The sequence below is a fragment of the Flaviflexus sp. genome (assembly GCF_041440645.1).
Classification (GTDB): Bacteria; Actinomycetota; Actinomycetes; order Actinomycetales; family Actinomycetaceae; genus Flaviflexus.
On record NZ_JASDVN010000052.1, the window covers coordinates 4,350 to 51,499 of the forward strand.

A 47,150-nucleotide genomic window follows, 5' to 3' on the forward strand; every position below is an offset into this window, starting at 1 on the left:
AGAATACCTTACGCGTGCGGACTCAGCTCTTTGAGCCGTTGCGAGATTACTGTGGACACGCCCTTCTCCCTCATCGCAACGCCGTAGATCGTGTCGGCGATCTCCATGGTGCGCTTCTGGTGGGTGATGACAATGAGCTGAGAGGAGTCCTGCAGGTCCTTGAACATGGTGAGCATGCGGCCCAGGTTCACATCGTCGAGTGCGGCCTCAACCTCGTCCAGCACGTAGAACGGTGAGGGGCGCGCCTTGAAGATCGCCACCAGGAAGGCCAGCGCGGTCAGGGATCGTTCGCCACCGGACAGGAGCGAGAGTCGCTTAACTCGCTTGCCGGGGGGTCGTGCCTCGATCTCGATTCCCGCTGTCAACGGATCGTCTCCCGTGAGAACAAGCCTGCCCTCACCACCCGGGAAGAGGGTGTCGAAAACCTGAACAAAGGCATCCTGCACGTCCTTGTACGCGGTCGTGAGAACCGACTGCACCTTCTCGTCGATGTCGTTGACGATCTGTACGAGATCTGCCTTGGACTTGCGCAGGTCCTCCAACTGGTTCGAGAGGTACGTGTGACGCTCCTCGAGGGCGGCGTGCTCCTCCAGTGCGAGCGGGTTGATCTTTCCGAGGCGCGCCAGCTTGCGCTGGGCCGCCTCCAGCCGCTTCTGCTGTTCCTCGCGCACGTACGGGGTGGCGCCGTCCTCCCCCGGGACGTCAACGAGCGGACCAAACTCTTCCACGAGTTCCCCCGCGTCCATCGCCAGCTCCACCCTGGCCTTGTCGGTCAGCTGCTCGAGCAGGATCCTCTGCTCCGCCTTCGCGATGTCGCGGCGGTTCGTCGCATCGTCGACGTCGGACAGCTTCTCCTGCACCTCATCGAGTCTCTTGCGTGCCTGGGCGAGGGCAACGTCGCGATCGGAACGACCGGCCTCTGCCTCCTTGCGGAGCCGGGCCGCCGTGTCCCTCGCAATTTCGACCCGCCCGAGGGTGTCGCCAGCAAGGGTTGCGACCTGACGTGCAACGGCAGCGTGATGAGCGCGGCGCGTCCGCCTTCTCTGCTCCTCGACGAGACGTGCCTCTTCCGTGCGTGCGTGACGTTCGAGGGAGTCTGCCTTGCCGGAGATCACCGTGGAGCGTTCCTGTGCGATGCGGAGGGCGAGGCGTGCCTCGGTCTCCTCGGACCGAGCACCGATGGTCGTGTCGTGCAGGGAGAGTTTCTTGCCCTGAGCGGACTGAAGCTTCTGTTCGAGATCCTCCGGGGCCACGTCCTGTGCCTCGAGGTCCTTCTCAAGCCCAGCAAGTTCCTCACGCCTTTGATCCAGCTCCTGACCGATTCGATCGAGGCGTTGGGTGTTTCGTTCGACCTCGCCTCGGGAAGCGGTCAGTGACTGGCGGAGGACACCGAGCTGCGCGGTGGCAGCCGCCAGCTGTGCGTCGCGGGTGTGGAGTTCCGAGCTCGTTGCCGCGTACTTTCCCTCAATGTCGTCGAGGACCTCTTGTGCCTTCTCCACTGCGGCATTGGCCGTGGTGAGGTCCTTGGCGGCCGTCTCAGCCTCGGCCTGGGCCGTGCGAGCCGCGGCCTGACGAGCAAGGATCGATGCCTCTGTCACGGCACCACCGCGGGCGCTGTCCGGGCCGACGGAGTCTCCCTCGCGGGTCACGACCCTCGGTGCACCTTCTGCCACAAGCCTGCCAGCAAGCGTCAGATCCGCTGCCAGAATCGTTCCGGACAGAACCTCGTCCAGTCCCGGCCAGCCGCCCACGGCATCGGTAGCGAGAATCGCGTCATCCGTGCTGACGCCAACGCCATCCAGAGCCTGTCGCGCTCTTTCCTGCAGCTCCTCGTTCTTATTCGGCGTGCCACCGGCGATCGCGAGAACAACGCGCCCACCCTCACCGTCGCGCACGTAGCGGAGTGCGGAGATTGCGGAGTCAACACTCTCCGCCGTGAGGGCTCCCGCGAAGTCGCCGAGGGCGGCCTCGGCTGCGGCCTCCCAGCCGTCAGTCACTTCCAGTTCAGTGCGGAGCCAACCGGTGATGCCGTGAACATTCTCAAGTACCTGAGTTGAGCCGTCCTCCGGCTCAAGGGATAGCGTGAGGGTCTCGGCTCGTGTCCGTGACACGTCGAGGCGACCACGGGCCTCGGCCTGGTTGTTGCGCGCCTCGATGAGCGCGGCCTTCGCCTGGGCCACCTGCTCCGACAGCGCCTCGTGTTCCTTAGACAGCTCGTCGTTGCCACCGTCGTGAGCAACGATCGACTCCTCGGCGGAGGCCACCTTCGAACGAGCATCCTCTTCCCGTTGAAGGGCCGCGTCGCGTGCCGACTCCACACGTTCGCGCTCCTCTTCCAACGACTGGACCCGGCTGGTCGCGGTCACGATCCTGCCGCTCAGGCGGGCAGCATCCTCTCTCCTGTCCGCAATCGCACGTGACAGGGAGGAAATCTCGCGATCGAGTTCCTTTTCTTCGTTCTCCGCCTTCTCGCGGCGGGCAATGGTGGCCGTGAGTGTGCGTTCGGCCTCCTCAGCGCGGTGCTTGAGCTCAGTTTCCTCAGCGCGAACCGTTGCCGCACGGGCACGGATCTCCTCGGGGGATTCTCGCCGTTGGGTTTCCTGCTGGGCTGAGAGGGAGCGTGCCCTTTCCCCCGCGAGGTTGACGAGCGAGGAGAAGCGTTCTGCCTGGGTGGAGAGGCGCTGCCACGACTCGGTCAGGTCGGCGATAATCGGATTGGCCCTGGCCCGTTCCTCTTCGAGGAGGGCGACCTCCTCGCGAACCTCCTGGCGCTTTGTTGCGAGCTCGTCCCTGCGCGCCTTCAGTCGCGCCTCGTCCTCGACGGCGGCGCTCAGGCGTGCCTGAACCTGTGCGATGTCGTCGGCCAGGAGGCGTGCCTGAGCGTCACGCACGTCCGCCTGAATGATCTGTGCGCTGCGTGCGGCCTGGGCTTGGCGTGCGAGTGGGCCGAGCTGCCTGCGCAGTTCCGTTGTGAGGTCGGAGAGTCGGTTGAGGTTCCCCTCCATCGACTCCATCTTCCGCAGCGCCTTCTCTTTCCTGCGGCGATGCTTGAGAACGCCTGCGGCTTCCTCAATGAAGGAGCGTCGCTCCTCGGGGGTCGCTTGGAGGACGGAGTCGAGCCTGCCCTGCCCAACGATAACGTGCATTTCCTTGCCCATGCCGGTGTCGGACAGGAGCTCCTGAATATCGAGGAGACGGACGGGCGAACCGTTGATGGCGTACTCGGACCCACCGGAACGAAACAGGGTACGAGAGATCGTCACTTCCGTGTACGAGATCGGTAGCGCACCATCGGAGTTGTCGATCGTCAGCGACACTTCGGCGCGACCAAGGGCCGGCCTGTCAGCCGTGCCAGCAAAGATGACGTCCGCCATGGAGCCACCGCGCAGGGTCTTGGCTCCCTGCTCGCCCATGACCCACGAGAGTGCATCCACGACGTTTGACTTGCCGGAACCGTTGGGACCAACAACGCAGTTGATGCCCGGTTCGAAGGTCAGCGTTGTCGCGGTAGCAAAGGACTTGAAACCGCGAAGCGTCAGCTGTTTGAGGTGCACTGAATCAGTTTAGGACACATCGCCCACAATTCGGCACAGGAGCGGGGCAAACGTGCACGTGGGGCGAGCTGCCTCGCCCCACGCTGATGCATTGAATTATCAGAACCTGACCGGATTCACCCGATCAGTTCCACCGTTCAGTTTCACCTGACCGGTTCCGTGTTAGTTCTCCGGTGTCCTAGTCGAGTCCCGCCTCGATGGCGTCCGCGATCTTGTCGACACCGGCCCAGCACTTCGGGTCCTTCGTCGACACGACGACGGTCTCTCCCTGCTTGATGCCGAGGGCCATGATCGACATGATCGAGTCCGCTTCGGCATCGTTGATGAAGATCTCGCCGTCGTACTGGCCCGCGAGAGCCGCGACCTGAGCCGCGGGACGCGCATGCAGTCCGGCCTCGTCGGCAACAACGGCCTCGCGCTTGAAGACGCCGTCCGTGGTCTCCGATCCCGATTCTGGAGCAGGGGTCGTGTCGAGCTTGTCGATGAAGATGGCGGCGGCACCGGAGGCTGCTCCGGCCGCTGCCCACACATCGTCGCCCTGCTGGGCGGCGACCGCTGCCGCGATCGCACCCTCCAGGAACGGTGCATCCTCGAATACGACTTCGCGATCCTCGAGAGTTTCGAGAACGGCTTCGACCGTCATGGTTGCCGAACCAAGGTCCGTGAGGACCAGCACCGACAGCCCCTCGGAACGGAGGGAAGTGATGGCGTTCTCGATCTTCTCGTAGGAGGTTCCGATACTGCCATCGTCCAGCCCGCCCGCGGGCACGACCTTGACGTCAGCCGCCATCTGTCCCGCCAGCTCTGCCAGTCCCGATGCGATCTGATCGGAGTGGGAGACGAGGACGAGACCGACGGAGATGCTCACTTCTCTGCCGCCTTGGCCGCCTGTTCTAGAAGATATGCGCTCGAGGTGGCGCCGGGGTCGCGGTGACCGATGGAGCGCTCACCCAGGTAGGAGGCCCGACCCTTTGTTGCCTTGAGCGGACCGGTCGCGACGGCACCAGCCTGAGCGGCATCGGCGGCTGCGCGCAGGACTGCCTCGGGAGCGAGACCATCCTTCGCTGCCTTCTCGGCGGCGCGGACTGCGGGAGCCCACGCATCAACCATGGTCTTCTCGCCCTCATCGGCCTTGCCGCGGGCCTGGATGCCGGCGAGGCCAGCCTCGAGCATCGCCACAATGTCGCGAGGCCCGAGGTTCTCCGCCGTCACTTCCTTCGACGCACGCAGGAACGCGGTGCCGAGAAGAGGACCCGATGCGCCACCGACGGTGGACATGAGAGTGGTGGCAACCAGCTTGAGCACGTCACCCGAATTGGACACTTCGGCACTGGACAGCTTGGACTTCACGGCCGTGAATCCACGGTCGAGGTTCTCGCCATGATCGCCATCTCCGATGGCACGGTCCAACTCGATGAGCTCTTCGCGATGCTCCGAGACCATCTTCACACAACCTTCGATCCAGGCGATTGCCCAATCTTTACCAAGTGTCATGCTTACATTCCCTTTCGGTATGCCGCCGTCGAAACGGGGGCGTCGAACAGTTCAACCATCTCGTCATCCGCCTTCAGGAGGGTGATGGATGCTCCCTGCATCTCAAGGCTCGTGATGTAGGAGCCGACGAGGCTGCGGGAGATTTCTACATTGAGGTCAGCGAGGCGCTCCGCCACGTGGCCGTACATGATGTAAAGCTCGGAGATCGGGGTGCCACCCATGCCGTTCACGAGAACAATGACCTTCTCGCCACCCTCGAGATCCAGGTCCTTGACGATCGGATCGAGGAGCTGATCGGTGATCTCGTCCGCGGAAGCCATGGGGATGCGGTGGCGTCCCGGCTCGCCGTGAATGCCGATGCCGATCTCGATCTCGTTCTCAGCGAGGTCGAACGAGGGCTTGCCCGCGTGCGGCACAGTACAAGCCGACAGAGCAACACCCATGGAACGGACGTTGTCGATCACGCGCTGTGCAACAGCCGTGACACCCTCGAGGTCGTCACCGCGTTCGGCGGCGGCGCCAGCGATCTTCTCAACAAGCATGGTGCCTGCCACGCCGCGACGACCCGCGGTGTAGAGCGAGTCCTCCACGGCCACGTCGTCGTTGACAACGACGGTCGCAACCCTGATGTCCTCAGCGTCGGCAAGCTCGGCCGCGGTCTCGAAGTTCAGGACGTCACCGGTGTAGTTCTTGACGATGTGGAGCACGCCAGCACCGCGATCGGCGAGCTGGGTTGCTGCGAGGATGGGATCCGGGGTCGGCGAGGTGAACACTGCACCCGGGACAGCAGCATCGAGCATACCGTATCCAACGAATCCGGCGTGCAACGGCTCGTGGCCGGAGCCACCCCCGGAGATGATGCCAACCTTGCCCTGGTCCTTGACCTCGGCGCGGGACACCACCATGGGTTCTTCTTGAAGTACGACGTGCTCAGCATGCGCCTGAGCAAATCCACGGACTGATTCGATCACAACATTGTGTGGATCATTGATGAGCTTTTTCACTGGGACTCCTTCGGCCAGATCATAGTGTTCCACCCCACACTATACGCTGAACAAACGACTTGAGCGACTAGTCTGGGAGCCTTTCTCAAAGGAATCTTGTCCCGAAATCACAGTTGAAAACCAGGATTCTGCCACCAGTGCTCTGATCTGCGCTTTAGCGGTGAGCGAAGCCCGGGCAGAAAGCAATCGACAAGGCAGGGACAGGTACCGACCGGCACGTGCAATCCGGATACTGAGCGACGAGTTCACAGGCGGCATTGAGCATCCTGGTCAGGCACGACACGGACTACCAGATCAAGCGGGGCATCAACCGATGAGAATGCCCGGCCGGCATTCAGAATCATCGAAGGCATGAATGCGGAGCTGCGAGGTGCGGGACTGTGGGTCGCTAGCAACAGCGTGGACGGTTGGACATATGCACGGCAGTTAAGCACGAGCTCGGCGGCTAAGCACAAGGGTGGGCGGTTAGGCAAAAGCGTGGGTCACTGAGGCATAAGTGTGGGGGCCGGTTGTGCCGGCCCCCACACTTCCACTGATGTCCCACACGCGGCTTGTTGGCCGTTGCTAGGAATTCTCTCCCCCAGAAGGGAACGCCTGATGGAGAGAAGAGTTGATTACTTGAACCATATCGCGATCTCGCGCTCTGCGGACTCGGGAGAGTCGGAGGAGTGCACGATGTTCTCAATCTGGCCGTTGCCCCAGTCGCGACCAAGATCGCCGCGGATTGTGCCGGGTGCTGCCATGGTCGGTTCGGTGGAGCCGGAGAGCGAACGAACGCCCTCAACGACGCGGCTACCTTCGATGACGGCGGCAACAACTGGACCAACGCTCATGTACTTCAGCAGGTCCGCGAAGAAAGGCTTCTCACGGTGCTCGCTGTAGTGCTCGGAAAGGATTTCTGTCGTCGCGGTCAGCATCTTGAGATCCGCAATGACGTATCCCTTGCGTTCGATGCGGGCGAGAACCTCACCTACGAGGTTGCGATGCACACCATCGGGCTTCACAAGAAGGAGTGTCTGTTCCATACCAGCCATTCTATTCGTCAGTTTTTGCATTATTTAGACTTAGGGCCCACCGCAATAGCGGAGGGCCACAAGTCAATCTAGTTGGAACTGCCGTCACCGGCAGGGTTTTCAGCAACCGAGTCGTGACGAGTTTCAGTCTCGGAGATCGCCTCTCCCGATGGGGTACCTTCGGCTGGCGCATCGCCTGCATGGAGGTTTTCTCGTTCCCACTCGGCCTGCTCGTAGCGTCGTAGGTCGCGTTCCCGGTCGAGTTTCGCTCCCCAGTAGATGGCGGCGATCCACAGGATGAGGAACGTGATGCCAACGACGAAGCCCTCAGGGAGCCAGATCGCGGTTGCGAGAACCACGGCCTGTGCGATGGAACCGAGGATGAGACCGACCTGAGGCTTTCTGCGAACCGCGATGGCGGCGATGAGGCAGAACAGCATGCCGATGCCGGTCACGGTCCAGATCACTCCCGGGCTCGCCACCCGAAGCCCGAAGGCCGCGACTCCCGCGAACAGGACGACGAGGATCTCGAGGATCAGCATCGTAAGCGTGAACTGGGCGAGTGCCGACCCCTTGGGAATCGGAGCAGTGAGCGGATTCGATCGTTTGTGTGCCACTAGATGCTCCTGGTCGCCTTACCGAACAGCTCGCGAACGCGGCTGGCCAGCTCGATCGAACCGATCGTGATGACCGCGGCAGCGGTCATCTCCTCACGGTTGGCGGCCTCGGCCAGCGACGCCGCCATGTCAACAGCCTCGAGCAGGTCGTACTCTTCGCGCACGCGCTCCTCGCCAAACACGTCTTCGGCGATCTCGCGCAGGTCCTCAACGGGAAGGGCACGGGGGTTGTCGAGATGGGTGACGACGATGGAGTCGAGAACGGGTTCGAGAACGCCGAGCATCTGCTCCACCTCCTTGTCCGCCATCGCGGCAAATACGCCAACGATGGGGCCGTGGAAGGTTTCTTTCAAGGCGGCGGCAGCCGCCTCAACACCGGCGGGGTTGTGCCCGCCATCTGCCACCACGGTGGGCGAGTTGCGGACCACCTCGAGGCGGCCCGGGGACTGGACGGACATGAGAGCGTGCTCGAGCACGGTTCCGTCGAGTGCCCCTCCCCCGAAGAACGCCTCGACCGCGCCGATGGCGAGGACGGCGTTCCTCGCCTGGTGGCGACCAAGCAGGGAGAAAGGTGTATCCGAGTAGGTGGCCGCTGGGGTCTGGACGGCAATGACCTGCCCGCCAACCCCGGGGGTGCGATCAAGAAGGTTCAGGTCCCTGGCCTCGAGCTCGAGGTGGGCGTGGTGGGAGGCGACTGCCTCCGCCAGGATCGGGAGCACCTCGGGATGCTGAATGGCGGAGATCACGGTGGCCCCATCCTTGATGATTCCCACCTTCTCTCGTGCGACCTCCTCGCGGGTGCTGCCGAGGTAGCGTGCGTGATCAACCTCGATGGTTGTCAGGACAGCGACATCCGCCTCGATGACGTTCGTGGCGTCCCACATGCCTCCCATGCCGACCTCGATGACCGCCACATCGACGGGAGCATCGGCGAAGGCCGCGTAGGCCATGACCGTGTACACCTCGAAGGTGGACATGACGGGACCGCCGCCTGCGAGCGACGCCTTGTCAACGAGTTCGATGGCGGGCTTGATCTGGTTCCACGTGTCGACCCAGGCGGCGCGGCTGATGATCTCGTCATCGATCGTGACCCGCTCCCTCATCGTGTGCATGTGGGGCGAGGTGTAACGCCCAACCCTCATGCCCTTCTCGGCAAGGAGGGCCGCGATCATGCGGGACGTCGAGGTCTTCCCGTTTGTGCCCGTGATGTGGATCGTGCGGTACGAGTTCTGCGGGTTACCGAGAATATCGAGGCAGTCGACGACGCGGGAGGTCGAGGGTTGCACGTCGTGCTCGGGGGCCCGGGAGTTGATCTCGGCAGCGATCTGCGCCATCTTCTCCTCGAGCCCGGCCTCCTCGGCCAGCTCCATGATCGGATCCGGTTCGCGAACGATCTCCGCGATCATCTCCGAATCACCGAGAAGTCCGGAGGCAGCGAGCTTCTGCACCGCGTCCTCGTACTCCCGGTCGGCCTGTTCCTCGGCGGCAATCACCGAGGCGTCGGTGAGCCCAAGCTCCTCCCGATCCTCGGGATCGGGAGTGAGCGGGCCATTATTCGTCTCTGTCACGCAATCTTCTCCGTCACGATGGCGAGTTCGCCCTCGTTGATGTCGATTTCTACTGCCAGGGTTTCCGCCTTGATGAGCTCAAGGTTCGACTCGACGGCGGCACGGTGTTGGGCCGGAACGGTCAGGGTCAACTTGATCCTGTCCGCCACGTGCAGACCGGTTGCCTTGCGGGTGTCCTGGATGGAGCGGATGAGGTCACGAGCGTAACCCTCAGCCTCGAGTTCCGCATCGAGTTCGGTGTCAAGAACGACGAACGAACCGGAGCTGAGGACCGTTGCGACGTCGCCGTCCTTCGCGTTCACCTGCGTGGTGAGCGTGAACTGGCCGGGTTCAAGGGTCACGGGCTCGTCGAGTTCCATCACCACGCTGTCGCCATCCTTGTGCCATGCACCAGACTTGGCGGCCTTGAACAGGGCGGAGGTGAGCTTGCGGAGGTCGCCGGGGAGCTCACGCGGCTGCACCGCGAGGGTCTCGGACACCTCGAGGCCGGAATCCGCGGCCTTCGTGATCAGAACGGTCTTGACGTTGACCTCGGACGCTACGAGATCCGCGAAGGGAGCGAGATCCAGGTTGGTCACGCACTCGAGGGTGCGTAGGGGCTGGCGAACGCGGAGCTTCTCCGCCTTGCGGAGCGAGTGAGCCGCGGACACGACGTCACGAACCTCGTCCATGACCTCGACCAGCTCGTCGTTCACCCAGGTGTCGGGGAGCTCGGGCCAGTCGGTCAGGTGCACGGAACGGCCTCCGGTGAGCCCGCGCCAGATCTCCTCGGCAACGAGTGGCGCGAGGGGCGCAATGACCTTGGTCAGGGTCTCGAGGCAGGTGTAGAGCGTGTCGAACGCACCCTGGTCCTCGTTCCAGAACCGGTCACGCGAGGTACGCACGTACCAGTTGGTGAGCAGGTCAAGGAACAGGCGGACGCGTTCGGTGGCAGCGGCAATCTCGTACTTCTCGAGATCGGCGCGCACAGCGTCGGCGAGGGACTTGGTCGAGGCAAGCAGGTACTTGTCCATGACATCCAGGCCGTCCGTGTCGGTCACGAGCTTTGCCTCGTAGCCCGCGCCCTTATTGCAGGTGCCGGCATAGAGAGCAAAGAAGTAGTACGTGTTCCACAGGGGTAGGAGCACCTGACGGACCGTGGAACGCAGGCCCTCCTCGGTGACGATGAGGTTGCCGCCGCGCACGATCGGGGACGCCATAAGGAACCAGCGCATCGCATCCGAACCGACCTCGTCGAACATCTCGTAGACATCCGGGTAGTTGCGGAGCGACTTGCTCATCTTCTGGCCGTCGTTACCGAGGACGATGCCGTGGGACACGGACGTGCGGAATGCGGGCTTGTCGAACAGGGCGGTTGCCAGCACGTGCAGCGTGTAGAACCAGCCGCGGGTCTGACCGATGTACTCGACGATGAAGTCACCCGGGTAGTGGTTCTCGAACCAGTCCTGGTTCTCAAACGGGTAGTGCACCTGAGCAAACGGCATCGAACCGGAATCGAACCAAACATCGAGGATGTCGGGGATGCGGCGCATGACAGACTTGCCGGTCGGATCATCCGGGTTCGGGCGGGTCAGCTCATCAATGTAGGGGCGGTGCAGGTTCGGTTCCCCATCGGGACCGACCGGGAGGCGACCGAAGTCCTTCTCCAGTTCGGCAAGCGAACCGTACACGTCGGTCCTCGGGTAGCTCGGATCGTCCGATACCCAGACCGGGATGGGGCTGCCCCAGTAGCGGTTGCGGGAGATCGACCAGTCGCGAGCGCCAGCAAGCCAGTTACCGAAGATGCCATCCTTGATGTGCTCCGGAACCCAGGAGATGTCCTGGTTGAGCTCAACCATGCGGTCACGGAACGCGGTCACGCGGATGAACCAGCTGGTGACTGCCTTGTAGATGAGGGGCTTGCGGCAACGCCAGCAGTGCGGGTAGGAGTGCACGTACGATGCCTGACGCACGAGAACCGGACGGTCCTCACCGCGGCCCTCGAGCGGGCCCGTGAGGTCACGCAGGTCGCGGATGATCGGCATGTTCGCGTCGAACACCTGCATGCCTTCGTAGTCCGGCACCACGGAGGTGAACTCGCCGCGGTCGTTGACGGGAACGACGGGCTTGATGCCGGCATCGTTGCACGCGAACATGTCGTCCTCACCAAAGGCGGGAGCCATGTGCACGAGACCGGTACCGTCCTCGACGGTCACGAAGTCGGCGTTGAGGATCTGGAAGGCATTCGGGCCGGGGGCTTCGCCCTCGGCACTGTTCGCGAAGTAGTCAAAGATCGGGGTGTACTTGCGGCCGAGCAGGTCGCTGCCCTTGAGGCGCTGGGTGACCTCGGGTTCCTCACCAAGTTCCTTCGCGTAGGAGGTAACGAGAGCCTCGGCGAGCACAACCTTCTCGCCAGCGAGCTCGCCCTCGGAGGGCCGCACCACGACGTAGTCGATGTCGGGGCCGGCAGCGATCGCGAGGTTCGAGGGCAGTGTCCACGGTGTCGTGGTCCAGATCAGGGCGAGTTCACCGGTCTCGAGGCGCACGCCCACGGTCACGGTCTGGTCCTGACGATCCTGGTAGGTATCGTCGTCCATCTTCAGCTCGTGGTTGGACAGCGGGGTCTCGTCGTTCCAGCAGTAGGGCAGAACACGGTAGCCCTCGTAGGCGAGTCCCTTGTCGTACAGGGTCTTGAACGCCCAGATCACCGACTCCATGTAGGGGGTGTCGAGGGTCTTGTAGTCGTTCTCGAAGTCCACCCAGCGTGCCTGGCGGGTCACGTAGGCTTGCCACTCGTTCGTGTAGCGCAGCACCGAGGAGCGACATTCGGCATTGAACTTATCAATGCCCATCTCCAAGATCTCTTCCTTGGTTTCAATGCCGAGAAGGCGCTGTGCCTCGAGTTCCGCGGGGAGGCCGTGGGTGTCCCACCCGAAGCGGCGCTCAACCTTGCGACCGATCTGGGTCTGGAAGCGACCGACGAGGTCCTTGACGTAGCCGGTCAGGAGGTGACCGTAGTGGGGCATGCCGTTAGCAAAGGGCGGGCCGTCGTAGAAGACGAACTCGTTGGAACCGTTCCCTCCCTCTTCACGGTTATCAATGGAGGCCTGGAAAGTCCCGTCCTGCTTCCAGTAAGCAAGGGTGTCTTCTTCCAGCTTCGGGAAATTCGGTGACGCTACGACTTCACCCTCGCGGTGCAGTGGGTAACGTACGGACTTAGTCATGAACTGCCATCTCCTACTCGACATGAGCCGGGACGAGCGGATCGGTTTCGATCCTCCCGCGGTACCACCCCGCTTGCCGCTGTGCGGCCACTTCATTAGGAGACGATGACGGGTCCAACCGTCCGGTTCTACTGGGCACGATCCCGATAAGGAAAGCCGTTCTTCCGGATGCTCGCCGGTGATATCCCTGTGCGGGCCGGGTCATAGCAATCTGTAGCTTACACGCTGTTGACCGTTTAGTACCAGATGGGTAACCCCACGGCGACTGTGCACCTCAGCACCCACGAAGCACGCAGGGACCTAGGCATGCAGAGACCAATGAGCTACAGGGGCCAATGAGCCACTGACCGTCATACGCGGCGAACACACGCGGCATGCATTCTTGTCGAAGTCAGGCATCCGCAACTCTCGCGGAAACGTGCGAGCAGTTGTGCATCTTCCAGGACGGGTGCGCGACCTTCGGCTGTGACAGACTGTAGTGGTGATCACCATCGTGCAGATATCCAAGCCCATCAAACCAGTGCCCGGCAGGGCCGTCACCCGGCTCTCCGAACTCGTTGCGGCCGCCACCGAGGAGATCTGCGGCGACTCACTTATCGTGTCAACTCCAGAGCGCTACGCCTCTTTCCTCTTAACTCCCGGGAAGACCCACAAGATCGTGTACTTGCTTGCCGTTGAGGGCGAGCTGAGCGCGCGGGTCACGTCCGCCTACGGTTTCCCTCTCGTGGCGGGTTCTCCCGATGGGGTTGCCCTGTGGGAGAACTGGTTGAGCAAGCACCCCACCTCGATCACTCCCGAGGCGCCCTGGGACAACAGGGTGCTGGGATCGTGCGAGGTCACGGTCCCGATGAAGGAGAACCTGGACAGCGCGTACGTTGATTTCCAATCGCTCGAGCAAGATGCCGACGTGTTGGCTCCGCTGTGGGAGGTAGCCCAGCACATCCTCCAGGTCGAGGGGCGAACAAAGGTGGGATCGTGGACCGACAACCCACTTGGCGATGAGCTGTCCGCACCCTCCTCCACTCTCTCCTTCAACCACACCCACATCTCCCACTTCCTGGCCGATGCTGGCTTCGAGGTGAACCAGAACGAGCAGTGCATCCGCCTCGACCTACCCGTGGCAGAGGAGACCTTGAACTCCAAGGAAGCCGAAGCCAAGCAGAAGGCCGAGGGCTACCGCTTCATCTCGTGGGAGGGTCCCACCCCTCCGCAGTACCTCGAGAAGTACGTCAATCTCATCAACGCCTTCCACGCCGACATCCCCACCGTTGGCCTCATCTCGAACGAGATGGAGGTCGATGTTGGTCGGCTGACGCTGGCCGAAAGCAATGACGTGAAGCGCGGGACCTTGCAGGTCGTGACCGCGGCAGAGCACATCGAGACGGGTGATCTCGTGGGATACACGAAGTACGACCTGTACCGGGATTCTGTCATGGCGGTGCAGGAGGACACCCTCGTTCTCAAGGACCACAGGGGCCACCGCCTTGGCCTGCTTGTCAAGATCGAGAACCTCCGCTACCTCCAGGAGCACTACCGGGATCGCACCATCGCACAGACCTGGAACGCCGGCGAGAACGATTGGATGATCGCCATCAACGGCCAGCTTGGCTACCAGCCCTACATCGCCTCCGGCCAGTGGCAGATCGAACTGAAGCACTGATCTCTTTCGTCACTGTTTCACCCTTTCGCCACTGTTTCACCCTGCCTTCCTGGCGCTATCCGACACCAATGAGTGTTTCTGTGTCGGATGTGAAGTATCTGATGTCAAAGGAACAGCATCTCCGCACTCTTGCAAACCCTTCTCAAAGGGGCAGGGACTATATCTTTCGCTGAAGTGCCGACGTAAGATCGGGGCGGAGGTACACGTGAGTCACGATCATTCCCACGCCACGGCGCATACGAATCGAACCAGGCTGATCATCGCCTTTTCAGTCACCGCCACGATTCTCGTTGCCGAGGTGATTGGAGCTTGGTGGACGGGAAGCCTCTCGCTCCTTGCTGACGCCGGCCATATGTTGACGGATGCTGGTGGCTTGCTCATGGCGCTGGTCGCCACCCACCTCACGCTTCGTCCCGCCGTCAAGCAGCGCACCTGGGGTATGAGGCGAGCCGAGGTACTCGCCGCTGGCATCCAAGCCACGATCCTGTTCGGTGTTGGCATCTTCGCGATCGTCGAGGGCATCAGAAGGCTCATGAACCCCGGCGAGGTGCACGGAAGCGGGCTCCTGATCTTCGGCATTGTTGGCCTTGCCGGCAACGTCATCTCCCTTGCCGTCCTGTCGGGAGGCAGAGGATCGAACTTGAACATGAGGGCTGCGTTCCTTGAGGTCGTGAACGACGCCCTCGGATCCGTCGCTGTGATCGTGTCCGCCATCATCATTCAGACAACGGGCTGGGTGCAGGCGGATGCCATCGCCGGCATGATAATCGCCATCCTCATCATTCCCCGCGCCATCATCATTCTTCGCGAGTCCGGCTCGATCCTTCTCGAATCCACACCCAAGGGCCTTGATCTCGACGAGGTGCGTGAACACATGCTGGGGTTGCCTCACGTGTTGGCGGTGCACGACCTGCACGCCTCGCAGATCTCAACTGGGTTCCCAACTCTGTCTGCTCACGTCGTTCTGGATGACTCGTGCTTCGAGGACAATCACGCTCCCCAGATCCTTGATTCGCTCCAGACCTGCGTGAAGAAGCACTTCCCGATCAGCATCGAACACACGACGTTCCAGTTGGAGCCGGCCTCGCACCCGCGCCACGAGTTCCCCACTCACAGCTAACGCAGGATTCTGTTTCAGCGAGCCTGGTCACCATTTCTTAACCTGCTGGCAAGGCGACTCACCTTGAACCGTGGTTCTGAGGAAACCTCTGGTCAATAGGTTGAACATGTGCGTATTGCAGTGTTTACCGAAGTGTTCGCTCCGAAGATCGATGGAATTGTCACCCGGTTGACCAACACAGTCACCGAACTTTCCAACCTCGGTCACGATGTTTGCGTGATCGCACCCGGCCCCGGCCCCGACAACTACAACGGGATCCCCGTCTTCCGCCTCCCTTCGGCACCGTTCAAGCCCTGGTACCCGGAGGTCCGCGTCGGCATGCCGACCTTCGGCGTGAACGCTCAGATCAATAGGTTCCGTCCCGACATCATTCACGCAGTCAACCCGGTTGCTGCGGCCGCCTGGGGCATTGTGCTCTCTCGCACCCAGAAGCTTCCCCTACTTGCCTCCTACCACACGGCCCTCCCCCAGTACACGGAGGACTTCGGCCTTCCCGTGCTGAGGAAGCCATCGGAGGCGTGGATTCGTCAGCTCCACAACCGTGCCGATGTCAACCTGTGCCCCTCGCTGCCGATGGTGGAAGAGGCTCGCGCGCTCGGCATTCAAAGGGTGGGCCTGTGGCCCAAGGCCGTTGACACCATCAAGTACCAGTCGACCAAGTACTCGGCCGCCATGAGGGAGCGCCTCACGGGTGGCAACCCCTCCGACCCGCTCATGCTCTACGTCGGTCGCGTCTCCGCGGAAAAGAACCTGCTCTCTCTTCGCCCCCTGCTTGATCGCCTCCCCGGTGTTCGCCTCGCCTTCGTTGGCTCCGGTCCGTTCGAGAGCGAACTGAATAAGGCCTTCGCGGGAACCAAGACCGTGTTCACCGGCTACCTCCACGGCGAGGATCTCGCGGCGGCCTTCGCCTCAGCCGACGTGTTTGCCTTCCCCTCCCTCACGGACACTCTCGGTAACGTCGCCTTCGAGGCCATGGCATCCGGCACCCCGGTCGTGGGCGCCAACGCCGGCGGCATCCCCGACATCATCAACGAGGGCGAGAACGGTTTCCTTGTTAATCCGGCAGATACGGACTTGTTTGCTGATCGGATCAACCAGATCCTCACCCGCCCGGATCTCGCGGCGTCTCTCACCGCGGGCGCCCTAGCTTCGGCCCGTGGCCGGTCGTGGCGGGCCGCCACCATAACCGTGGTCGACTCCTACCAGGAGGCCGCGTGGCGTTCGCACTACCGCAGGGGCACTGCACTCCCCGCGGGTTGCGAGCTCCCGGCAACCGCCTAACCAACAACCGGCGACTGCCCCTCGGCACCTAAAAACGTCAGAAAAACTGTCCGAACCAGTTCTTAGACTGAAGGCGCGGTCAAACAACCCACCGAAACTGTTGTTTTTCTCCTTTCGTTTGTTGTGATTCGGTTGGTAGCAGGTCACTCGAGTCTGCCCCGCCGCGTTCCCAGGCGGGGCAGACTCACGCTTACCCCAAGGACGACCATGCAGGCACCACAAGAACTCTGGTCTTGAACCTCGGGTTAGCGGATCTAAAGTCGAGTAACTACCCGGTGAACAAGGATCACGAACGCTCGTTGCTAACCACAGACTCCCCCTGCCCACCACAGACTCTCGGTTCTCCAAAATCTAGAGATTTCTGTCCGAGGCCCCCTCTAGTGTGTAGACATGGTCAGAGGCCACTGCGGTTGATGTTCATGATTGTTTCGTTCCTTTCAAGCTGACCCTTTGGGTTGGTAACAGAATCTGTCCCGCCACATGTGTGGCGGGACAGATTCTGTTCTAGGTAGCCATCTCACCGAGTTACCGGATTGTTTGCTCGCTCGGTTACCTGATGACCTAATCCGATGCCTTCTCTTCGCTCTCTCGAGCGTGCTGCAGCATGCGCTGGACCAGATCCTGGTAGTGGTCGGTATCGGCCGACTGCACGTAGGCGGAGGAGAGCCTGAGCGGATCCCCGTGGAAGTAGTACTCGTAGAGTCCCTGACGGCCTGCGAAGGATGAAACTGAGGCATCGAATCCGAGATTGAAGAGATGGACTCGTTCGTGACCGGGAAGGGTCCTGCCCTGAAGATACTTGTCGACGTCCCCTGCCATCTCCCCCGTCATGTCACCCTCGTATGGCAGGGCGGTGAGGCCTGAGGCACCGAACTTGCGCACCATCTCCCCGAGCTTGGGGAAGAAGCGGGGATACCAGTTGCGAATAGCGATGAGGGGCGCGACATCGGGCTGGAAGAACCCGTACTCGTTCACGAACCCATCGATCTCTGCGGCGCGAAGGGCGGACTTTCCGAACTGGACTGCCGCGAGCGCCTGAGCAATGTCGTCCTGGATGTGCCCGTACGCGTCGATGCCAATGGCCTTGGACAGCTCGATGAGAAGCCCGGCATAGAACTCGGTCTTGACCGTGGTGCGGGTGACGGACTGGTGCGCCATGAGAGCAGTCGCTCCCGTGGCGGTGAACATGACGTTGGACTTCCGTGGGTGTCCGAGCAGGAAGACCCGATCCCACGGAACTTTAACGTTGTCGAAGATGCAGACGGTGTCGATCTCTTCGAAACGGGTCGCGAGGGGCTCCTCGTGCTCGCTTGCTCCCTGGTGAAGGAGCCTGCGCCCCAGGAGCTTGAGGCCCTCGATGTCGGACGGAACCGCGAAGGCGAACGAGTACGGCATGTCATCCACGCCGTCACGGAGCACCGTCTGCGGCATGACCAGGATCTCGTTGGTAATCGGGGCGTTGGTTGCGACCATGCGGGCACCCGAAACCGTGATCCCATCATCGTCTTGAGCGACGATGCGGAGGGTGGAGTCGCCACCCGCCTGCTCAGTGGCAGAGACTGCGCGGTTCGTTTGTGGGGAGCCGACCGTTGCGGTGAGGAGCAGATCGTTCTCCTTCACCCAGCTCACGTAGTTGCGGATGTTCTTCTCGAACTGGGGGTCGGCCTCACCGAACCAGGACCCCGCCTCCGCGAGGGCCATCAGGCCCGCGTTGAGGTAGTCGCCCGTCCTGCCCAGCATGCCGCCGGAGTACTCGGCCCAGGTGCGGGCGGCGATCCTGCGACGCACGAGATCCTCCGCCGATCTCGGAACGAGGAAGGACATGGCGTGGCGGGTGCCGTTCTCCTCGAAGGTCAGTTGGTCCGCATGCTCCCCCACCTGCATGTCATACAGATCGGAGTAGGAGGAAATGATCCCCGAGAACGCGGGATGGTCAACAACGGAATCAACCCTGCCATCCAGGTACACCATGGGAGACATGCTCCGCAGGGAATCAACGTATGCTTCGCCGTTTCTTGCCGTCATCAAACCCTCACATCAAGTGTTCGCGACCGAGAACGGTCTCGGAGATCTCGGTGAATCGCGAACCATTAAAACCAAGCGGATCGCCCCTGCGGGACCCGAAGGACTGCACCTCACCTAAGACCAGCGTGTGATCGCCACCGTCGTAGTTCGCCCACGGGGTGCATTCAAACCAGGCCAGGGAACCAGCGAGTCTCGGCACAAGCTCCCCCTCGAGCCACTGGGGAGAGTCGTTGCGCTTGCCAGCAAAGTGCTGAGCCACATCCAACTGCGAAGACCCGAGCACGTTGACCGCGAACGGGCGATCGAGAAGAGCGTCGTGGGAGGACGACGTGCGCTGAATCGACACGAGGAGAAGCGCGGGATCAAAGGACACCGATGTGTAGGAGTTGACGGTGATGCCGCGGCGGACACCATCCGCCTCAAAAGTCACAACACAAACACCGGTCGGGAACCGCGAAAAGGCGGTTCTCAGCTTCTGCACCTCGGCTGGTTCCGGCAGTGGCCTCGGCTCGCTCCGCTCACCCAGCTGCTCAATAAACTTGTCCATCTACTCCACTTCCTCCCACAGAACAGTGTCAGGCCTCGCCAACCCTGGCAAGGCCTGACCGCTACAAGCGAACGATGCTAGCTATTGCGAGCCACGAGCGTGTTCGACGCCTGCGCAACGGGACGAATGATCAGCGAATCAATGTTGACGTGATCGGGAAGCTCCAGGGTCCACATGATCGCCTCAGCAATGTCGTCGCCCACGAGAGGCTCATCGACACCCGCGTACACGTTCTCGGCGGCCTCCTCCGACCCCAGGCGGTTGAGGGAGAACTCTTCGGTCTTGACCATGCCGGGACCGATCTCGATGATCCGGATCGGCTCACCCACAAGCTCCAGCCGCATCGTGTTCGGAAGCATGCGCTCAGCGTGCTTCGCGGCCGTGTACCCGGCACCACCCGGGTAGGTGCCGTGAGCCGCCGTGGACGTGAGGAACACGTACGAGCCCTTACCGTGCTCGCGGAAGATCGGGAGAACAGCCTGCGTGATGCGGAGGGTGCCCAGCACGTTCATGTCGTACATGGCCTGCCAATCCTCGATCTTGCCATCCTCAACCTTATCGGCGCCGCGAGCGCCACCCGCGTTGTTGACGAGAGCGTCGATGCCGAACTCGCGCGCGCGATCGGCGAGCCGCGCAACGTCCTCATCCTTCGTCAGATCCGCGGTGATCCACTCACACCCTGTCTCCTCAGCAAGGGCAACCAGGCGCTCCTCACGCCTCGCAGTTGCCAGCACCTCCCATCCGGCGCTGCGTGCCCTGCGAACGGTTGCTGCTCCAATTCCGGTCGATGCTCCAGTGACAAGTACTTTTCTGCTCATACCGTTAAGTCTCCCAATAACTCCTCGGATAAGCTAGCGACATGATTGGATTTTTGGGATCTGGCAACATGGCACGCGCGATTGTCGCGGGGCTCGTCAACACGGGTTACGACCCGGCAGAGATCGTGGTGTCCGCGAGGGACCCGCGTAATGCTGAGAAGCTCGCGCAGTCAGAGGGAGTGGACTTTGCTCGCTCGAACGAGGAACTGATCGACATGATCGGCCCCGACGGCACCCTCGTCATCGCCGTCAAGCCCCACATGATCAAGGGCATTTTGGAACCCCTCCACGACGCACTCTCAGAAACCTCGATCCTCGTCGTCTCCATCGCCGCGGGCACCACCCTCGCCACCCTCGAGTCTCTCCTCCCCCAGGGCCAGGCCATCGTCCGCGTCATGCCGAACGTCAACTCGACCATTGGTGCTGGCATGAGCGGGATCTGCGGCAACGACCAGGTGGACGAAACCCAGCTCGATTCGGTGTTCGCCATGTTTGATGCAGTCGGCGAGGTCGCCCACATCGCGGAAAAAGACTTCCCTGTCTTCAGTGCGCTCGCGGGGTGCTCACCGGCGTGGACATTCGAGTACATCGAGGCACTCGCTCGCGGCGGTGTCGCCAACGGTCTGCCAAAGTCGCAGGCGGTCCGCATTGCTGCCCAGGCCGTGCTCGGCTCCGCACAGATGGTGCTCGCCAAGGCCGGCGACGGCCTCTCCCCCAACAATCTCCGCGACACTGTCTCCTCCCCCGGCGGCACCACGATAGCGGGCCTGATCGCCATGGAGGACGCCGGCTTCAGCCCCGCGGTCGTCCGCGGCGTCCAGGCAGCAGTCGACCGCGACAACGCTATCCAGCAGGGAAAGTAAGACGACGCGGTCGACCAGGCAACGCCACCCACTCCGGGCATGCTTCTGATCACCACAAGCATGAGATAACAGAACTGCTCCCCGAACAGAAGTCCGGGGAGCAGTCCTTTCTGATCCCGCCAAATGGTTCATGGGGCGCATGCAATGAGTTGTGCGATAGGTGCGCACGTGCGTGTGCGGATGCGGGACCGGGTGAGCAAGCCGCTTGAGTGACCAGCTTGCCGTGATTTTTCTCAGCCCTTCATGGAGACGCCCTCGCGCCAGTAACCCATGAAGGCGACCTGGGAGCGGTCGACACCGATTTCGTTGACGAGGAAGCGGCGGAGCTGCTTGACGACACCGCTCTCGCCCGCGATCCAGTAGTAGGTGCCGTGGACGGGTGCGGAGATGTCGCTGACGCATTCCCCAGCGGACGAGTATGCGGGGGTCTCCCACACGAGATCGTCCTCGGCGCGGTCGGGTGACACGGCGGAGATCCTCGCATCGTCGGACACGTCCCAACCGAGCGCGGGGGCGAGCCTGGATCCGTGGAGCGCTCCCTCGCGCGGGAGCCACGTGACTCCGTGGTGGGGTGCCGCGTCGATCGTCACGCAGTCCTGGTTCGTGGGCACCTCGATGTAGGCGGTGCAGGGAACGGTCGACTGCTCCTTGGCGAGGTCCTCGAGGATGCGGGCGATGGCTGGGGCGGCTGTTTCGTCCCCGAGGAGCACGATCCTGTCAGCATCACCGCTGTTGAACTCGATGCCGCCGGAGGCAGCCCCATCGCGGGGCGCGATGATGACGATCTCATCGGACACGGCAGCATTCTTGGCCCACTGGGCGGCCGGGCCGCTGACGCCATCCATCTCGTGCATGACGAAATCAACCGAGATCCTCGTCTGATCGTTCTTCCGGTCGAGATACCTCATGGAGTAGGTACGCATGACCCCACGCTCGTTCTCGGGGATCTCCAGCCACTCCCTGTACCAGTTCTCACCATCGGCAATGACGGGGAGGGAACCGGAGGTCGGGAAGATCAGCTTGATGCGCTGATCGAAGCAGGAGCCCGTGACCAGGCTGTCCAGGTCCGGACCGGTGAAGACGATGCGGCGGAAGTTGGGTGACAGGTCGGCAATGTCATCAACGAACGCGCGGATGGGACCGAATGTAGCCATCGTCCCTACCTTTCTGAGTGGTGGCGGCCCACCGGCATGACCAGCGGGGTGTGGGACACGGGATCGGGGTGCACCTGGCAGCGGATCCCAAAGACTTCTTTCATGTTCTCCGGGGTCACAACCTCATCTGGGGCGCCCTGGCAGTAGATGGCACCGTCCTTCATTCCCACCAGGTAATCGGAGTACCGCGCCGCCAAATTGATGTCGTGGAGGACCATGACGATCGTGGTGTTGGATTCCTGGTTGAGGTCGGTCAGGAGGTCAAGAATCTCGAGCTGGTTCGCGAGGTCAAGGTAGGTGGTCGGCTCGTCCAGCATGAGGATGTCGGTTTCCTGCGCGAGTGCCATGGCGATCCACACGCGCTGGCGTTGACCACCGGACAGTTCGTCGACCGGTCGCTCCGCCAGATCCGTTGCGTGCGTGGATTCGAGGGACTTCGCCACGACCTCGTAGTCGCGTGGCGACCAGCGTCCCAGCATGCCCTGGTGGGGGTGGCGGCCGCGACCAACGAGATCGGTCACGACGATGCCTTCGGGAGCGACCGGGGACTGCGGGAGCAGGCCAAGGATCTTTGCCAGCTCCTTTGAGGGGCGCGAGGCAAGCGGCGTGCCATCGAGCAACACCTCGCCCGAGATGGGCTTGAGGAGGCGGGACATGGCACGCAGGAGGGTGGACTTGCCGCACCCGTTGGGTCCAATGATCGAGGTGATCTTGTTTTCGGGAACGTGCAGCTCCATCCCGTCAATGACGGTGCGTTCGCCGTACCCGAGGGAGATGTTGCGGGCTTCGAGGGTATGTTGCGTCATAGTGCTCCTCTGCGGTTGGATCGAGCGAGTAGGTAGATGAGGAACGGAGCGCCCAGGGCTCCCGTGAGTACGCCGACCGGGTAGCGGGTGCCCAGGAAGTACTGGCTGACGAGATCGGCCGTGAGGATCACGAGGGCACCGACCGCCGCCGAGGGGATCATCAGGTTACCGCCGGGGCCGACGATGCGGGCGGCGATCGGTCCTGACACGAAGGCAACGAAGGCGATCGGGCCGCAGGCTGAGGTGGCAACGGCAATGAGGATGACAGCGCAGACGATCATGACGATGCGGGTGGTGTTGACCTTGACCCCGAGACCCTTGGCAGTCTCGTCCCCGAGCCTCAGGACGTTCAAGCTTCGGCAAAAGGTCAGCATGATCGGGATGAGGAGGACGACGGTGAGGGCAAGCGGTGTCGTGCGCTCCCAGGTGGCTCCGTTGAGGGAACCGGTCAGCCAACGCGTTGCCGTGGGCAAGTCCCACGTGCTGGCCTGAGACAGCGCGTACGTCACGACCGACTGCAGGAGAGCCGCAAAACCAATTCCAATGAGGATGAGCCGCGTGCCAGCAAACCCGCCCTTGTATGACAGCAGGTAGATGAGGAGCGCAACAGTAAGGGAGGTGACGAGAGCGAGAACCGATACCTGGCTCTGCCCCATGCCGAATACGACGATGCCGATGGCACCGGCTGCGGAAGCTCCCGAGGAGATGCCGATGATGTCCGGGGAGGCGAGCTGGTTGCGGAGCATCGTTTGGAAGGTCACGCCAGCAGCGCCGAAGGCGATGCCGGCGAGCAGACCCATCGTTGCCCGCGGAAGGCGGAGAACACCGACCGTGAAGCTCGCACCTGGCACATCCTCGCCGCGAATGACGGCCAGTACCTCAGAAGGTGAGTACACCGTCTCGCCCCACATGAGGCTCACGGCAAACACAACGGCCACGAGCGCAATGAGAATGGACGTAATGATGGTGCGGCGGAGGATCCTACCCTTGCGTGCGTCGCGCAGACCCTGAGCCTGGGCGGACATGGTCGCGCCGGTCTTCTTGGGCTTCATCTCAGCGCGAGTGGCAGCGTACTTCTGGGGACTATCCGCCTGGAGCAGGGATCGGGACTGCGTCTTTCCTTGGGCCTTGTCGTGCGAGGAGGCCTGTGCACCAGTGTCCGTGCGGAGGAAGGCTTTCACAGTTCACGCACCTTCTGCCTGCGCACGATCCAGATGAAGAAGGGTGCGCCAATGAACGGCATGATGATGCCGACCGCGATCTCGCTTCCGTCCACGAGGACACGACCGAGGGTGTCGGCAAAGAGAATGAGGACGGCTCCGGCCAGGGCCGAGAGCGGTAGCAACCACCGGTGGTCCGTTCCCACGAGGAGGCGGCACAGGTGCGGAACAACGAGACCAACGAAACCGATGGGGCCAGCCAGAGCAGTTGCGACACCGCAGAGAATGACGGCACCGATTGAGGACACGATTCGAGTGCGCATGACGTTCTCACCCAGTCCCGTTGCCAGCTCGTCGCCAAGTGCAAGGGCGTTCATGCCCCTCGCGCTGAAAAGGCAGATGAGGGCACCGACGATGAGGAACGGGGCCGCCAGGCTCAGTCTCTCCCACGTGACCCCGCTGATTCCGCCGATCTGCCAGTGCCGGAAGCTGTCCATGACATCGATCCGGGGCAGCAGGACCGCAGATACCATGGCCGTCAGTGCCGCGGAGGTGGCGGCACCCGCGAGCGCCAGCTTCAGCGGCGTCGCTCCCCCACGACCCAGCGAGCCCACGACGTAGACGAAGGTGGCTACGGCGGCGGATCCGATAACCGCGAGCACCATGACCGTCACGGGGTTTGTGACGCCGAAGAAGGTCATGCCCGTGACGACGGCAAGCGATGCTCCCGCGAGGATGCCGAAGATCCCGGGATCGGCGAGTGGGTTGCGAGTGACCGCCTGCATCGTCGTTCCCGACATGGCGAGGGCCGCGCCAATGATGACACCGAGAACGGTGCGCGGGATGCGGGCATAGGCGGCCGCCTACTCCCCCGTTTCGGTCTTGCCCTGAAGTGCCGCGAAGGCATCGGAGACCGAGATGCTGCGGACTCCAAACATGATCGAGCACAGGCAGGCCAGAACAAGGAGGCCAACGAGGACGATCAGAGTTGTTTGGCGTGACCACCGGTACCGAGGCTTCTCGGTACCGGCAGGCGCCTGAACGGTTGCGCTCATGGACTAGTTGAGGGCTTCCTCAAAGAGAGCGAAGTAGTCATCGATGCCCCACGCGATGGAAAGCGGTGAGGAGTTGGCCGCGGCAGCGAGCGGGCCGTTACCGAGGAATACGACGTTGCCGTTCGCGATGGCGGGGATGCGAGAGAGAAGCGGGTCGTTCTGCCACGCCTCCAGGCTCGCCTGGTTCTCGGCATCATCGTCGGAGCCGTAGGTGATGAAGAAGTCGACGTCCTCGAACGCCTCGGGGTTCTCGGCAGAGACCTCGATGTAGAACGTCTCGGCGTCCGCGTTCTCCTTGAGGATGCTTGCGGTGTCGAAGCCGTTATCGAGCAGGAAGCTCTGGCGCGGGTCGAGTTCGGTGTAGACACCGATCTTCGACATGTCGGAGTTGTCGATGAAGGCAAACACGGGCTTCGTGCCGCGCAGGGACTCGTGGTTATCGAGGGCCGCTTCGATCTCGCCGTGCAGCTCCTCGATGAGGGCCTCACCCTCCTCGGCCTTACCAAGGGCGGTCGAGTTGATCTCGATCATTTCCTCAAGAGAAGTGCCCCACGCCAGGTCCGGGTACGCAACGGTCGGAGCGATCTGGCTCAGCATGTCGTAGTCCTCCTGCGTCAGACCGGAGTAGGCCGCAAGGATGACGTCGGGGTTCGTGTCGGCGATAGTGTCGAACGGAATGGAGTCCGTGGCGTCGAACAGGACGGGGGTCTCGCCACCGAGTTCGGTCAGGGCGTCCTCGACCCAGGGCAGCATGCCGTTGTCGTCATCGTCGCCCCAGGTCACCTTCTCCATGCCAACCGGCACGATGCCGAGGGCAAGGGGGACCTCGTGGTTATTCCAGGCGATGGTGGCGACACGGACCGGCTCTTCTTCGATGATGGTCTCGCCAAAGGCATGCTCAATCGTCACAGGGAATGCGTCGGCAGAGTCTGAGGACCCGCTATTCTCATTCGATGAGTTCTCAGCGGTGGGCGTCTCGGCATCCTCGTCTGAGCTACATGCCGTCAAACCCATGGACAGTGCGGCGACCGCCAGGCCAGCCACAATGCGACGTGTGGTCATTGATACTCCAGTATTCAACGTAATGTCGGAGGCGGTGGGCCTTAGCCTCATCTCCATCCCGAACCAACCGCTTAGGTTAGGCTTGCCTAACTTTACACAGAATTACGCAACACACAAAGGACTTAATTCCTAGTAACTACTTTGGAATCTATCCATTTTTGTACCTATTTAGACTTGACAAATACGCAAAATAAGCGCTAATTGCGCGCAAACGTCCTGGCACAACGCCACATCGAAAACGTGGGGATGAGGCGATCGGGAGTCTGCGGCGCGGTCAAGGCAGGGTTGCGGCCAGGAATCGACCAACAGAATCATCCCAAATAGTGACGGAAACAACAGGGAAAATTGTCGAAACAGCGTCCTTGACGCCTGCCCAAGGTTCTAAATATGCGCCCCGGCTTCTTCACTATCCGACTCGGAGCCTGCCTTGGTGCCCTACTTGTTTCAGCGCCTTCCCCAACATCCGCCTTGGCTGGGTCTCGCGTTGGCTGGGCCCCACTCCCGCGAGGTTCTACTCGTACTGGGCCCTGCTCTGACTAGGTCCCTCCCCGGCCTGGTCCTGCCTTACTCTTGATCCTCGTATGTGAGGTAATGGCCAAGCCCGCGCACCGCGACAACGGGGTGGTTGGGGTAGGCATTCATGAGGATCTCGGCAGAGGCAACGAGGTTGGCTCGCAGGTTGACTTCCCCCGCCACTTCGTCCACGCCTGCTGCATGGTTGGTTCCGGTCAGGATGACGCCGGGGCGCCCGCCGAAGCGTGCGTCGAGGCCGCGCCTGATCTCCCGCACGCTTGCGAGCGGGTTCTTGGGAGGAAGGACCGCGATTCCCGTGGGCGTATTCCCCTCGCTCAGGGTCCCTTCCGTTCCTTGCTTGACGAGCCTACCTTCGCAGATGGCGACGAGCTTGCGGGAGATAATGACGATGTCGCCCTGGGCAAGCCCGGTGCGCAGATCTGGCCACACGAGAGAGTTGAGTGCGGGCGAGATGAGTGCGGCAACATCGTCCTTCGTGGTGGCCTGCGGAATGTTCGGTACGGCAACCATGTGGAGTGAACTGTGCGGGGCTTCCATGGGCACCAGATTACATAGCGACCCCAAATCTTCGATGGTCGCCAAATATGAAACAATTACGCCATGACTGAGAACGCTTCAATCGTCGCTGCTGTAAACGCACCGGACAAGGTGAGCCTGGATGGCCTGGAAACCAAGTGGGGTACCGCCTGGGAAGAGAACGGCACCTACGCTTACGAACTGACCTCGCGGGAGAACACCTACTCTATTGATACTCCTCCCCCGACCGTCTCCGGTTCCCTCCACGTCGGTCACGTCTTCTCCTACACCCACACGGATGTTGTGGCCCGCTACCAGCGCATGAAGGGCAAGCACGTCTTCTACCCCATGGGTTGGGACGACAACGGCCTGCCGACGGAACGTCGCGTTCAGAACTACTACGGTGTCCGTTGCGACCCGTCCCTCCCCTACGTTGAGGACTTCGTTCCCCCGCACAATGGTGGCGACGGCAAGTCCATCAAGTACGCCGATCAGGTGCCGATCTCGCGCCGCAACTTCATTGAGCTCTGTTGGGAACTGACCGCTGAGGATGAGCGCCAGTTTGAGCACCTGTGGCGCACCCTTGGTCTCTCGATTGACTGGAAGCAGAACTACCAGACCATTGGCTCGAAGGCCCAGAAGGTGGCCCAGGCCGGGTTCCTCAAGAACCTGGAGCGCGGCGAGGCCTACCAGGCTCAGGCCCCGGGCCTGTGGGATGTCACCTTCCAGACCGCCGTTGCTCAGGCTGAGCTCGAGGCACGCGACTACCCGGGCGCCTACCACAAACTTGCGTTCCACGGCGAGGCCGGCGATGTCGTCATCGAGACGACCCGCCCCGAGCTCCTCCCCGCCTGCGTTGCTCTCATTGCCCACCCCGACGACGAGAGGTACCAGCACCTGTTCGGCACGACCGTGACCTCCCCCGTGTTTGGTGTGGAGCTTCCCGTTCTCGCCCACACCGCGGCCGAGAAGGACAAGGGTGCCGGTATCGCCATGTGCTGTACCTTCGGTGACCTCACCGACGTCCAGTGGTGGCGCGAACTGTCCCTGCCGCTGCGTTCCGTTCTCGGTAAGGACGGTCGCATCCTCGCAGAGACTCCCGAGTGGATCACCGCTCCCGAGGGTGTAGCTCTGTACGAGGAGATGGCGGGGAAGACGATCTTCTCCTCCCGCAAGGCAGTGGTCGACAAGCTCACCGAGACGGGAGAGATGATCGGCGAGCCCGTCAACACCCAGCGCATGACGAACTTCTTCGAGAAGGGCGACAAGCCGCTCGAGATCGTGACCTCCCGCCAGTGGTACATCCGCAACGGTGGCCGCCCCTACGAGGAATCAAATGGCAAGGACCTCCAGGAGAACCTCCTCGAGGCCGGCAAGGAACTGAACTTCTACCCGGACTTCATGCGGGTGCGTTATGACAACTGGACGAAGGGCCTCAATACCGACTGGCTCATCTCCCGCCAGCGCTTCTTCGGTGTGTCGATTCCCGTCTGGTACAAGGTGGATGAGAACGGCGAAACCGACTTCTCGGCAGTCCTCACCCCCGACGAGTCCCAGCTCCCGATCGACCCCTCTTCCGACGTTCCTAACGGTTACACGGAGGATCAGCGCGGCAAGCCGAACGGCTTCGCAGGCGAGGTCGACATCATGGACACCTGGGCAACCTCGTCCCTGTCTCCCCAGATCGCCACCGGTTGGCTGACCGACGATGAGCTCTTCAAGGCAACGTACCCGATGGACCTGCGCCCCCAGGGCCAGGACATCATCCGCACGTGGCTCTTCTCCTCCATGGTTCGCGCCCACCTCGAGTTTGGTGAGAACCCGTGGAAGAACGCGGCGATCTCCGGCTGGATCCTCGATCCCGACCGCAAGAAAATGTCGAAGTCGAAGGGCAACGTTGTGACCCCTCTCGGCCTCCTAAAGAAGCACTCCTCCGACGGTGTGCGCTACTGGGCGGCTTCTGCTCGCCTCGGCACGGACGCAGCGTTCGAAGAGAACCAGATGAAGATCGGGCGCAGGCTCGCCATCAAGCTTCTCAACGCCTCAAAGTTCGCTCTCACCATGGGTGGCGACACTGTCGAGTTCAACCCCGCCATAATCACCCTCCCGGTGGACCAGGCCATGGTTGCTCGGATTGCAACCGTTGTCGATCAGGCAACTGAGGCTCTCGACAACTACGACCACACCCGCGCACTCGAGGTGACGGAATCCGCGTTCTGGGCCTTCTGCGATGACTACCTTGAGCTCGTCAAGGACCGCGCATACAACCGCGATGATCAGTTCTCGCTGGCCGAAACCGAGTCTGCGCGCTCCGCGCTTGCCCTGTCGGTCGACGCGTTCGTGCGCCTGCTTGCCCCGTTCATCCCCTACTCGGCCGAGGAAGTATGGTCCTGGTACGCGAAGGGTTCCGTCCACAAGGCGTCCTGGCCCACCTCCGCTCCCCTGCGAAAGGCCGCGGGAGACGCAAACGAAGATCTGCTCCGCGTTGCCGGAGAGGCTCTCGCAGTTCTGCGCCGAGTAAAGAGCGAGAATAAAGTGTCTCAGCGCACACCCTACGCCTCAGTAGCTATGATTGCCCCTAAGGCAACTCACGAGCAGATCGAGTCGGTCCGTGCTGATCTTCGTCACGCGGCACATGTTCGTGGGCCACTTGAGGTTAGCGAGGGCGACACCATTGCTGTTGCTAGCTACGAGCTGGATCCTGCACCGACCAAGAACTAAGGCTCCGGTCAGCGCTGACACGAAAGGGACACAATGACAGATCAAGACCGCCCGGTGAGCTTCACCGAAGGTACGGTGACAGTCCGGGAGGACCAGAACATCGCGAAGATGCTTCGCGACCGTACCGAAGAAAACCCGAACAAGGTTGCAGTCGAAACAAAGACCGCTCTCGGAGATGCGTGGGTGCCCGTCACCTATCGCCAGTTTGAAGACACCGTGCGCGCCCTGGCCCGCGGCTTCATCGCACTTGGCGTTCAGCCCGGTGACCGCGTCGGCATCATGTCCCCCACCCGCTACGAGTGGAGCCTTTTCGACTTCGCTCTCTGGTATGCGGGTGCCTGCGGCATCCCGATCTACGAGACTTCGTCCCGTAGCCAGGCCGAGTGGATTCTGTCCGACTCGAAGTGCCGCATGATCATTGTCGAGAACGCGGCCCTGCGCGACACGGTCGCTCCCCTGCTCGACAGCATCGATACTCTCGAGCAGATCTTCGTCATCGACGAGGAGGCGGTCGATCAGGTCATCGCCAAGGGCGAGGACATTGATGTGACCGAGGCTGAGCGCATTATTGACGAGCGCATCGAGGGTACCAAGGCCGATGATCTCGCAACGATCATCTACACCTCCGGCACGACCGGTCGTCCCAAGGGAACGCTCCTGACTCACCGGAACCTGCTCCACGTTGTCTACAACGGGCCAGCAGATCCCGACCTGCACAACATCGTCGCCGGCGATGGTACGCGCACCCTCCTGTTCCTGCCGATGGCGCACGTGTTTGCTCGCTTCATCTCGATTCTCACGTTCGAGGCCAGAGCCGTGATCGCTCGCTCCCCCGACACGAAGAACCTCGTGGCGGACATGCAGTCGTTCAAGCCCACGTTTGTTCTCGCTGTCCCCCGCGTGTTCGAGAAGGTCTACAACGCCGCTGATGCGAAGGCGAACTCCTCCAAGGTCAAGGGGCCGATTTTCCGCCGCTTCGCCAAGGTTGCCATCGCCTACTCGCGGGCCATTCAGACCCCCGAGGGTCCGAGCGCGTGGCTCAAGGCCCAGCACGCCCTTGGTGACAAGCTCGTGTACTCGACCCTCAAGGAGCTCCTTGGTGGTCAGCTCAAGCACGCGATCTCCGGCGGTGGTCCCCTCGGTGAACGTCTCGGGCACTTCTTCCGTGGCGCCGGCATCACCATCTACGAGGGCTACGGCCTGACAGAGACCTCGGCACCCACGACCGTGAACCGTCCCGGCCACATTAAGGTTGGTTCCATCGGACAGGCGTATCCCGGTTGCTTGGTTTCGGTTGCTGAGGACGGCGAGATCCTCGTCAAGGGTGATCACGTGACTCCCGGTTACTACAACAACGAGGAAGCCACAAAGGATGCCTTCACCGAGGATGGTTGGTTCCGTACCGGTGACCTTGGTTCAATCGATGATGAGAACTACGTGACCATCACCGGTCGTAAGAAGGAAATCATCGTGACCGCCGGCGGCAAGAACGTCGCTCCAGCGGTTCTGGAGGATCGACTTCGTGGCCACCCCATCGTTTCACAGGTCGTGGTCGTTGGCGACAACCGCCCCTTCATTGGTGCCCTCATCACCCTCGATGCCGACATGCTACCCGGCTGGCTCTCGAACAAGAGCCTGCCTCCCATGAGCATCGAGGAGGCAGCAAGGAATCCTCAAGTCATCGCAGCTCTCGACCGCGCGGTCACCCGCGCCAATGAGGCGGTCTCCCGCGCCGAATCGATCAGGAAGTTCAATGTCCTCACAACCGACTTCACGGTCGACAACGACTACCTGACGCCCTCTCTCAAGGTGAAGCGACACAAGGTGCTCGCTGACTTCGAGAACGAGATCAACTGGATCTACGAGAAGAAGTAGTTAACAAGTAGAAGTAGTGAGTCCGGGGTGGCAGTAAATGAATACTGCCACCCCGGACTCTTTCGCTGTATTTGTGGGATTTCCAATCACATCTGAGTCGAAGACTTCGCAGGTATGAGATTCGGCGACAACGAGTCAGGACTCCTTCTGGATTTCCTCGTGGTGCCTGATGACCTCAGTGACGATGAATTTGAGGAACTTCTCTGCGAACACGGGGTCGAGTCCCGATTCTTCTGCGAGGGTGCGGAGGCGAGCGACCTGACGCTCTTCACGGCCGGGATCCGATGCTGGGAGGCCGAGTTCGGCCTTGAGCTTGCCTACCTCTTTGGTACACCGGAAGCGTTCCGCAAGGATGTGGATGAGGGCTGCATCAATGTTGTCGATGCTGGCGCGTGCGCGCACGAGACCCTCTGGAATTTCCTGAGACTGTTCCACTTCTTCCCCCCCCTAGGCAGACTTCTTGGACCGCTTGTAGACGAAGGTGGGTTCACCACCCTCAAGCATCTTCTCATCAATGATGACGCGTTCGATGTCGGTACGCGAGGGTATCTCAAACATGAGCTCTCCCAGCACGTTCTCCAGGATCGAACGCAGGCCGCGAGCGCCCGTCCCCCTCTCGAGAGCCTTATGCGCGATGCCGCGGAGGACTTCATCGGAGAATTCGAGTTCGACATCGTCGAGCTCAAACATGCGCTGGTACTGCTTGATGAGTGCGTTGCGGGGTTCGGTCAGGATGCGGACGAGATCATCGACCTCCAGGGAGTCGACGGTGGCGATCACGGGGAGGCGGCCCACGAGCTCGGGAATGAGACCGAACTTGTGTAGGTCGTCGGGTTCGACGTCGCGGATGAGTTCCGATGATGCCTCGTGGCTGGAAAGTTCGGAACCGAATCCAATCGAGCGGCGTCCCGAACGAGAAGACACGATCTCCTCCATGCCAGCAAACGCACCAGCAACAATGAAGAGGACATTGGTGGTGTCGATCTGGACGAACTCCTGCTGTGGGTGCTTGCGTCCGCCCTGCGGGGGCACGGAGGCAACGGTGCCCTCAATGATCTTCAGGAGGGCCTGCTGCACGCCCTCACCGGACACATCGCGGGTGATCGAGGGGTTCTCGGACTTGCGGGAAATCTTGTCAATTTCGTCGATGTAGATGATTCCCTGGGCGGCGCGGTCCGTGTCCCCATCGGCGGCCTGAATGAGCTTGAGAAGGACGTTCTCGACGTCCTCACCCACGTATCCGGCCTCGGTCAGGGAGGTGGCGTCGGCGATCGCGAACGGCACGTCGAGCATGCGGGCGAGTGACTGCGCCAGATAGGTCTTGCCAGTACCGGTCGGACCAATGAGAAGAATGTTGGATTTGCCGATCTCGACGGGTTCGGTACCCTTCTTTGGGACATCCTGGCCGGCGCGTACGCGCTTGTAGTGGTTGTAGACAGCGACTGAGAGGGTGCGCTTGGCGGACTCTTGGCCGACCACGTACTCGTTGAGGAACTCGAAGATCTCCTGCGGTTTCGGCAGTGCTTCGAGAGAGAATTCTGATTCTTCCTGGCCTAGCTCCTCGGCAATGATCTCATTGCAGAGCTCGATGCATTCGTTGCAGATGTACGCGCCAGAGCCAGTGATCAACTTCTTGACCTGGCGCTGGGACTTCTGACAAAACGAGCACTTGAGCATGTCAGCTGCGTCAGCTGTTCGAGCCATGTGTGAACCTCCCTGAACTGCCCTTAACTCTAGCGATTACCACCGCCATGTGCGAATGCACCACGCGGAAAGGGGAAGCTGATTGCTCAACTCCCCCTTCCGGTACTGAATGGTGGAACCGTGTGATTCCCTGTGCCTTACGGCTATGCCTGGATGGCCCTGGGCTTGCGCGAGGTCAGGACCTCGTCGACAAGACCGTATTCCTTGGCCTGCTGGGCGGTGAGGATCTTATCGCGGTCAATGTCGCGAGAGACCTCTTCCTTGGTCTTGCCCGAGTGATCCGCGAGGGTCTGCTCGAGCCAGTCACGCATGCGATCGATCTCGTTGGCAACGATCTCGATGTCGGATGCCTGCCCCTGCATGCCCTGCATGGCGGGCTGGTGGATGAGCACACGTGCGTTCGGGAGCGCAAGACGCTTGCCCGGTGCACCGGCTGCGAGCAGGACGGCGGCAGCGGAGGCTGCCTGGCCGAGGCACACGGTCTGCACCTCGGGCTTGATGTACTGCATGGTGTCGTAGATCGCGGTGAGAGCCGTGAAGGAACCACCGGGAGAGTTGATGTACATCGTGATCATCGCATCCGGGTCCTGCGATTCGAGGACGAGGAGCTGAGCCATGACGTCATCGGCCGAGGAGTCATCCACTTGGACGCCGAGGAAGATGATGCGATCCTCAAACAGCTTCGCGTAGGGATCTTGACGCTTGTAGCCGTACGGGGTGCGCTCCTCGAAGGTGGGAAGCACGTAACGTGACGTGGGCATCTGAGGTGCCATCATGGTCGGGTTGTTCAACATGTACTCCTGATTCACTTGGTACCACCGCCACCGGACACGAGATCCGAGGTTTCGACGACGTGATCGACGAAGCCGTACTCGAGTGCCTCCTGAGCCGTGAACCACTTGTCACGATCCGAATCCTCGAGGATCTGCTCGACGGACTTGCCGGTCTGGCGCGCCGTGATCTCCGACAGTTCCCTCTTCATCGCGAGGATGAGGTCCGCGTTGATGCGGATGTCTGTCGCGGTGCCACCGGTGCCGCCCGAGGGCTGGTGCATGAGGACACGGGTGTGGGGCGTGATGTAGCGCTTGCCCGGGGTGACGGAGGTCAGCAGGAACTGACCCATGGAGGCAGCCATGCCCATGGCGACCGTTGCGACGTCGGGCTGGATGTACTTCATGGTGTCGTAGATGGCCATGCCGGCCGTCACCGAGCCACCGGGCGAGTTGATGTAAAGGTAAATATCCTTGTCGGGATCCTCCGCAGCAAGCAGAAGCATCTGCGCGCAGATCGAGTTCGCGTTCTCGTCGCGAACCTCGGAGCCCAGCCAGATGATGCGTTCCTTAAGAAGGCGGTTGTAGATGTGGTCGCTCTGGCTCGAATCGCCATTGCCCTGCATCGTGGGAAGTGTGCTCAATGGACAGCCTCCTGAATAGAAAAGTCCTTGCGTTCACTTGAGGTTAACTCACTTGGGACCGCGGACCTTCCCTCCTTTGGCTTTGTTTCGCTGATGGCGCATATAAAGGGAAAGGTCCGCAGGAGTTACCCCACGGACCTTTCCCATCAATCACGAGCGAACGCGATTGGACGAAAACTACTTGTCGTCGCCCTCAGCCTCGGCGTCTGCCTTCTTAGCCGGAGCCTTCTTCGCCGGTGCCTTCTTAGCAGGAGCCTTCTTGGCAGCCGCCTTCTTCGCGGCGGGCTTTCCTTCACCCTCAGCTTCAGCGTCCTCGGTCTCGGCCTTCTTAGCCGGAGCCTTCTTCGCCGGTGCCTTCTTAGCAGGAGCCTTCTTCGCAGCCGGCTTCTTCGCGGCGGGCTTCTCTTCACCCTCAGCTTCAGCGTCCTCGGTCTCGGCCTTCTTAGCCGAAGCCTTCTTCGCGGGAGCCTTCTTGGCAGCCGGCTTCTTGGCGGGGGCCTTCTCCTCGGCCTCAGCCTCGTCAGCCTTGTCGGCCTCAGCCTCGACGGTGACCTCTTCGGTCTCCTCGGCAGGCTCCTCGACAGCTGCGGCTGCGGACATGGCGCCAGCCTCAACGTCCTCGGTGTTACCTTCCTGCTCGTCGATAACCGACTTCACGTCGATCTCTTCGCCGTCCTGGTCAACAACCTTGACCTCGCGGAGGGAGAGGATGAGGGCCTTGTTGCGGGTGAGCTCGGAAGCGAATGCGGAGACCTGGTTGGTCTGAGCTGCAGCCTGGATGAACTGGTTGGGCTCGATGTTGTACATCTGTGCCTGCTGCACCATGAACTCGAGGAGCTCGTCCTGGCCGATCTCGACCTCGAGCTTCTCGACGATGGCGTCGAGGATCATCTGATCGCGGAAAGCCTTCTCGGTGTCCTCGCGGATCTCATCACCGTGGGGATCGCCAACTTCCTTGCCCTCTGCCTCGAGGTGACGCTTGATCTCCTGGTCGATGACAGCAGCGGGAACCGGAACGTCGAGCTGCTTGTTGAGCTCTTCAAGAAGGAGGTCCCGGGCCGCGTAGACGGTCTCGGTGAGCTTGGTCTTCTCAACCGATGAACGCAGGTCTTCCTTGAACTCGTCGATGGTGTCGAACTCGGAGGCAAGCTGAGCGAAGTCGTCGTCAGCCTCGGGGAGCTCAGATTCCTTGACGGACTGAACGGTGACGGTCACGTCAGCCTCTTCACCCTCGTGGTCGCCACCAGCAAGGGTGGACTTGAAGGTGGTAGTCTCGCCGGCCTGGAGACCCTCGAGAGCCTCGTCGATGCCGTCGAGGAGCTTGCCGGAGCCGAGCTCGTAGGAGATGCCGGAAACGGAGTCAACGACCTCGTCGCCAATCTTGGCTTCCATGTCGATCGAGACGTAGTCCTTGGCAGCAACGGGACGATCAACGGTCTTGAGGGTAGCGAAGCGCTCCCTCATCTCCGTCAGGCTTGCCTCGATGTCCTCATCCGTGACGACCGGCTTGTCGGTCGTGAGGGTGATGCCGGAAAGCTCGGGCAGGTTGATCTCGGGGCGGGTGTCGACCTCGATCTCGATGACGAGCGTGCCGCCATGAGCGCCTTCGAGGTTCGGCCACTGGGTGATGTCAACGGAGGGCTGACCGATGGGAGAAAGCTCGTTCTCGGCGATGACCTGCTGGTAGTAGCCGTCAAGCGAGTCGTTGACTGCGTGCTCAATGATGGCGCCGCGTCCCAGGTGGTTCTCAAGCACTCGGGTCGGGACCTTGCCACGACGGAAACCAGGAATGTTCACCTGCTGGCTCATGTGCTTGGTCGCGGTATCCACGGCCGGCTTCAGCTCATCCCACTCGACATCCAGCGTGATCTTGACGCGGGTCGGTTCGAGCTGTTCAACGTTGCTCTTCACGAAAGTTACTCCAGTCATTGACGGTGTGGCAGGCTGCCACCTCACGTTTCACCTGCATCTAGTGCAGACATACCGGGCTATTCTACGACACGAACCCCACATATTCACACCTGTTAGCGTCATCGGTTGCCTATCCCACTCTAGGAATCAAGCAGGCTTTCAGCTTCACGTCGCACTCGACAGCAGCTTCACATCACCAGCGACTGCGCATAGCCTCTCGGGTGATGCATTCCACCGCCTGCGAGCTCGTGGCGAGAGTCACGAAAGGTAAGCAAAACGACCTCAGAATGGCACGTCAACTCACCAAGAACAGCGCTCCCCCATGCCCCTCACGTGTCCTATAGACCACACGAGTGGACCGACTGACAACAGGAACAGAACGAAGGAACGAGGTGGTACCTGACAAAGAAATGAAAATGGCCAGCATCTCGCTTTTCGGCAAGATACCGGCCTTTTCTTCTGTCGGGGTGGCGGGACTTGAACCCACGGCCTTCCGCTCCCAAAGCGGACGCGCTACCAACTGCGCCACACCCCGTCACTGACGGAACGACCCAATCTTAGTCAGGTGTCCAAGCCAATTGGAAATTGATACCCGAAACTTGATACTCTCTAAGCCGTGCGGGTGTAGCTCAATGGTAGAGCCTCTGCCTTCCAAGCAGATAGTGCGGGTTCGATTCCCGTCACCCGCTCCACACGAACCCCGGCTAGGCCGGGGTTTTTCGTTACCGAAACTGCAACGTGGCGTTGAATTTCCTCATGCTCATGCAATTTCGCCTGGTTTCCCATCAATCAAGAATCTCAGCTTTTTGCAGATCATTTGATCATCGTTTCGGGCAAACCATTTTCGAAAAATGCGCCACGGAACTCCGCTATGATTTCGCCAGGAAACGATCGAATGGAGTAAAACAATGGAGTTTTCCACTATCGCTGAATGGACGTTTTTTGAGGAAGTCCCGATTCCACAGGATGTGGTGAGCTTCTTGGCTCAGAACGAGCAACCCTATGCGGCATTCAAAACATTTCGCGATACCGCCATCTTCACATCGAAGAGACTGATCGTCAGAGATTCTCAGGGTCTCACCGGCAAGAAGGTCGAGATTTACTCACTTCCGTACAGCGCCATCAACATGTGGTCGACTGAAAACGCAGGTAAGCTCATCGACGTGAACGCGGAAGTTGAGCTGTGGACTCGGGCTGGACACATCAAGATCAAGCTCGGTAAGAAGGTTGATGTCCACCGCATCGACACACTGATCGCGAACGCAGTTCTCAACCACTAGCCAGTCTCTACTGCTCATGTGACGTTGAGGCACACGTTAGCGCGAGGGTGTCAATTTCCAAGGCGAGATCGCCCGACATGGAAGTACTTGCTTGAAGACCCCGACCACTCGGCGATGGTCTCTCCGACACTCGGCCTCGAACAAGCGTGGCCGGTGCGGACACAACGTTCCACGTTTAAGAGTTAAATGGGATCAGATTCTCAACATCTCACCTTTAAGGCCTAAAGGTGATGAGATTCTGGACTGGTGAACGTTTAACGCGTAGACGTTGCTGACTTTCACGGCAGTGGGAACGCGACTCCCGCGTACCCTTCAAGCTTCCTTATCAGTTTGTCCTGGAAGGCCGGATCCAGCGTTGATGGGTGCGGCCTGCTTGCTCTCTTGTGATACCAGTATCCGCCCGTGCTCGGTTTGATCTCATGCTGACCTGCAGTTGCGAGCCACGTTTGTGTCTGGTGGCCCGCGATCAGATCGTCGGGAGCACCAGCTCCTCCCATGCGGGTGGAAAGCCATGAGGGATCGACTTCGTGAGAAACTAGAAAAAGTTTTAACGCTAACTTGGGTCCTGGTACCAGAGCAGGAACCGAGAATTGCGACCGGCCTGGTACGTGAACTGTTACCCGGATGATGACACGGACCCGGAGGGGAAGTTCTAGTCCAGGAATTCGAGGGTGGAGAGGTGGAGTTCGGAGGAGGGGTGCGGTGCGCACTGCTTCGTTTCGGAACGCCATCCCTGGGCGCAACGGGTCCATACGGTGAGCTGGCTACCGTGGCGGAGTTCAAGGCTTGCTCCGAGAGGGAGGCTGTCGAGCTTTGACCAGGAGTCGACCACATCTCCGACCTTGAGTGGTGGGTGAGTGTAGAGAGCTCCGACGCTCTCCTGAAGCTCATCCCAGTCCCACTGGCCGTAGAAGTCTTCCCTGCTCCACTGCTCAAACTCGGCGTCGTAGATGTATCGCCACCCGAGCTTGTCCCACACTTCGTTAACGGTACCGTTCAGGTGTTCTTCTCGACTCTGAGAGTTCATCACCATCACCTTCCGTTCGGGGGTTGGATGTCGGGGCGCTGAAGAGCTTCTGTATCTGTGCGCGGTACGTCTTGAAACTACCAGCGTTGGAGATGGGCTCACGAAAACTCCCCCACTTTCCCACCTGCTGGGCAAAAGAAAAGCGGTGCCGAGTCAAACTCAGCACCGCTTCACGTTTAATCGTTTAGTCGATCTCACCAGTCTGGTAAGCCTTGGCCAGGCGGCGGGGAATGCGAACCTCGCGACCCTGGACCTTGACCGTGACGAGCTCGGTCATCTGGGCCTTCCACTGGGACCGGCGATTACGGGTGTTACTACGCGACATCTTGTGCTTGGGAACTGCCATAGCGCCGCTCCTTTCTGTCTTGGGCGACTAACGAGTCGCCATTGGGTTTACCAGGAGGACTTGGTGACGCCAGGAAGCTCACCGCGCAGCGCCATGCGGCGCATGCGGACACGGGAAAGTCCAAAGTCACCGAGGTAACCGCGGGGGCGACCATCGATGGCGTCGCGGTTGCGCAGGCGGACGGGGGATGCGTTGCGGGGAAGGCGGTGCAATGCGGCCATGGCCTCATCGCGCTCTTCCTGCGTCAGCTTCTCGTCCACCGAAGCCTTCTTCAACTGTGCGCGACGCTCTGCGTAGCGCTCGACGATCTCGCGGCGCTGCTTGTCACGCGCAATTTTCGACTTCTTCGCCATGCTTACCTCTCTTTACCGGAGAACCGGCAATACATCTGTATCTTGCTGGACCTACCAGGAGTTTCCTCGCGCGATGGGGATCACCCGGAGGGACAGCGGTCCGACAAACCATCCTAACGCAGGTTTGCGGAGAAACCCTAGTTAGCTCACCCACTAAATTCCGCGCTTTCGGTCACAGCGACCGGGGACGCATGGGCCGAGCCGACAATTTGATACCACTTAGACTAGCGCTATGGCCCTCACGATTCGAGACAGTGTGCGTACTGAACTTGTGATTTCGCGCTCCCGTTTCATTACTCAGCTCTCCCCTGCCACCAATCCCGACGAGGCTCGGGAGCTTGTTGTGGACATGAGAGCAGAGTTCCCTGATGCGAGGCATCACTGCTGCGCATGGATTGTCCAGGTCGATGGTGAGCAGGATCGCGAGCATTCCTCGGATGATGGAGAACCATCGGGAACCGCAGGCAGACCCATGCTCGATGTGCTCCGAGGAAGCGGCCTCACCAACGTCTCGGCCGTGGTCGTGCGTTACTTCGGTGGCACCCTGCTTGGCACCGGCGGTCTCGTGCGCGCCTACGGTAACTCGGTCTCCCAGGCCGTGAACGAATCCACCCTGTGGACGTTGACCGAAGTGCCGCAGTGGTCAATCACCACCCCGGTTGACCGGGCGGGCCGCCTCGAGAGCCTGCTGCGCAGCCACGGGTGGGACGTGGAAGCCCGATGGTCATCGTCAGTCACCCTGGTCGTGACGGCTGAGGATTCGGGAAAACTGGCAACCGTGGCCAGTTCCGAACTAGGAGTTGAAGTTGAGCCCAAATTTTCAGGAACAGTGAAGAGATTCTCTCGCTGAGTGAACTCAGCTTGAATTGGTGGCGCACGTCATGAAACGATGGATGCAAGCACCCAGCTTGAAGTTTTAACTATCTTTTACTCAGGAGGCGACCATGTTCATTCAGCGTTCGTCCTCTTGCTGTCTGTCCTGTCGGTAGAGTACCGAGCCCAAGGGTGCGCTCACGTGCATGCTCGGTACTCCCACATCTGCACACTGCCGTCAGTGAATTCGTAACTCCTTTTTTGAGAACCACCCAACATTTTTAAGGAATATCTATGTCTCGTATCGCAGCCGATGCCACCCAGCTTGCTGGCAATACTCCCCTGGTCCGCATCAACCACCTCTACCCGGATTCGAAGGCCACCGTTCTCGCCAAGCTCGAGTTCTACAACCCCGCCAACTCCGTGAAGGACCGCATTGGCGTTGCCATCGTTGATGCTGCTGAGAAGTCGGGCCAGCTGACCGCGGGCGGCACGATTGTTGAGGCCACCTCCGGCAACACCGGCATCGCACTCGCCTTCGTTGGTGCAGCACGCGGCTACAACGTTGTTCTCACCATGCCCTCCTCGATGTCGAAGGAACGCCGCGCACTCCTGCGCGCCTACGGCGCTGAGCTCATCCTCACCGAACCGGCCGACGGCATGAGGGGCGCTGTCGAGAAGGCGGAAGAGATTGCGCAGGAGCGCCCGGGCGCTGTTCTCGCCTCCCAGTTCGCCAACGTCGCCAACCCCGCGATCCACGAGGCCACCACCGGCCCCGAGATCTGGAACGACACCGACGGTCAGGTTGACGCATTCGTTGCCGGCATCGGCACCGGCGGCACCATCTCCGGTGCTGGTCGCTACCTGCGTTCGCAAAACCCCGACATCAAGATCTTCGCTGTTGAGCCGCTCGAGTCTCCCCTCCTGACCGAGGGCAAGGCCGGCCCCCACAAGATCCAGGGCATTGGCGCCAACTTCGTTCCCAGCATCCTCGACACCGAGATCTACGACGAGGTCATCGACGTCGCATCGGACGATGCGTTCGCATGGGCTCGCGAGGCCGCAACGAAGGAAGGCCTCCTCGTGGGCATCTCCTCCGGTGCCGCCCTCAAGGCAGCCGGCGAGGTCGCAAACCGCGAAGAATTCGCTGGCAAGACCATCGTTGTCATCATCCCCTCGTTCGGTGAGCGTTACCTCTCCACCCCGCTCTTCGAAGGACTGGTTGACTAATTATGCCCGGAACGCATGGCGCCTCCTTGAAGACGATCCTCATGGAAGACCTTGAGGCCGCTCGTCAGCACGACCCTGCCGCACGCACCAAGCTGGAAGTAGCGTTGGGTTATCCGGGAGTGCACGCCCTGTGGGCACACAGGGTGGCTCATGCCATGTGGAACAAGTCGGAGTTCCTGAAGCTTCCGGCACGCCTCCTGTCCCAGACAGCACGTGCCATCACCGGCATCGAGATCCATCCGGGTGCCAAGCTCGGACGCAGGATGTTCATCGACCACGGCATGGGTGTCGTCATTGGCGAGACCGCCGAGGTGGGTGAGGATGTCATGATCTATCACGGGACGACCCTTGGTGGCGTTTCCCTCAACAAGGGCAAGCGCCACCCCACGGTCGGCAACCGCGTGACCATCGGTGCGGGGGCCAAGGTTCTTGGCCCCATTACCCTCGGTGATGACTCCCAGATCGGAGCCAACGCCGTCGTCGTCAAGGATGTCCCCGCAGGAGTCACTGCCGTGGGAGTCCCCGCGAAGAACCGTGAGGTACCGGTCATGGAACCCCAAATCGATCCCGCGATCTGGATCTGAGAACCTAAGCATCGAGAGCAGTCTCAATTGATGTGAGAATGGCGGCCCACCTGGGTCGCCATTCTTTTATCTCCACGTGGTGCCTTTACAGTTGACGGTATGACAGCCAGTGACTTTGCTTCGAATCCCGAGTACCAGGCGACCATCCGACAGTCCCGTTCGAGGGCTCTCCTGCTCACCGCCATCGCAATCCTGACTCTTGCCATTGGCTACATTCTCACGAGCAGCCTTGGTCATGGGCTCCTGCTCGCGGCTCTCTCCGCCGCTGGCTGGATCGTCGTTCAGATCGCCGGGATCGCGTACCTGCGCACCTCCCCGAAGCATCCCGCGGTTGGTCTTTCCATCACCGCCGGCATCGCAACCGGCCTCGTCGTTCTTCTCATCACCCACCAGTCCGTGGGCTACCAGGACGCCATCATCGTGGCGGGGTCCTGGTTCCTCTGTGGAGCTGTCACGGAGATCGCTCGCGGGAGGCGATGGGCGAAGACCATGGTCGAGCAGGGCACCACGGGTCAGATCGTGCGCACCCTTGCCACCTTCACCGGCTACGACGGCACCCCGGTGGTTTCGTTCCTTGCGGGAGGCATCCTCGTTGGCCTGTCAGCGTGGTTGCTCGATCTTCTCCCCTGGGCAACGCCCTTCGCCATGCTGGTGCACGCCGCCGTAGGCCTCGGTCTCTCGGCCACCACCAAGAGCTAACCTCCCGACACAGTTTCGCTGTTCCACGTTTCTCACACCGCCAGGCAAATCTGCCTGGCGGTGTCTTGCTGCCCTGATCCTGTTCGCGGAAGGCTTGGAGGGGCGTTGAAGCGTGCCTTACGGCTTAGACTGATGAAATGACAGATTCTATTCTTAGTGACGTTCTAGCGAACGCGAAGCAGTCCGTTCGAATCCAAGACGACCTCTTCCGCTGGGTCAATGGTGCCTGGCTCGACAGTCACGAAATCCCTGCCGATCGCCCCCGCGACGGCTCCTTCTACGACCTGAACGAACAGTCCGAGGCTCGCGTCAAAGACATCATTGAGGACCTGACCGCGGGCAACCCTGAGGGTGACGCCCAGAAGATCGCCGACTACTTCTCCTCCTTCATGGACACCGAGAAGCTCAACGCGATCGGTACCGATTCTCTCCAGGAGGATCTCGAGCAGATCTCCCTCGCACAGACCAAGGCCGCTCTCGCGAGCGTTGCTGGCACCCTGATCCGCACCGGAGTCAATGTCCCCTTCAACCTCGACATCGATGCGGACCTCAACGACCCCGACTCCTACGTCCTGTTCCTGGGCCAGTCGGGTCTGACTCTGCCGGATGAGGCGTACTACCGCAGCGAGCAGCACGCCGAGACCCTTGAAACGTTCCGCACCTTCGCTCGCGAGTACCTGGAGCTCACGGGTATTCTCGCGAACTACGAGGAAGCGGCTCAGCGCGTAGTTGAGTTCGAGACAGCTCTCGCCTCCCATCACGCCGATGTTGTCACCACGCGCGACACGGACAAGATCAACAACCCTATGCCGTGGGCAGACTTTGTTGAGTCCGCTCCCGGCTTCGACTGGGATGCTGCTCGCGAGGCCGTTGGTGTTCCCACCGATCACCTCGACAGCGTCATTGTCCTCACCCCGGATGCTCTGCGCGGAGCCGCGAAACTGTGGGACGAGACCGACCTTGATGTCCTCAAGGAGTACCTGACCTTCCAGGTTGTTGTCGCACGCGGCGCGTACCTCACGGAAGAAATCTCCAAGAAGCGCTTCGAGTTCTTCGGAACCGTGCTCACGGGCGCAACCGAGCAGAAGGAACGCTGGAAGAGGGGCGTTGCCCTCGTCTCCGGTGTTCTCGGTGAGGCCCTGGGCAAGATCTACGTGGAACGTCACTTCCCGCCCACTCACAAGGAGAAGATGGAGCAGCTCGTTGCCGACCTGCTCGAGGCCTACCGCCTCTCGATCCAGAACCTGGATTGGATGGGTGAGGGCACGAAGGAGAAGGCTCTGAAGAAGCTCTCCACCTTCAACCCCAAGATTGGCTACCCGAGCAAGTGGCGCGACTACTCCAAGTTGGTCATCGGCGATGATCTGGTTGCGAACGTCCGCGCCTCGTCCTCGTTCGAGACCGACCGCAGCATCGCGAAGCTCGGTACTCCCATGGACCGCGAGGAATGGTACATGCCTCCCCAGATGGTGAACGCGTACTACAACCCGGTCTGGAACGAGATCGTGTTCCCCGCCGCCATCCTCCAGCCCCCGTTCTTCGATCCGGAAGCGGACGATGCATGGAACTACGGCGGCATCGGTGCCGTCATCGGTCACGAGATTGGCCACGGCTTCGATGATCAGGGCTCCAAGTACGACGAGTCGGGCCGACTCAACAACTGGTGGACCGATGAGGACCGCGCAGAGTTCGAGAAGCGCGCGGACGCTCTCATCAAGCAGTACGACGCCTACACCCCAACCCAGCTTGGCGAGTCCGAGCATCACGTCAATGGTGCCCTCACCATCGGTGAGAACATCGGCGACCTCGGTGGCCTCACGATCGCTCTCAAGGCGTACGACATTGCTCTGCGCCGCCAGGGCCTGGGCGGGCTCGAGGACGCTCCCGTCATCGACGGTGTCACAGGCACCCAGCGCCTGTTCTACTCGTGGGCACGGATCTGGAAGGAGAAGTCACGCGACGAGTTCGCAATCGTCATGCTCTCCGTCGATCCGCACTCCCCCGCCGAGTTCAGGTGCAACGGCGCAGCCAAGAACCTGACCGCCTTCCACGAGGCATTCGACGTGGAGGAAGGCGACGAGCTCTACCTCCCCGAGGATGAACGAGTCGTCATCTGGTAACTCAACAATGAGCCGCCGTTAGCTGACAAACCAGTCAACTAACGACAGCTCATACGCACGGGGTGGCCTCATCGGCCACCCCGTCGTTCTTATCTGTCGGCGCTCGCTTGACGCCTCATTGGTGCCCGTCCGGGTACCTTCTCGATCGGCTATTGGCCGGGCACACTATTGGTCGGACACACGAATGGCCGGGAACATTCTTGGCCGGATACGACTGTCAACCAGATGAAGGAAGCGGCGGGCACTGTGCCCGCCGCTTCCTTCATCTCAGATAGTCCGAGGATCCTGTTTGGCAATACGTGCCGTTCACTCGCCCGATGATCAGTTGTTTGCGCTGATGGATTCGATCATGGACTGAATGTCTGGGAGGTGAGTATCGAAGTCGTCAGGGAGCGCTGTGTATGCGACTTCCTGATTTCCCTCCTCACTTTGGATGAGGTAGACGATCTGAATGATATTGACGCCATCGACGGTTCGGTCGATCCGAATGCCGTTGATGGTCTCACCATCTGCCTGGAGCGGTTCGGCACCGGTGATCTCTGTACCTTCGCCACCGAGAACCTCTTCGGCTGATGCCTTCCAATCCTCGTAGGTGCTTGGTGTGACATCGGATGCTGCCATCCAGGTGCCAACGAGGTTGGGAACGAACTCGGATTCGTTGACCCCAGCAACCAGGAGAACGGTGATGTTGACGTTGTCGCTGAGCGGAGCGGGGTATGCCTGCCAACCGTCTGCGAGGGTGAAGGTGTATCGACCGTCGGTCGACGTTGCCTGGTCACCATCCACCGCCATGGCACCGTCAGTGCCCTCGGTGTCGGTGTTGCCGTCAGTATCAGAGGTGCCGTCAGTGCCCTCCGACGAGATGGTTTCAGGGGCCGTTGTTTCTTCCGAATCCGCATCGTCAGAGCAGGCGGCTAGTGCGCCCACTGCGATGAGGGAGACGGCTGTAAGCTGTCTGATCATTCGAACGACGGTCCCTTGTCGCGGGAACGCTTGAGCTCGTAGAAGCCGGGAACGCTGGCCACCAGAACTGCACCATCCCAGAGGCGAAGAGCATCGTCGCCGCGAGGCGTCGGGGTGACAACGGGTCCGAAGAAGGCGGAGCCGTTCACGGAGATCGTGGGAACGCCAACGTCGGTACCAACAAGGTCGGTTGCACCCTTGAGCTGTGCCTCCATGGCCTCATCGAACTCGCCGGCCTCTGCACGCTCCACGAGGGCGACATCGAGCTCGAGTGCTTCGAGTGCCTCGACGATGGCGTCGCGGTCGTTGACGCGACCACCCGGATGGTAGCGGTTACCGACCTCGGTGTAGAAGTTGCCGAGAGCCTCCTGGCCGTAGACCTCACCCACACCGACGGAAACCTGTGCACCCAAGAGTGCGTCCTCCATCATCTTCGCGTAGCGAGCATCCAGATCTCGACCCCTGTTGAGGTAGTTGAGGGACAACACGTGCCACGTCACCTCGACGTCGCGATTGGGGACGATCTCGTCGGTGATCCACCGTGAGGTCATCCAGCACCAGGGGCAAGAGGGGTCAAACCAGAATTCAATTTTGTCAGCCATACGACAATAGTCCCGTAGATTACGTTTTCAGCCAAGCGCTCAAGCTCAGCGCTCAGCGTATTTTGGTTCATACAAGTAGTGTTAGGTGGGAGCACGCCACCCGTGCACTTGATTGAAAGGACATTCATGCCAGGAGAGAACCTCACTCGCGCAGAGGCCGCAGAACGCGCCTCGGCCGTAGCGGCCGATTCCTACCGCGTTCAGTTGGATCTGAGGGGCGATACCACCTTCTCGTCGATCACGACCATTAACTTCTCAGCCACCTCGGACCAGACCTTCCTGGATCTCATCGGCACCGTCAACTCGATCCAGCTCAACGGCGAGCAGGTCGACGTTTCTGCCCATGCAGACTCGCGCATTCAGCTGACTGGCCTGAAGGAACAGAACGAGGTCATTGTCGATGCGACCTGCCAGTTCATGAACACCGGCGAGGGCATGCACAGGTTCGTTGACC

The 47,150-nt window shown here is 61.1% G+C and carries 40 protein-coding genes, 2 tRNA genes and 1 pseudogene; 14 read left to right on the forward strand and 29 right to left on the reverse strand.

Translation table 11 applies throughout. The features are described 5' to 3' along the window. Window positions 1-8 precede the first annotated feature (8 nt). From smc to ileS, 8 genes are all read right to left on the reverse strand, one after another. Window positions 9-3,554, reverse strand: coding sequence for a chromosome segregation protein SMC (gene smc / locus QMB98_RS07785; protein WP_371685137.1), 3,546 nt, complete (start codon window positions 3,552-3,554; stop codon window positions 9-11). Window positions 3,555-3,732: 178 nt separating this feature from the next. Next, window positions 3,733-4,422, reverse strand: coding sequence for a dihydroxyacetone kinase phosphoryl donor subunit DhaM (dhaM, locus tag QMB98_RS07790; protein ID WP_371685138.1), 690 nt, complete (start codon window positions 4,420-4,422; stop codon window positions 3,733-3,735). Next, window positions 4,419-5,048, reverse strand: coding sequence for a dihydroxyacetone kinase subunit DhaL (gene dhaL / locus QMB98_RS07795; protein ID WP_371685139.1), 630 nt, complete (start codon window positions 5,046-5,048; stop codon window positions 4,419-4,421). The genes dhaM and dhaL overlap by 4 nt, the downstream gene beginning before the upstream one ends. Before the next feature lie 2 nt (window positions 5,049-5,050). Further along, window positions 5,051-6,052 carry a dihydroxyacetone kinase subunit DhaK gene (dhaK, locus tag QMB98_RS07800; RefSeq protein WP_371685140.1) on the reverse strand — a complete coding sequence of 334 codons (1,002 nt, stop codon included), beginning with the start codon at window positions 6,050-6,052 and terminating at the stop codon, window positions 5,051-5,053. 614 nt (window positions 6,053-6,666) lie between these two features. Beyond that, window positions 6,667-7,086, reverse strand: coding sequence for a nucleoside-diphosphate kinase (ndk, locus tag QMB98_RS07805; RefSeq protein WP_371685141.1), 420 nt, complete (start codon window positions 7,084-7,086; stop codon window positions 6,667-6,669). A gap of 68 nt (window positions 7,087-7,154) precedes the next feature. After that, a complete protein-coding gene (locus QMB98_RS07810; protein WP_371685142.1) occupies window positions 7,155-7,682 on the reverse strand; it encodes a DUF4233 domain-containing protein in 528 nt (175 codons plus the stop codon). Further along, the gene (locus tag QMB98_RS07815) at window positions 7,682-9,250 is read right to left on the reverse strand and encodes a folylpolyglutamate synthase/dihydrofolate synthase family protein (RefSeq protein WP_371685143.1); all 1,569 of its coding nucleotides are present in this window, start codon (window positions 9,248-9,250) and stop codon (window positions 7,682-7,684) included. The genes QMB98_RS07810 and QMB98_RS07815 overlap by 1 nt, the downstream gene beginning before the upstream one ends. Then, the gene (gene ileS, locus QMB98_RS07820) at window positions 9,247-12,453 is read right to left on the reverse strand and encodes an isoleucine--tRNA ligase (protein WP_371685144.1); all 3,207 of its coding nucleotides are present in this window, start codon (window positions 12,451-12,453) and stop codon (window positions 9,247-9,249) included. The genes QMB98_RS07815 and ileS overlap by 4 nt, the downstream gene beginning before the upstream one ends. A gap of 481 nt (window positions 12,454-12,934) precedes the next feature. Here ileS and QMB98_RS07825 point away from each other — a divergent pair, with 481 nt between their 5' ends. From QMB98_RS07825 to QMB98_RS07835, 3 genes are all read left to right on the forward strand, one after another. Continuing rightward, window positions 12,935-14,113 (forward strand): hypothetical protein, encoded by a 1,179-nt coding sequence (locus QMB98_RS07825; RefSeq protein WP_371685145.1) that lies wholly within the window; start codon window positions 12,935-12,937, stop codon window positions 14,111-14,113. A gap of 205 nt (window positions 14,114-14,318) precedes the next feature. Then, entirely contained in the window at window positions 14,319-15,233 is a 915-nt protein-coding gene (locus QMB98_RS07830; RefSeq protein WP_371685146.1) for a cation diffusion facilitator family transporter, read from the forward strand. Between the two features lie 108 nt (window positions 15,234-15,341). After that, window positions 15,342-16,514, forward strand: a complete 1,173-nt coding sequence (locus QMB98_RS07835; protein WP_371685147.1) for a glycosyltransferase — start codon at window positions 15,342-15,344, stop codon at window positions 16,512-16,514. Window positions 16,515-17,075: 561 nt separating this feature from the next. On the opposite strand, the gene hpaB is transcribed toward QMB98_RS07835, so the two are convergent. The 3 genes from hpaB to QMB98_RS07850 all read right to left on the reverse strand — a co-directional run bounded on the left by hpaB (window position 17,076) and on the right by QMB98_RS07850 (window position 19,904). Continuing rightward, a complete protein-coding gene (gene hpaB / locus QMB98_RS07840; protein ID WP_371685148.1) occupies window positions 17,076-18,539 on the reverse strand; it encodes a 4-hydroxyphenylacetate 3-monooxygenase, oxygenase component in 1,464 nt (487 codons plus the stop codon). 7 nt (window positions 18,540-18,546) lie between these two features. Continuing rightward, a complete protein-coding gene (locus tag QMB98_RS07845) occupies window positions 18,547-19,086 on the reverse strand; it encodes a flavin reductase family protein (RefSeq protein WP_371685149.1) in 540 nt (179 codons plus the stop codon). A 77-nt stretch (window positions 19,087-19,163) separates the two neighbouring features. Next, entirely contained in the window at window positions 19,164-19,904 is a 741-nt protein-coding gene (locus tag QMB98_RS07850) for an SDR family NAD(P)-dependent oxidoreductase (protein ID WP_371685150.1), read from the reverse strand. Between the two features lie 41 nt (window positions 19,905-19,945). Here QMB98_RS07850 and proC point away from each other — a divergent pair, with 41 nt between their 5' ends. Continuing rightward, window positions 19,946-20,767 (forward strand): pyrroline-5-carboxylate reductase, encoded by an 822-nt coding sequence (gene proC / locus QMB98_RS07855; RefSeq protein WP_371685151.1) that lies wholly within the window; start codon window positions 19,946-19,948, stop codon window positions 20,765-20,767. Between the two features lie 233 nt (window positions 20,768-21,000). Here the strand turns inward: proC and QMB98_RS07860 are convergent, their stop codons facing one another. From QMB98_RS07860 to QMB98_RS07890, 7 genes are all read right to left on the reverse strand, one after another. Continuing rightward, window positions 21,001-21,921 carry a siderophore-interacting protein gene (locus QMB98_RS07860; protein WP_371685152.1) on the reverse strand — a complete coding sequence of 307 codons (921 nt, stop codon included), beginning with the start codon at window positions 21,919-21,921 and terminating at the stop codon, window positions 21,001-21,003. A 5-nt stretch (window positions 21,922-21,926) separates the two neighbouring features. Continuing rightward, window positions 21,927-22,727, reverse strand: coding sequence for an ABC transporter ATP-binding protein (locus QMB98_RS07865; RefSeq protein WP_371685153.1), 801 nt, complete (start codon window positions 22,725-22,727; stop codon window positions 21,927-21,929). Then, window positions 22,724-23,908, reverse strand: coding sequence for a FecCD family ABC transporter permease (locus QMB98_RS07870; protein ID WP_371685154.1), 1,185 nt, complete (start codon window positions 23,906-23,908; stop codon window positions 22,724-22,726). Before QMB98_RS07870 ends, QMB98_RS07865 begins: the two co-directional genes overlap by 4 nt. Next, window positions 23,905-24,732 carry a FecCD family ABC transporter permease gene (locus QMB98_RS07875; RefSeq protein ID WP_371685191.1) on the reverse strand — a complete coding sequence of 276 codons (828 nt, stop codon included), beginning with the start codon at window positions 24,730-24,732 and terminating at the stop codon, window positions 23,905-23,907. The genes QMB98_RS07870 and QMB98_RS07875 overlap by 4 nt, the downstream gene beginning before the upstream one ends. 18 nt (window positions 24,733-24,750) lie before the next feature. Then, a complete protein-coding gene (locus QMB98_RS07880) occupies window positions 24,751-24,942 on the reverse strand; it encodes a hypothetical protein (RefSeq protein ID WP_371685155.1) in 192 nt (63 codons plus the stop codon). 3 nt (window positions 24,943-24,945) lie between these two features. Further along, complete coding sequence (locus QMB98_RS07885) at window positions 24,946-26,004, reverse strand: iron-siderophore ABC transporter substrate-binding protein (protein WP_371685156.1); 1,059 nt, start codon at window positions 26,002-26,004, stop codon at window positions 24,946-24,948. Window positions 26,005-26,568: 564 nt separating this feature from the next. Further along, on the reverse strand, window positions 26,569-27,075 hold the full coding sequence (locus QMB98_RS07890; RefSeq protein WP_371685158.1) for a hypothetical protein: 507 nt from the start codon (window positions 27,073-27,075) through the stop codon (window positions 26,569-26,571). A gap of 63 nt (window positions 27,076-27,138) precedes the next feature. Here QMB98_RS07890 and valS point away from each other — a divergent pair, with 63 nt between their 5' ends. Together valS and QMB98_RS07900 are read left to right on the forward strand one after the other, a co-directional pair. Further along, window positions 27,139-29,775: a valine--tRNA ligase gene (gene valS / locus QMB98_RS07895; protein WP_371685159.1), complete on the forward strand. Its 2,637-nt coding sequence runs from the start codon at window positions 27,139-27,141 to the stop codon at window positions 29,773-29,775. 33 nt (window positions 29,776-29,808) lie between these two features. Then, on the forward strand, window positions 29,809-31,650 hold the full coding sequence (locus tag QMB98_RS07900; protein ID WP_371685160.1) for a long-chain fatty acid--CoA ligase: 1,842 nt from the start codon (window positions 29,809-29,811) through the stop codon (window positions 31,648-31,650). A gap of 135 nt (window positions 31,651-31,785) precedes the next feature. On the opposite strand, the gene QMB98_RS07905 is transcribed toward QMB98_RS07900, so the two are convergent. The 6 genes from QMB98_RS07905 to QMB98_RS07930 all read right to left on the reverse strand — a co-directional run bounded on the left by QMB98_RS07905 (window position 31,786) and on the right by QMB98_RS07930 (window position 37,214). Then, a complete protein-coding gene (locus QMB98_RS07905) occupies window positions 31,786-32,085 on the reverse strand; it encodes a chorismate mutase (RefSeq protein ID WP_371685161.1) in 300 nt (99 codons plus the stop codon). Window positions 32,086-32,097: 12 nt separating this feature from the next. Next, the gene (gene clpX / locus QMB98_RS07910; protein WP_371685162.1) at window positions 32,098-33,354 is read right to left on the reverse strand and encodes an ATP-dependent Clp protease ATP-binding subunit ClpX; all 1,257 of its coding nucleotides are present in this window, start codon (window positions 33,352-33,354) and stop codon (window positions 32,098-32,100) included. Window positions 33,355-33,497: 143 nt separating this feature from the next. Then, complete coding sequence (locus QMB98_RS07915) at window positions 33,498-34,148, reverse strand: ATP-dependent Clp protease proteolytic subunit (protein WP_371685163.1); 651 nt, start codon at window positions 34,146-34,148, stop codon at window positions 33,498-33,500. 11 nt (window positions 34,149-34,159) lie between these two features. Then, window positions 34,160-34,750, reverse strand: coding sequence for a ClpP family protease (locus tag QMB98_RS07920; RefSeq protein WP_371685192.1), 591 nt, complete (start codon window positions 34,748-34,750; stop codon window positions 34,160-34,162). 195 nt (window positions 34,751-34,945) lie between these two features. Beyond that, window positions 34,946-36,697, reverse strand: coding sequence for a trigger factor (gene tig, locus QMB98_RS07925; protein WP_371685164.1), 1,752 nt, complete (start codon window positions 36,695-36,697; stop codon window positions 34,946-34,948). 444 nt (window positions 36,698-37,141) lie between these two features. After that, a tRNA-Pro gene (locus tag QMB98_RS07930) sits at window positions 37,142-37,214 on the reverse strand. A gap of 83 nt (window positions 37,215-37,297) precedes the next feature. Here QMB98_RS07930 and QMB98_RS07935 point away from each other — a divergent pair. Then, window positions 37,298-37,371, forward strand: a tRNA-Gly gene (locus QMB98_RS07935). A gap of 216 nt (window positions 37,372-37,587) precedes the next feature. Next, the gene (locus QMB98_RS07940) at window positions 37,588-37,959 is read left to right on the forward strand and encodes a PH domain-containing protein (RefSeq protein WP_371685165.1); all 372 of its coding nucleotides are present in this window, start codon (window positions 37,588-37,590) and stop codon (window positions 37,957-37,959) included. 652 nt (window positions 37,960-38,611) lie between these two features. Here the strand turns inward: QMB98_RS07940 and QMB98_RS07945 are convergent. The 3 genes from QMB98_RS07945 to rpsN all read right to left on the reverse strand — a co-directional run bounded on the left by QMB98_RS07945 (window position 38,612) and on the right by rpsN (window position 39,685). Continuing rightward, on the reverse strand, window positions 38,612-38,986 hold the full coding sequence (locus tag QMB98_RS07945; RefSeq protein ID WP_371685166.1) for a hypothetical protein: 375 nt from the start codon (window positions 38,984-38,986) through the stop codon (window positions 38,612-38,614). Window positions 38,987-39,170: 184 nt separating this feature from the next. Next, window positions 39,171-39,332, reverse strand: a complete 162-nt coding sequence (rpmF, locus tag QMB98_RS07950) for a 50S ribosomal protein L32 (RefSeq protein ID WP_371685167.1) — start codon at window positions 39,330-39,332, stop codon at window positions 39,171-39,173. Between the two features lie 47 nt (window positions 39,333-39,379). Beyond that, a complete protein-coding gene (gene rpsN, locus QMB98_RS07955; protein ID WP_371685168.1) occupies window positions 39,380-39,685 on the reverse strand; it encodes a 30S ribosomal protein S14 in 306 nt (101 codons plus the stop codon). Between the two features lie 232 nt (window positions 39,686-39,917). Here rpsN and QMB98_RS07960 point away from each other — a divergent pair, with 232 nt between their 5' ends. The 5 genes from QMB98_RS07960 (at window position 39,918) to QMB98_RS07980 (ending at window position 45,131) form a co-directional block, all read left to right on the forward strand. Further along, window positions 39,918-40,535 (forward strand): YigZ family protein, encoded by a 618-nt coding sequence (locus tag QMB98_RS07960; RefSeq protein ID WP_371685170.1) that lies wholly within the window; start codon window positions 39,918-39,920, stop codon window positions 40,533-40,535. 257 nt (window positions 40,536-40,792) lie between these two features. Next, window positions 40,793-41,728, forward strand: coding sequence for a cysteine synthase A (gene cysK / locus QMB98_RS07965; protein ID WP_371685172.1), 936 nt, complete (start codon window positions 40,793-40,795; stop codon window positions 41,726-41,728). 2 nt (window positions 41,729-41,730) lie between these two features. Then, complete coding sequence (epsC, locus tag QMB98_RS07970) at window positions 41,731-42,312, forward strand: serine O-acetyltransferase EpsC (protein WP_371685173.1); 582 nt, start codon at window positions 41,731-41,733, stop codon at window positions 42,310-42,312. A 99-nt stretch (window positions 42,313-42,411) separates the two neighbouring features. After that, complete coding sequence (locus tag QMB98_RS07975) at window positions 42,412-43,011, forward strand: hypothetical protein (protein WP_371685174.1); 600 nt, start codon at window positions 42,412-42,414, stop codon at window positions 43,009-43,011. Window positions 43,012-43,148: 137 nt separating this feature from the next. Further along, complete coding sequence (locus QMB98_RS07980) at window positions 43,149-45,131, forward strand: M13 family metallopeptidase (protein WP_371685175.1); 1,983 nt, start codon at window positions 43,149-43,151, stop codon at window positions 45,129-45,131. Between the two features lie 321 nt (window positions 45,132-45,452). Here the strand turns inward: QMB98_RS07980 and QMB98_RS07985 are convergent, their stop codons facing one another. Both QMB98_RS07985 and QMB98_RS07990 read right to left on the reverse strand, forming a co-directional pair. Next, complete coding sequence (locus QMB98_RS07985; protein WP_371685176.1) at window positions 45,453-46,094, reverse strand: hypothetical protein; 642 nt, start codon at window positions 46,092-46,094, stop codon at window positions 45,453-45,455. Then, window positions 46,091-46,696, reverse strand: coding sequence for a DsbA family protein (locus QMB98_RS07990; RefSeq protein ID WP_371685178.1), 606 nt, complete (start codon window positions 46,694-46,696; stop codon window positions 46,091-46,093). The genes QMB98_RS07985 and QMB98_RS07990 overlap by 4 nt, the downstream gene beginning before the upstream one ends. 126 nt (window positions 46,697-46,822) lie before the next feature. Here QMB98_RS07990 and QMB98_RS07995 point away from each other — a divergent pair. Further along, window positions 46,823-47,150: pseudogene (locus tag QMB98_RS07995) on the forward strand (aminopeptidase N); the annotation flags it as partial.

Bases quoted from the DNA above. Each gene is read 5' to 3' on its own strand.
- dhaL (WP_371685139.1), bottom strand. From the start codon at position 5,048: ATGACACTTGGTAAAGATTGGGCAATCGCCTGGATCGAAGGTTGTGTG.
- ndk (WP_371685141.1), bottom strand. From the start codon at position 7,086: ATGGCTGGTATGGAACAGACACTCCTTCTTGTGAAGCCCGATGGTGTG.
- ileS (WP_371685144.1), bottom strand. From the start codon at position 12,453: ATGACTAAGTCCGTACGTTACCCACTGCACCGCGAGGGTGAAGTCGTA.
- hpaB (WP_371685148.1), bottom strand. From the start codon at position 18,539: ATGACGGCAAGAAACGGCGAAGCATACGTTGATTCCCTGCGGAGCATG.
- QMB98_RS07845 (WP_371685149.1), bottom strand. From the start codon at position 19,086: ATGGACAAGTTTATTGAGCAGCTGGGTGAGCGGAGCGAGCCGAGGCCA.
- QMB98_RS07850 (WP_371685150.1), bottom strand. From the start codon at position 19,904: ATGAGCAGAAAAGTACTTGTCACTGGAGCATCGACCGGAATTGGAGCA.
- proC (WP_371685151.1), top strand. From the start codon at position 19,946: ATGATTGGATTTTTGGGATCTGGCAACATGGCACGCGCGATTGTCGCG.
- QMB98_RS07860 (WP_371685152.1), bottom strand. From the start codon at position 21,921: ATGGCTACATTCGGTCCCATCCGCGCGTTCGTTGATGACATTGCCGAC.
- QMB98_RS07865 (WP_371685153.1), bottom strand. From the start codon at position 22,727: ATGACGCAACATACCCTCGAAGCCCGCAACATCTCCCTCGGGTACGGC.
- QMB98_RS07880 (WP_371685155.1), bottom strand. From the start codon at position 24,942: ATGAGCGCAACCGTTCAGGCGCCTGCCGGTACCGAGAAGCCTCGGTAC.
- QMB98_RS07885 (WP_371685156.1), bottom strand. From the start codon at position 26,004: ATGACCACACGTCGCATTGTGGCTGGCCTGGCGGTCGCCGCACTGTCC.
- QMB98_RS07890 (WP_371685158.1), bottom strand. From the start codon at position 27,075: ATGGAAGCCCCGCACAGTTCACTCCACATGGTTGCCGTACCGAACATT.
- valS (WP_371685159.1), top strand. From the start codon at position 27,139: ATGACTGAGAACGCTTCAATCGTCGCTGCTGTAAACGCACCGGACAAG.
- QMB98_RS07900 (WP_371685160.1), top strand. From the start codon at position 29,809: ATGACAGATCAAGACCGCCCGGTGAGCTTCACCGAAGGTACGGTGACA.
- clpX (WP_371685162.1), bottom strand. From the start codon at position 33,354: ATGGCTCGAACAGCTGACGCAGCTGACATGCTCAAGTGCTCGTTTTGT.
- QMB98_RS07915 (WP_371685163.1), bottom strand. From the start codon at position 34,148: ATGTTGAACAACCCGACCATGATGGCACCTCAGATGCCCACGTCACGT.
- QMB98_RS07920 (WP_371685192.1), bottom strand. From the start codon at position 34,750: ATGCAGGGCAATGGCGATTCGAGCCAGAGCGACCACATCTACAACCGC.
- tig (WP_371685164.1), bottom strand. From the start codon at position 36,697: ATGACTGGAGTAACTTTCGTGAAGAGCAACGTTGAACAGCTCGAACCG.
- QMB98_RS07940 (WP_371685165.1), top strand. From the start codon at position 37,588: ATGGAGTTTTCCACTATCGCTGAATGGACGTTTTTTGAGGAAGTCCCG.
- QMB98_RS07945 (WP_371685166.1), bottom strand. From the start codon at position 38,986: ATGAACTCTCAGAGTCGAGAAGAACACCTGAACGGTACCGTTAACGAA.
- rpmF (WP_371685167.1), bottom strand. From the start codon at position 39,332: ATGGCAGTTCCCAAGCACAAGATGTCGCGTAGTAACACCCGTAATCGC.
- rpsN (WP_371685168.1), bottom strand. From the start codon at position 39,685: ATGGCGAAGAAGTCGAAAATTGCGCGTGACAAGCAGCGCCGCGAGATC.
- QMB98_RS07960 (WP_371685170.1), top strand. From the start codon at position 39,918: ATGGCCCTCACGATTCGAGACAGTGTGCGTACTGAACTTGTGATTTCG.
- cysK (WP_371685172.1), top strand. From the start codon at position 40,793: ATGTCTCGTATCGCAGCCGATGCCACCCAGCTTGCTGGCAATACTCCC.
- epsC (WP_371685173.1), top strand. From the start codon at position 41,731: ATGCCCGGAACGCATGGCGCCTCCTTGAAGACGATCCTCATGGAAGAC.
- QMB98_RS07975 (WP_371685174.1), top strand. From the start codon at position 42,412: ATGACAGCCAGTGACTTTGCTTCGAATCCCGAGTACCAGGCGACCATC.
- QMB98_RS07980 (WP_371685175.1), top strand. From the start codon at position 43,149: ATGACAGATTCTATTCTTAGTGACGTTCTAGCGAACGCGAAGCAGTCC.
- QMB98_RS07985 (WP_371685176.1), bottom strand. From the start codon at position 46,094: ATGATCAGACAGCTTACAGCCGTCTCCCTCATCGCAGTGGGCGCACTA.
- QMB98_RS07990 (WP_371685178.1), bottom strand. From the start codon at position 46,696: ATGGCTGACAAAATTGAATTCTGGTTTGACCCCTCTTGCCCCTGGTGC.